Below are 56,036 nucleotides of genomic sequence, written 5' to 3' on the forward strand. Positions count from 1 at the left end.
GCGGCCCACGCCGGCTCTCGACACCTACGCTGACAGATTTCCATCAGATAAGGCTTGGCAGCCGCATCCATGCGGCTGACACCCCGCACTCCGACACCGCCCCACCTTCGACAGGTTCACTCGGCTGTTGGTAACGGTGGCCGTTGTTCCGCGCAGCTGTTGGTAGGTGTCGACCTTGGTCGACACGCTTTTTCTGTCAGATATCGAATGAATCATTCACGCATGGCGTGGATCTATCGTGTCGACCAAGGTCGACACCTACCAGAACAATATGCCGTTCCGACAGATCGCGGAATCTGTCGAAGGCGGGGTGGGTCCGGTGGCGGGAGTGTCCGCGGCATGGATGCCGCGGCCAAGCCCCCATGGAGGGGTTTACGGCGTCTCCCGCCACCGGACCCACCCCGCCATCCCCAAGTAAGCCAGCTTCTGCTGTTGCTTCGGCTTCGGCTTCTGCAGGTGCAGGGCGCAGCCCTGCATGAAAAACCCACCCCCTACCAAGGTAGGGCGGCCCGCGCGCCAGCGCCGGACTATCCTCGAACCCATGACTTTGTCTGGGAGGGCTGCGTCATGAACTACGAGGAAACCTACCGTCGCTCGATCGACGAGCCGGAGGCCTTCTGGGGCGAGGAAGCCAAGCGCATCCATTGGCACAAACCGCCGCAGCAGGTGCTCGACTACAGCAACCCGCCGTTCCGGCGCTGGTTCGTCGGCGGCGAAACCAATCTCTGCTACAACGCCGTCGACCGCCACCTGGCAACGCGCGCCGACCAGCTCGCGCTGGTTGCGATTTCCACCGAAACCAACAGCACCCGCGAGATCACCTATCGCCAGCTGTATCGCGAAGTGAACGACTTCGCCGCCGTGCTCAAGCATCTCGGCGTCGGCCACGGTGACCGCGTGGTGATCTACATGCCGAACATGGCCGAAGCCGTGTTCGCGATGCTGGCCTGCGCGCGCATCGGTGCGGTGCACTCGGTGGTGTTCGGTGGCTTCGCCGCGCACAACCTGGCGCTGCGCATCGACGATGCGAAGCCGAAGTTGCTGATCGCAGCGGACGCCGGCATGCGCGGTGGCAAGCTGATTCCGTACAAGCCGATGGTCGACGCGGCCTGCGCCGAAGCAGCTTCGCCGCCACCACACGTGCTGATCGTGTCGCGCGGGCTGGATGCCGCCGAACCCCGCGTGCCGGGTCGCGACGTGGACTACGCCGCGCTGCGTGCACAGGTTGGTGAGGTCGATGTGCCGGTACAGTGGCTGGAAGCGAGCGAGCCGAGCTACCTGCTGTACACCTCCGGTACTACCGGCAAGCCGAAGGGCGTGCAGCGCGATGTCGGTGGTTACGCGGTGGCGATGGCGCAGTCGATGGAGACCGTGTTCGACTGCAAGCCGGGCCAGGTGATGTTCTCCACTTCCGACGTCGGCTGGGCGGTAGGCCACTCGTACAACGTGTACGGCCCGCTGATCGGTGGCTGCACCTCGTTGCTGTACGAGGGGCTGCCGACGAATCCGGACCCGGGTATCTGGTGGGCGCTGTGCGAACAGTACAACGTGCGCACCATGTTCTCCTCACCCACCGCCATCCGCGTGCTGAAGAAGCATGACGCGGACTTCATCCATCGCCACGACCTGCGCGCCCTGAAGTATCTGTTCCTGGCCGGAGAGCCGCTGGACGAGCCCACCGCGCACTGGATCAGCGAAGCGCTGGGCAAGCCGATCATCGACAACTACTGGCAGACCGAAACCGGCTGGCCGGCACTGACCCTGCTGCCGGGCCTGGAGATGAAGCCGGTGCGCTTCGGTTCACCGGGCTTCCCCAATCTCGGCTACCGGATGAAGGTGATCGACGAGAACACCGGCGAGGAAGTGGCACCGGGGCAGAAGGGCGTGCTGGTGGTGTCGCCGCCCTTGCCGCCGGGTTGCATGAGCACGGTGTGGAACGACGACAGCCGTTTCCTGCAGAGCTACTTCAGCCACTTCAAGGAACTGCTGTACAGCTCGCTGGACTGGGCGATCCGCGATGACGATGGCTATACCTTCATCCTCGGCCGTACCGACGATGTGATCAACGTGGCCGGGCATCGTCTGGGCACGCGCGAGATCGAGGAGGCCATCTCCAGCCATCCGCGCGTGGCCGAGGCTGCCGTGATCGGGGTCAAGGACGAGCTGAAGGGGCAGGTGCCGCTGGTGTTCGTCACCCTCAAGCAGGGGCTTGAAGGCGAGGATCCGGCGCCGGTGGTGGCCGAGATGATGGCGACGGTGACGACTTCGCTTGGTGCGGTCGCGCGCCCGGCGCATGTGCACGTGGTCAACGCGCTGCCCAAGACCCGTTCGGGCAAGCTGCTGCGGCGCTCGTTGCAGGCGTTGGCCGAGCAGCGTGACCCGGGCGACCTGTCGACGCTGGACGACCCCAGCGCGCTGGAAGAGATCCGCCGCGCGCTGGGCCGTTGATCCGGTGGTGCCGGCCGCTGGCCGGCCCCCCCTCAATCCCGAGGTTGCCGGCCAGCGGCCGGCACTACCCGCTGCACTTGCGCTAAGCTCGCCCTGTCATCGACCTGCAACACGCGGTGCGCGCCGGGGAATGCGCGCGCCGCCCAGGGGTGGCACACAGGGGGGCGTGCCCGTGAGGGTGCGCCGGCATGGCGCATCAAGGGAGGGGGATGCAATGGCATTGCTGCACGCCAAGACGGCTGCTGGCCGTCAGGAAATCGAAGACCGTGGCCGGCGCCTGCCGGCGGCACTGCGTTCAATCCTGCTGATGGTCGATGGCCATCGCGATGACACCGAACTGCGCGGCTTGTTCGATGGCCTGCGCGCACCTCCGGATGCACTGGAGCAGCTGGCCGCACAGGGACTGATCGAGGTGATCGGCGGGAGCGTAGAGGCCGCTCCGGCGCGTGGCATCAGCACCGGCCGCGAACAGGACCCGGCGCTGTACCAGCAGTTGTACGACGCGATGAGCGAGGCGGTGCGGCGCCATCTGGGGCTGAAGGGCTACTTCATGCAGTTGAAGATCGAACGCTGCACCGATGCGCTGGCGTTGGAACGCCTTTGCCCGGAACTGCTGGCGGCGGTGGGCAAGGCGCGCAGCCCGGCGCTGGCCCAGCGCTGGTGGCAGGAAACCCAGTCCGCCGTAGTAAACGCTGGCAAAGAGGTCGTGCAGGCCTGAGCCACCGCGTAAAGTGATCGGTTCACTTCCCCACAAGGAGTTCCGCGTGCAGGACGACCACGATGACACCGACACCCCCGGCTGGGACGCGATCAATGCGGCGCTTTCGCCGCTGTATGCCGGGCAGGAGCCGCGACACTACGGCACCGCGCTTCCCTACACGCTCGGCGGCCAGGATCCGCTGGATGGCATCAGCGTGTACTGGGCGGATGCGCCGGTTCCGCATTGGCACTACATCACCTACGGTTTCTCCGAGCTGTATGCCAAGGAGAGCAGTGATGCTGCCGCCAGCGGCTATGGTTTCGAGCTGACGTTCCGTCTCGCTGCCGAAGCCGCTGAGAACGCCGACAGCACGCCGCCGGTGTGGCCGATGAACCTGCTGCAGAACCTGGCGCGCTATGTGTTCGGCAGCGGCAACGTGTTCGAGGATGGCCACCATCTGAATGCCAACGGCCCGATCGCACTGGAGACCGACACGCGGTTGTGCCACCTGGCCTTCATTGCCGACCCGCAGTTGCCGGCACGCGACACCGCCAATGGCCACCTGCAGTTCCTGCAGCTGGTTGGATTGACCGATGAGGAAATGGAGGCGGTCAAGCGCTGGTCTACGCGCGGCGTGCTGCAGGCGCTGCAGCCGGCAATGCCGCTGTGGGTCAGCGACCTGCACCGCGGCAACCTGCTGGAGGACCCTGCGCTGGCGGCAGAGGTGCGGGCCGGCAGCGAGCGCGAAGGCTCCAGCACCGGCATGTTGTTCATCGAGACACTGGACTGGCGCCAGGAGGCGGGCATGATCACGCTGGTGCTTGGCGCCGGCCAGGTGGCGAGCGTGTGCGAACTGCTGCCGCTGCGCCTGCGCCACGGCAGATCGCTGGAACTGGTCAGCCGCGAGCGGCAGTGGGAGTTCATCGCGGACGGGGGCGGTGAAGTGGCGGACGTATCCGCCGACAGCGCGCGCTGGTCACTGGACGAGGCGGGCCTGCAGGCCCTGGCAGGGGTGCACGCCGAGCGCGGGGTCTACCCGCTGGCAGGAAGGTTGCGTATCGAGGTGGTGCCGACCTGCCTGCGCGATGCCAAGGGGGAAGTGATCCGCCAAATCGGCTGATCGCACCAATGAAATCGAGGGGGGCGGAGCCGCCTGGTAGCCGATGGGGTCAGATCCGTTCGCCACGCGAACGGCTCTGACCCCTGACCAAGGTCAGGCCAGGCCTTCGGCCTTCAGCGCGGCCTGCACGCCGGCATCAGCGTCCATGCGTGCCTTGTAGGCGGCCAGGTTGTCCAGGCCGGACAGATCAACCTTGGTACCGGCGGCCCAGCGCAGGGTGATGTAGAAGTACGGGTCGGCGAAGCTGCGGAAGCCGGCCAGCCAGGGCTTGTCGGCCAGCTGCCTGTCAGCGGTCTCGAACAGGCCACGCAGGCGCTTGTGCGCGGCGGCGCGGATCGCGTCGTACTGGCTCTCGTCGGCGATGAACTTGCCCGGCGCGAACAGCGGCGAGAAGGCCGGGTGCACGTCGGAATTGACGAAGGCCAGCCAGCGGGTGGCTTCGGCGCGCTGGCGCGAGCTGCCATCACCGCCGAGGCCGGCCTGCGGGAAGCTGTCGGCGATGTAGCCCATGATCGCGGCGTTCTGCAGCAGCACGAAGTCGCCGTCGACCAGTGCGGGAACGGCACCGGCCGGATTGATCTTCAGGAATTCCGGACCCTTCAGGGTGTCCTTGTTCAGCAGTTCAACCTCGAACGGCTGGCCGGTCCACTGCAGGGCGATGTGGTCGGCGGTGGAACAGGCACCGGGCTTGCTGTACAGCTTCATGGGAACTCCAGGTGATGCGGGCGGGAAACGCCCACTATCCCAGAGCCCGGCGGCGGCCGGCAACGCTGCCGCCAGCACGGATCGTTACGATTGCCGCGGCTTGAGGTTCTGCACCTTGTAGAAGGTGTGATCGCCGATGGTCGCCACCTGGTAGGCGTTGCGCCAGTTCGGGCTGGCGATGGACAGCGCGGCGAAGTGGCTGGCACCGGGCACGATCTCGCGGCGTTCGCCGGCCGGCAGCGCCCAGTTGCGCTCGGCGTCGAAGGCCACGTTCATCGCTTCGCTCCACGCCGCGTCATTGCCCAGCTGGGTGCCGGGGGGGACGATGGTCGGTGCGAACTGCTTGCGCGCGGTGACCACCTGGCACATCGAGTCGCCCCACAGGCCACTGTCGAGACGGCGCAGGGCGACCTCGGCAACAGCCTGCTGACCGCGCAGGGTCTGGTCGCGGGCTTCCAGGTAGACGGTGGTGCTCAAACACAGTGAATCAGCGGCCGGCTGAGGCAACAACTGCGACAGCCAGAGAATCCAGGCCAGTTTCATATAACTCCTTGCTCCGTATGGGCCGCACCCTCCGGTTCCGGCCGCGGGGCGACAGGAGGTGGGGGACGACTTGGCGTCATGGGGAGGCGGCCATCGGGGCCGCCCCGTGGGCAGCCCCAAAAGAAACGATCAGTACCGATCGTGGGGACTGCGCCGGCTCACCGGAAACTGGCTGGTGAGCGGAAAGATGGCGCAAGGTAGGGGGGCATAGCCGAACGCATCGTGAACCGCTCGGCTTGACATTCAGGTTCAACCGGGGTGACGGAAATCACATTCCGTCCCCCATTCAGGCGCTCATCAGAGCGCGGCGGCGACCCGGCTGCCCTGGTCGATGGCGCGTTTCGCATCGAGTTCGGCGGCGACGTCGGCACCGCCGATCAGCTGCGCGTTGATGCCGGCCGCCTGCAGTTCGGCCTGCAGCGTGCGGTTCGGTTCCTGCCCGGCGCAGATCACCACATGGTCGACCGGCAGCAGCTGTTCGCTGCCGTCCACGCGGATGCGCAGGCCCTCGTCGTCCACCCCTAGGTACTCGACGCCACCGAGCATGCGCACGCCCTTGGCCTTCAGCGCGGCGCGATGGATCCAGCCGGTGGTCTTGCCCAGCCGCGCGCCCGGCTTGCCCGGGCTACGCTGCAGCAGCCACAAGCGTCGCGGTGACGGCTCGACCTCGGGCCGACCCAGCGAGCCGCGTGCCTCGAAGCTGGGGTCCACGCCCCATTCGGCCATCCAGCGCTGCGGATCCAGCGAGGGGGATTCACCGGCGTGGCTGAGGAATTCGCCGACATCGAAGCCGATGCCGCCGGCGCCGATGATCGCCGCATTGGCGCCCACTTCGACCCGTCCCAGCAGCACGTCCAGGTAGCTCACCACCTTGGCGTGATCGGCACCGGGGAAATCGACCTTGCGCGGGGTGATGCCGGTGGCCAGCACCACCTCGTCGAAGCCAGCCAGTTGGGAAGCGTCGACGCGGGTGCCCAGGCGCAGCTGTACGCCGGTCTCCTGCAGCGCGTGGCGGAAGTAGCGCAGGGTCTCGTGGAACTCTTCCTTGCCGGGGATGCGCTTGGCCACGTTGAACTGGCCGCCGATCTCATCATTGGCATCGAACAGGGTGACCTGGTGGCCACGCTGGGCAGCGACAGTGGCGCAGGCCAGGCCGGCGGGGCCGGCGCCGACCACCGCAACCTTCTTCGGCGTAGCAGTGGGACGATAGACCAGCTCGGTCTCGTGGGCGGCGCGCGGATTGACCAGGCAGCTGGCCAGCTTGTTCTCGAACACGTGGTCCAGGCAGGCCTGGTTGCAGGCGATGCAGGTGTTGATCGCCTCCGCGCGGCCGGCACGGGCCTTGTTCGGCCACTGCGGGTCGGCCAGCAGCGGGCGTGCCAGCGACACCATGTCGGCGCCGCCACCGGCCAGGATGCGTTCGGCAACGTCGGGCATGTTGATGCGGTTGGTCGCCACCAGCGGTACCTTCACATGCGGCTTGAGCTTGGCGGTGACGCCGGCAAAGGCCGCGCGCGGCACCGAGGTGGCGATGGTCGGAATGCGCGCTTCGTGCCAGCCGATGCCGGAATTGATGATCGTTGCGCCAGCCGCCTCGATCGCCTGCGCCTGTTGAACGATCTCGTCCCAGTCGCTGCCGTCGTCGACCAGATCCACCAGTGACAGGCGGTAGATGATGATGAAGTCCGGGCCACAGGCCTCGCGGATGCGGCGCACGATCTCGACCGCGAAGCGCATGCGCTGGCGCGCGTCGCCGCCCCAGGCATCGGCGCGCTTGTTGGTGCGCGGGGCGATGAACTCGTTGATGAGGTAGCCCTCCGAGCCCATCACTTCCACGCCGTCGTAGCCGGCCTCGCGGGCCAGCTTCGCGCTGCGAGCGTAGTCGGCGATATGGCGCTCTACGCCGCTGGCCGACAATGCGCGCGGGGTGAACGGGTTGATCGGTGCTTTCAGCTTCGACGGTGCCACCGACAACGGGTGGTAGGCATAGCGGCCGGCATGCAGCAACTGCAGGCAGATCTTCGCGCCGTGCTGGTGCGCGGCGGCGGTGAGCTGGCGGTGCGGCCGCACTTCCCAGGGCCAGGACAGCTTGCCACCGAATGGCTTCAGCCAACCGACCACATTGGGCGCGAAGCCGCCGGTGACGATCAGGCCGACGCCGCCCTCGGCGCGCTCGGCGAAGTAGGCCGCCAGCCGTGGGAAGTCGCGGGCGCGATCTTCCAGGCCGGTGTGCATCGAACCCATCAGGACGCGGTTGCGCAGCTGGGTGAAGCCCAGATCCAGCGGGGCGAACAGGTGGGGATAGGCGCTTTCGTTGGCTGGCGACATGGTCGATACGCTTGCGTACGGAAGCGCGAAGCGTGCCGCGAAACGGCGGCCGGGGCAAGGGCCGCTTCTTTGGGAGGGCTGGCCGCTGTCTGACGGTTTGGTAGTGCCGGCCGCTGGCCGGGTGCGCTCGGCACATGCGTGCTGTCGCTCCCGCGTTTCGCTGCGCGAATCGCGGGCCCCACTCACCGGCCTCCAACCCCCCCGCGCCTGCGGCGCTGCCCCCGAACTCCGGGGGCGGTAGTGCCGGCCGCTGGCGGGCATTCCGGTCAACTCAGGGCGATTGCGGTTGCCGGCCAGCGGCCGGCACTACCGGAGCAGGCCGACCGATCCCGAACCAGCCCAGCGTCACTCCGCACAGCGGCCCGATCAGCAGGGCGAAGGCGAGGGTGCCGAGGCCGACATTGCCGCCCAGGCACCAGCCCAGCAGCAGTACGCTGCCTTCGATCAGGCTGCGCACCTTCCAGATCGGCCAGCCGGTACGGGCATGCAGACCGGTCATCAGGCCATCGCGTGGCCCCGGGCCAAGGCGGGCACCGATGTACAGGCCGGTGGCCAGCGCCACCAGCAGCATGCCGGCACAGAACATCGCCACCTGCCAGCCAAGGCCGACGGCCGGCGGCAGCAGCCACAGCCCGAACTGTGCGGAGGGGCCGATCAGCATCACGTTGAGCACGGTGCCGAGGCCCGGCTTCTGCCGCAGGGGCCACCACAGCAGGAGCACCAATGCACCGATGGCATTGGTTGCCAGGCCGAATGACAGCGGCGTCTGCGCGGCGATGCCCTGCGACAGAACATCCCAGGGTGCCACGCCGATGGCGGCGCGGATCATCAGCGAGGCGCCGAAGCCGTACAGGAACAGGCCGGTGATCAATTGCAGCAGGCGCAAGGGCAGGGCGGTGGGCATGGCGGTCCGGGGGGGGCGGGGATCTGTTTCCACCGTATCGCCGTTTCTGCGTCATCCATAGATACAGATGCCGGCCAATCCGCCGCTACAGGTAGCGTCGATCCCGCGTAGAGGCTGTGGTGTAGAGCCGAGCCCCTGATCGGCTCCGCACTGCGGCGTCAGTCGTCCCAGCCGACCAGCGCCAGCTTGCCCACCGTGCGCCCGCTGGCCAGGCGCTGATGCGCGATGTCCAGGTTGGCCGCATTGATCGTGCCCAGCGTCTCATTGAGCGTACCGCGCAGCTGGCCGGCATCGATCATGCTGGCCGCACGGCTGAGGATGCGGTGCTGTTCGATGCAGTCGGCGGTGGCGAAGCGCGAACGCGCGAACATGAATTCCCAGTGGATGCCGATGCATTTGGCCTTGTAGGGATCGCCGATGCGCAGTGCACCCCGCGGCTCGACGATCAGGCCGACGTGGCCCTGCGGTGCCAGCAGCTGGCCCAGTTCATCCCAGTAGTGGTCGGTGTCGGCCAGATTGAGCGCGACCTGCACCGCATCGATGCCCAGCGCCTGCAACTGGGGCTGCAGTGGCTGCCGATGGTCGATCACATGCGCGGCCCCCATCTGTCGGCACCAGTCGATCGAGGCCTCGCGCGAGGCGGTGGCGATCACCTCGAAACCGGCATGGCGTGCCAGCTGGATCGCCATCGAGCCGACGCCGCCGGCGCCGCCGATCACCAGCAGGTGCTGGCCCACGTGGCGGCGGCCATCGAGCTGCAGCGGCATGCGCTGGAACAGCAGTTCCCAGGCTGTGAGAGTGGTCAGCGGCAGCGCGGCCGCTTCAGCGAAATCGAGCGTGGTCGGCTTGCGCGCGACCAGGCGCTCATCAACCCACTGGTACTGGGCGTTGCAGCCCGGTCGGGTCACGTCACCGGCGAAGTAGACCTCGTCACCGGAGGCGAACAGGCTGGCCTCGTCACCGATGGCTTCGACCACGCCGGCTGCGTCCCAGCCGAGCACCCGGGGAACCTCAAGGGTGGCCGGATCGGTGGCGGCCCGCTGCTTGCCATCGACGGGGTTGACCGAAACCGCTTCGATCCGCACCAGCAGATCGCGGCCGCGAGGAGGCAGCGGCGGCGGCAGCAGGACATCACGCAGGGCGGGCGCGTATTCACGACTCAGGGCGACGGCTTTCATCACGGCTCCGGCTGGGTTCGTGATCCCATCATAAGGTTCCTCACGTTTCCTCAGACGCGCTGAACCGTGTGATGCAGCACGTTGCGCAATATGTCGCTTCTCGCACCTAAACCCCGTCAAACCCTTGCAGCGTGTGGGTCTTGCGGATTTTCATCATCCTGTATAGGGTTTCAACGTCGGACCGGTGGACGGTCGGGCGCAACACTTCACATGTTACGGGACTGTTAACATGGCCTTCACCCGCCTGAGCATAATGTTCGCGGCGGTGGCGTGCTGAATCGGCTGTCGAACATCGACGCACTAGTGCTGGCCCATGCCTCTACCGGTTTCATACCCCCGAAATAGGAGCTGTATTCAATGAACAAGAAGATCCTTACTGCCGCGCTGCTGGGCGGCCTGGCTTTCGCCCAGGCAGCTTCTGCGCAGGAGTTCGATGACCGCTGGTACCTGACCGGTTCGGCCGGCTTCAACTTCCAGGACAGCGACCGTCTGACCAATGACGCTCCGTTCGTGACCCTGGGCCTGGGTAAGTTCATCAGCCCGAACTGGTCGCTGGACGGTGAGCTGAACTACCAGAACCCGAACTTCGACAGCAACCAGGACCTGAACTGGTCGCAGTACGGCATCTCGCTGGACCTGCGTCGCCACTTCATCAAGGAAGGCCGCGGCTGGAACCCGTACATCGTCGGTGGCCTGGGCTACCAGAAGTCGGAAGAAGAGTACGCTGCGCTCGACAACAACGGCCCGCGCCAGCGTAAGGACGGCAATGTTGCTGCCAAGCTGGGCGTCGGCCTGCAGACCACCTTCGACAAGCGCGTTGCTGTCCGCGCCGAAGTGGCCTACCGCGCTGACTTCGACGACCAGAGCATCGCCGCACGTGACGAAAGCTGGTTCGGCGACGTGCTGGCTTCGGTCGGCGTCGTGATCCCGCTGGGCCCGGCTCCGGTCGCGGCTGCTCCGGCTCCGGCTCCGGTTGCCCCGAGCTGCGCCGACCTGGACGACGACGGTGACGGCGTCAACAACTGCGACGACAAGTGCCCGAACTCGCAGCCGGGTCAGACCATCGGTCCGGACGGTTGCCCGGTTCCGGTCTCCATCGACCTGAAGGGCGTCAACTTCGACTTCGACAAGTCGAACCTGCGTCCGGACGCCGTGGCGATCCTGAGCGAAGCCACCGAGATCCTGAAGCGTTACCCGGATCTGCGCGTTGAAGTTGCCGGTCACACCGACTCGAAGGGTACCGACGCTTACAACCAGAAGCTGTCGGAGCGTCGTGCTACCGCCGTGTACAACTACCTGACCAAGAACGGCGTTGACGCCGGTCGCCTGGTCGGCCCGATCGGCTACGGCGAGAGCCGTCCGATTGCTCCGAACACCAACCCGGATGGTTCGGACAACCCGGAAGGTCGCGCCAAGAACCGTCGTACCGAGCTGAACGTCCAGAACTAAGTTCTGACGCTCTGCCCGTAGGACACAGCAGGACCCGGCTTCGGCCGGGTCTTGTTGTTTCTGCGGGCAGGACGCTCGCCTGTGACGGGGCAAGGCAACCGTTCGTCGGTCTTTTGTCCGTAAAACCAATAAGTTGTCGTATTCATTGAAAGTGGCGCTTGAAAGCTGACGCGGCATTGCTAAACTCGCCGCGTCACTTCCTTCCGTGGATGCCCCTCATGCTGCGCTCTGCATCGGCCGCCGTCCTGGCGCTGGCCCTGGTTCCCGCCGCCCACGCTGCGGTCGATTGCTCGGTCAACACCAGCGCCTCGCCGCTGCCGTTGCCGGCCACGACCATCGCGCCAGTGGCCGACGAGCTGTACATCCGTGGCAACCAGCTGGGCATGCCGGCCGGTGTGCTGAGCAGCAACTACGATCCGTCGCAGTCGCTGGACCAGGTGCTGCAGCGCCTGCGCATCGACGGCTGCCAGAACATCGCCAAGGCCATTCCGAGCGCACCGGCGGTGAAGCCGAACGATCCGGCGGCCTACAAGCCGCAGACCGAATTCGACAACACGCCCTGGCGCTTCGACATGAGCCAGAACGGCAAGCGCATGACCGCCGAAGAGTTCGACGCCTGGATGAAGGCGCGCGGCGTTCGCGTGGTCAAGGCGCGTCCGGCTCCGGCCGCCACTCCGGCCCCGGCCGAAGCACCGGCTGAGACCAAGCCGGTCGACAAGAAGTAAGCGCCGCGGGGAGCAGAGGCTTGCGCACGCGCCGCCCACCTGCCGCCCCCGCCGCCCGCTCCCGCGCACCGCGTGGGCGTGCGACTCCGGATGTCTCCAGTGGCGTGCGCCATGGCCTGGCGCGCGTGCTGTCCAAGGCGGGTGTGTGCTCGCGCAGCGAGGCCGCGCGCTGGATTGCCGAGGGCCGCGTACGCGTGTCCGGCCGCATCGTTCGTGATCCCGAGTTCCCGATTGCCAGTCCGCCCCCGCCGATCGAGGTCGACGGCCAGCCGATGGGGGCGCCGCAGCGCCTGTACCTGATGCTCAACAAGCCGCGCGGGGTGGTCACCACGGCGCAGGACGAGCGTGGTCGCGACACCGTGTATCGCTGCTTCGATGGTGCCGGCCTGCCGTGGATCGCGCCGGTCGGGCGCCTGGACAAGGCCAGCGAAGGCTTGCTGTTGTTCAGCAATGATCCGCAGTGGGCGGCGCACCTGACCGATTCGGAGACCGGCCCGCAGAAAACCTATCACGTGCAGGTGGATCGTCTGCCCGATGAGGACACCCTGGCCGCGCTGCGCGCCGGTGTCGAAGACGCGGGCGAGCTCCTCGCCGCCCGTGCCGTGCGCGTACTGCGCAGTGGCGACAAGACCGCATGGCTGGAGGTGGTCCTCGACGAGGGCCGCAACCGCCATATCCGCCGCCTGTTGGCGGCCTTCGACCTGCAGGTGCTGCGCCTGGTCCGGGTCGCGATCGGTGGGCTGGTGCTCGGCGATCTCGGCAAGGGCCAGTGGCGGGTTCTGCAGGTCAGCGACCAGCAGCGGCTGGGGGCCGCTGCACTGGGCTGATCATCGCCCGTGGCCGGCAGTTGCCGGCCGCCGTTCCAGGCGTAGGGGGCGCCTGGCTGTCGACATTCCCGAACGGAGCCTGCCATGTACCACCCGACCCTCAATCAAACCCTGCGCTGTGCAGGCCTGCTGCTGCCGATGGTGCTGCTGGCCGCCTGCGGCGGCCACAAGAAGGTGGCCAAGGCGGAAACGCCTGCCGAGACCCCGGTGGTGGAAGTGAAGACCCCGGAGCTGGATGGTCGCGGCAGTTACCGCTTCCTGATGAGCAACGGCGACAAGAAGATGACCGCCGATGAGTTCGATGCCTGGATGAAGGCCAACGGCATCCGCGTTGCCAAGGGCAATGGCCAGGACGCTGCCGCCAAGCCGGTAGTGGTGGCCAGCAAGGAAGAGCCGAAGGGCAAGAAGAAAAAGAAGTGACGCCAGTGGGTGCCGACCTCGGTCGGCACGCTTTGACCGTGCGGGGTCAGAGCCCTTTCCTGCGGAAAGGGATCCGACCCCGGCCGTGATCAGCCCTTGACCACGCCCAGTTCGACACCGATGCGGGTGAACGCATCAATCGCCCGGTCCAGGTGCTCGCGGCTGTGCGCGGCGCTGATCTGGGTACGGATGCGGGCCTGGCCCTTGGGCACCACCGGGAAGAAGAAGCCGATCGCGTAGATGCCTTCTTCCAGCAGGCGCTCGGCGAACTTCTGCGCCAACGGTGCGTCATACAGCATCACCGGGCTGATCGGATGCACGCCCGGCTTCACGTCGAAACCGGCGGCGGTCATCTTCTCGCGGAAGTAGGCGGTGTTCTCGGCCAGGGTGCTGCGCAGGTCGTCAGCGGCAGCCAGCATTTCGAACGCCTTGATGCCGGCGGCCACCACGTGCGGCGGCAGCGAGTTGGAGAACAGGTACGGGCGCGAGCGCTGGCGCAGCAGTTCGATCACCTCGGCGCTGGCGCAGGTGAAGCCGCCCAGTGCGCCGCCCATGGCCTTGCCCAGAGTGCCGGTGATGATGTCGATCTTCTCCAGCACCCCCTTCACTTCGGCCGAGCCGCGGCCGGTGGCGCCAAGGAAGCCGGTGGCGTGGCATTCGTCGATGTGCACCAGGGCGTTGTACTTCTTTGCCAGCGCGGTGATCTCGTCCAGCGGCGCGATGAAGCCATCCATCGAGAAAACGCCGTCGGTGGTGATCAGCTTGGTCTTGCAGCCGGCGGCATCGGCGGCCTGCAGCTGGGCTTCCAGATCGGCCATGTCACAGTTGGCGTAGCGGAAGCGCTTGGCCTTGCACAGGCGCACGCCGTCGATGATCGAAGCATGGTTCAGTGCATCGGAAATGATCGCGTCGTTCTCGCCAAGCAGCGGCTCGAACAGGCCGCCGTTGGCGTCGAAGCAGGCCGCGTACAGGATGGTGTCCTGCTTGCCGAAGAAGTCGGCGATCTGCTTTTCCAGCTGCTTGTGCAGGTCCTGCGTGCCGCAGATGAAGCGCACCGAGGCCATGCCGAAGCCGTGGGTATCGAGTGCGTCCTTGGCGGCCTGGATCAGGTCCGGATGGTCGGCCAGTCCCAGGTAGTTGTTGGCACAGAAATTCAGCACCTTGCGGCCGTCGTCGAGGGTGATCTCGGCCGACTGCGGGCTGGTGATGATCCGCTCGGACTTGAACAGGCCCTGGGCGCGGATGGCGTCCAGTTCCTCGGCGTAGTGGCGGGTCAGGGCGGAGGAGGCGTCGGTCATGGCGTGGGCACGGCTCTGAACGGGAAACCGCTGATTCTAACGGGCATCGCCGCTTGCCGACCGGCCCGGGCGGGGCATCGCCACGGCCGGCACATGTTGCATCGCAATAGCAAAGTGGTTAAAAATTCGTGAACCGGAGCTGTCCGGTTCCGGCCGATACGCCCGCCCTCGGCCTTCCACGCCACCGCCCCCACCGGAGACGCTCATGAAGCACGCCCGTGCCTGCCTCGCCATTGCCGCTGCCTTGACCCTGGCTGCCCCGTTCGCCGCCAGTGCCCAGGAAAACGAATCGCCGTACAGCTGGAACGTCACCGCCGTGTCGGACTACCTGTTCCGTGGTGTCTCGCAGACCGACGAAAAGCCGACCCTGCAGGCCGGTTTCACCTACACCTCGCCGGTAGGCCTGTATGCCGGTGTCTGGGGGTCGGGCGTGGACTTTGGTCCGGGCGACCCGAACACCGAGGTCGACTACCAGATCGGTTACGGCGTGGACGTCACCCCGCGCGTCAACTTCGATGTGCTGCTGAACCGCTATACCTACATCGGTGCCAGCAACCAGAACTACAACGAGCTGGTGACCACCACCACGCTGGATGAGACCTACAAGCTGACCGTGGCCTACACCAATGACCAGTGGAACAGCGGCACCGACGGTTGGTACTACGGTGTCGGCGGCCAGTGGGGCCTGCCGCGTGACTTCACCCTCAACGCCAATGTCGGCCGCAGCAGCTTCGAGAAGGGCCTGGCCAAGGACTACACCGACTGGAACGTCGGCGTCAGCCGCCAGTTCGGCCTGTTCAACGTCGGCCTGGGCTACTACGGTACCGACGGCAACGGCCGTGACAACTCGGGCAAGCTGGCACACAGCCGGGTGATGCTGAGCGTGGCCGTCGGCAAGTAACGCCGCAGGCGTTACGGTAGGTGCCAGGCTTGCCTGGCACGCATTGCGAAAAAGGCGCCCATCGGGCGCCTTTTTCAGTTCCGCGGTGTTCTTGATCCCATCCGGGGGAGAGCCCCCTTGTTGTTCAAGGGGGCGCGCCAAAGGCGCGGGGATAAGGAAACATGCGGGGGAATTGACCCTTCGGGTCAATTCCAGCTGAGCACGACCTTGCCGGCCTTGCCTTCTTCCATCAGGTCGAAACCCTTCTGGAAGTCGTCGATCGGCAGCTGGTGGGTCATCACCTTGCCGAGCGGGAAGCCGGACAGCACCAGCTGGGTCATCTTGTACCAGGTCTCGTACATCTTGCGGCCGTAGATGCCCTGTACGGTCAGGCCCTTGAAGATGATCTTGTCCCAGTCGCAGCCGGCACCCTTGGGCATGATGCCCAGCATGGCGATCTTGCCACCGTGGTACATGCAGTCGAGCATGTCGTTGAACGCACGCGGGTTGCCGCTCATTTCCAGGCCCACATCGAAGCCCTCCATGTGCAGTTCCTTCATCACGTCCTTCAGCGACTGGTTGGCGACGTTGACCACCCGGGTGGCGCCCATGTCGGCGGCCAGCTTCAGGCGGAAGTCGTTGACGTCGGTCACCACCACGTTGCGCGCACCGATGTGCTTGCAGATGCCGGCAGCGATGATGCCGATCGGGCCCGCGCCGGTGATCAGCACGTCCTCACCGATCACGTCGAATTCCAGTGCGCAGTGCGCTGCGTTGCCGTACGGGTCGAAGAACGCGGCCAGCTCCGACGGGATCTGGTCCGGGATTGGCCACAGGTTGCTGGCCGGCATCACCATGTATTCGGCAAAGGCACCATTGACGTTGACGCCGATGCCGACGGTGTTCGGGCACAGGTGCGGGCGGCCGCCGCGGCAGTTGCGGCAGTGGCCGCAGACGATGTGGCCTTCGGCCGAGACGCGCTGGCCGATCTCGTAGCCGGTCACGCCCGGGCCGATTTCGGCAATGCGGCCGACAAATTCATGGCCGATGGTCAGGCCCGGCTTGATCGTGCGCTGGCTCCACTCGTCCCACAGGTAGATGTGCAGGTCGGTACCGCAGATCGCGGTCTTCTCGAGCTTGATCAACACCTGGTTGGGGCCCGGAGTCGGCACCGGAACCTCTTCCATCCAGATGCCCTTGGCTGCTTCGCGCTTGACCAGGGCCTTCATCGTTTGCTGCGCCATCGGGGTGGAACTCATCAGGGGGAAAGCGCGGATTATAGGGTGCCGCGCGGATTTCCCATGTTGCGCTGCGGGTGCAGTGGCGGAACGAAAGGCGTGCGCCGGCGGGCGTTTCGAACGTACTGCGAACAGCAGCGCCTCCCTGATTCCGGGGCAGGGTGACCACGCCCCCTCTGGACGATTCCGTGTGCGCGGCCGATGTGCGCAGAGCAAGAAGCAGGCCCATGACTTCCGGGGTTCGGGCCGGGGCAGGGCGGCGGGCTACAATCGAGGGTTCCACTACCAGGGGCCGCTCCATGCGCTCGAACCTGCTTGCATTCTCCATCGTCGCCAGCCTTGGGCTGGTCCAGGTCGCCCACGCCGCAGAAGGCATGTGGGTGCCGCAGCAGCTGCCGGAAATTGCCGGGCCGCTGCAGAAGGCCGGCCTGAAGCTGTCCCCGGAGCAGCTGGCCGACCTGACCGGTGACCCGATGGGTGCGGTGGTTGCGCTGGGGGGCTGCACTGCCAGCTTCGTCTCGCCGCAGGGCCTGGTGGTCACCAACCACCACTGCGCGTATGGCGCCATCCAGCTGAATTCGACCGCGCAGAAGAACCTGATCAAGGACGGCTTCAACGCACCGACCCTGAAGGATGAACTGAGCGCCGGCCCGAACGCCCGCGTGTTCGTGCTCGACCAGATCACCGACGTCACCGCCCAGGCCAAGGCCGCCATCGCCGCCGCAGGCAACGACCCGCTGGCCCGCAGTCGCGCGCTGGACGCCTTCGACAAGGCCCAGGTTGCCGCCTGTGAAGCCGATGCCGGCTTCCGCTGCCGCCTGTACAGCTTCTCCGGCGGCAACACCTATCGCCTGTTCCGCAACATGGAAATCAAGGACGTGCGCCTGGTCTACGCGCCCCCGGGCAGCGTCGGCAAGTTCGGCGGCGACGTCGACAACTGGATGTGGCCGCGCCACACCGGCGATTTCTCGTTCTACCGCGCCTACGTCGGCAAGGATGGCAAGCCGGCCGCCTTCGCCGCCGACAACGTGCCGTACCAGCCCAAGCACTTCCTGAAGTTCGCCGACCAGCCGCTGGGCGCCGACGACTTCGTGATGGTGGCCGGCTACCCGGGCCGCACCAACCGCTACGCGCTGGCCGGTGAGTTCAACGAAACCGCCAGCTTCACCTACCCGACCATCGCCAAGCACTACAACGCCGTGCTGAAGATGATCGCCGACGCCGGCAAGGCCGACGCCGACGTCAAGGTGAAGTACGCCGCCACCGCCGCCAGCATGAACAACGTGGCCAAGAACTACCTGGGCCAGCTGGAAGGCTTCAAGCGCATCGACGCCGCCGGCCAGAAGCAGGTTGAAGAAGCTGCCGTGCTGGCCTGGCTGAAGAAGCAGGGTGCCGCCGGCAAGCCGGCCCTGGCGGCGCACGCGCAGCTGGTCAAGCACCTGGATACCAGCAAGGCGACCCGCGAGCGCGACCTGTTCGTCGGGCAGTTCAACAACACCTCGGCCGTTGGTGCGGCAATCACCCTGTACCGCCTGTCGATCGAGCGCAGCAAGCCGGATGCCGAGCGCGAAGCCGGTTACCAGGAACGCGACCTGACCACCATCGAAGGTGGCCTCAAGCAGATGGACCGCCGCTATGTGGCGAAGATGGACCAGCAGCTGCAGGCCTACTGGCTGGAGCAGTACGTGGCCCTGCCGGCCGCGCAGCGCGACAATGAAGTGCTGAACAAGTGGCTGGCCGGTAGCGATGCCAACGCAGTCAAGGCGCTGGTGGGCAAGCTGTCGGGCACCGAGCTCGGCAGCCTGGACGCACGCCTGAAATGGTTCAAGGCCGACCGTGCCGCATTCGAAGCCAGCAGCGATCCGGCCATCCAGTACGCCGTGGCTGTCATGCCGGCACTGCTGAAGCAGGAAGAGCAGAAGAAGATCCGCGAAGGTGAATCGCTGACCGCGCGTCCGCTGTACCTGCAGGCCGTGGCCGACTACAAGAAGAGCCAGGGCGAGTTCGTCTACCCGGACGCCAACCTGTCGCTGCGCATCACCTTCGGCAACGTCATGGGCTACGGCAAGGACGGCGTGAAGTACACCCCGTTCACCACCCTGGAAGGCGTGGTGGCGAAGGAAACCGGTGAAGATCCGTTCGATTCGCCGAAGGCGCTGCTCGATGCGGTCAAGGCCAAGCGTTATGGCGGCCTGGAAGACAAGCGCATCGGTTCGGTGCCGGTGAACTTCCTGTCCAACCTGGACATCACCGGCGGCAACTCGGGTTCGCCGGTGCTGGACGCCAACGGCAGGCTGGTCGGCCTGGCATTCGATGGCAACTGGGAATCGGTCAGCTCCAACTGGGTGTTCGACCCGGTGATGACCCGCATGATCGCCGTCGACAGCCGCTACATGCAGTGGATCATGCAGGAAGTGGCGCCGGCGCCGCAGCTGCTGAAGGAACTGAACCTGGCGAAATAAACCGGTTGCGGTAGTGCCGGCCGCTGGCCGGCAAACCCGACCCGATGGCCGGGAATTCCGAAACCCCGCGACCCACGTCGCGGGGTTTTTTCATGCCCGCCCCGACCCGGCGCGCCGAACAGGTATCATCCGTGTTCCGCGCACTTCACAGGATGTGAACGAAACGCGGGAACCTCCTCCCCCCAGGACCCCTTGCACGCATGCGCATCCTGCTTGCCCGCCACGGTGAAACGCCGTGGAACGCCGAAGGCCGCTATCAGGGCCAGATCGACATCCCGCTGTCGCCGATCGGCGAAGCCCAGGCCCAGGCACTGGGTGCCCGCCTGGCCTCGGTCGACATCACCCGTGCCGTCGCCTCGCCGCTGTCGCGCGCGCAGCGCACCGCGCAGCTGGCGCTTGGCGCCGCCCGTGCCGACATGCTGCTGACCGAGCCGGAACTGCAGGAAATCGCCCACGGCGAATGGGAAGGGCTGCTGGCCAGCGAGATCCACGAGAAGGATCCGTCGCGCCTGCAGGCCTGGCGCGAGGAGCCGGATACCGTGCTGATGCCCGGCGGCGAATCGCTGCGCCTGGTGCTGGAGCGCAGCTGGCGCGGCCTGGCCCGCGCCACCGACGGCCTCGGCGAGCACGACACCCTGCTGGTGGTTGCCCATGACGCGGTGAACCGCGTGATCCTGTGCAAGGTGCTGGGCCTGCCGATCTCCCGCCTGTGGACCTTCCGCCAGGCACCGACCACGCTCAACCTGCTCGAAGGCGCCGACCTTGACAGCCTGGAAGTGGTGCGCCTGAACGACTGCGCCCACCACACGCCGTTCTTCGGCGAAGCCAAGCACCGCGCACTCTGATCGATCCCCTCGCACCAACTGCTTCTGCTGGAACCGCTGCCGTGACGAACACCCCGACCACCCTGGCCGACTGGCTGGACTACATTGAACGCCAGCATCCGGCGAGCATCGACATGGGCCTGGAGCGCGTGCGCGCCGTGGCCACGGCGATGGGCCTGGGGGCGCCGGCCAAGCGCACCATCGTGGTCGGTGGCACCAACGGCAAGGGCTCCACCGTGGCCTTCATCGAAGCCATTGCACGTGCCGCCGGCTGGAAGGTCGGCGCGTACACCTCGCCGCACCTGCTGCGCTACAACGAGCGCGTGCGCATCGACGGCCAGGACGTGGACGATGCCGCGCTGGTCGCTGCGTTCAGTGCGGTCGAGGCCGCGCGTGGCGAGACCACGCTGACCTATTTCGAGTACGGCACGCTGGCTGCGCTGCAGCTGTTCGCCGACGCCGGGCTGGACCTGGCGGTGCTGGAAGTGGGCCTGGGCGGCCGCCTGGATGCGGTCAACATCGTCGATGCCGACGTGGCGGTGATCACCACCGTGGACATCGACCACGCCGAATGGCTGGGCGAGGACCGCGAGGCGATCGGCACCGAGAAGGCCGGCATCATCCGCGGCTGGAAGCCGGTGATCCTGGGCGAGACCGACCCGCCCTCGAGCGTGCTCGCGCGTGCCTACCTGGTCGGTGCCAACGCGATCCGCGGCGGCAGTGATTACTTCTACGAGCCGATCGACGCCCAGCGCTGGCGCTGGCGCGATGTCGGCCTGCGCATGGAGCTGCCGACCCCGGCGCTGGCCGGCCCGATCCAGCTGGCCAATGCCGGTGCGGCCATCGCCGCGCTGCGCGCGCTGGACAAGCCGGTGCCGCGCGCGGCGTGGGCCGCCGGTATCGCGGCGGCGCGCATTCCGGGCCGCCTGCAGGCGTTCGAGCGTGGCGGTGTGCAGATCCGCGTCGACGTCGGGCACAACCCGCAGGCGGCGGGCCAGCTGGCGCGCGCGCTGAAGGCCGAGGCGTCGGCCGGGCGCACCTTGGCGGTGTATGCCGCATTGCAGGACAAGGACGCGGCGGGTGTGGTGCAGGCATTGCAGGGCGTGGTTGGCGAGTGGACCCTTGCCGGCCTGGACGGCCCGCGCGGCCAGAGTGCCGCCCAGTTGCAGGCGCGCCTGGCCGAGACCGCTGCTGGCAGCGCGCAGCTGGCCGCTTCGGTCGAACAGGCGCTGGCGCAGGTACTGGCCCGGGCCGAGCGCGGTGAACGCGTACTGGTGTTTGGCTCCTTCCATACCGCTGCCGCCGCGTTGCAGTGGTTGCAGGGCAGCGCCTGAGCCACGTTCAGCCAATCCCGACGCCGTCCGGTCCGGCACCCGTATAATCGACCGCAACCTCCGGACAGTTGCCGCCTCACGTGGATACGCCTCTGAAACAGCGTCTGATTGGTGCCATCGTGCTGGTTGCACTGGCCGTGATTTTCCTGCCGATGCTGGTCAAGGGGCCTGCACCGGACAGCGGCGTGGCCTCGGTGCCGATCGCCGCGCCGGATGCACCGGCCGATGGCCAGTTCGAAACCCGTGAACTGCCGCTGGTGGCCCCGGCCGGTGGGGCTACCGGCCTGCAGACCGGGCAGGCCAAGCCGCTGCAGGAGGCCGCCACGCCGGCCACGCCGCCGACCGTGGACACGTCCCCGGCGGTTGCCGCCGGCAACTACGCCGTCACTTTCGGCGCATACGGCAGCAAGGCCGACGCCGATGCCGTGATCGCCTACCTGCAGCGCTCGCAGCTGCCGGGCTTCGCAGAAGCGACTACCATCAACGGCCGTCAGGCATGGCGTGTGCGCGTGGGGCCGTATGCCGACCGTGCACAGGCCGAGGCGGCCCGGCTGCAGGCGGTGAAGATCCGCGCCGATGTGAAGGCCGAAGTGATCACTCTGGATGCCGCAACGGGCAGCAGCGCCCCGGTGGCAGCTACCCCGGCACCGGCTACGCCAAGCGCCAGTACCCCGTCCGCAGCCACCTCGCCGTCCGCCAGCAGCAACCCGGTGCGCAGCGAAAGCCTGCCGCCGAGTACGCCGACTGCGACGGCCACTCCGGCGGCCAAGCCCGAGCCGCCGAAGCCGGCGCCGAAGCCCGAAACCCCGAAGCCCGAGCCGAAGCCGGAGGCCACCGCCAGCAAGCCGGCGACGGCACCGGCCACGCCGGCTGCACCGGCGGCCAGCGGCGTCGGCTTCGCCGTGCAGCTGGGCGCGTTCGGCCAGGCCAGCGATGCCAATGCGCTGCGTGACAAGGTCCGTGCTGCCGGCTTCAGCGCCTTCGTCGAGCAGGTGCGTACCGAAAAGGGCACCCTGCATCGCGTCCGTGTCGGACCGGTGGCCAACCGGGCTGACGCCGAACAGCTGAAGGCGCAGGTCGCCGCCAAGGTTGGCGTCGCCGGCATGGTCCGACCGCACCCATGACCGACGTGCAGGCCCGTTGCCAGCGCCGCCGAAGGAGCGGGGCGCCATGATCGACGTGGTGCTGCTGATCGTGATCGCTGCCTCGACCCTGCTCGGGATGCTGCGTGGCTTCGTGGGAATCGTCATCGGCACGTTGTCGTGGCTGCTGGCCGCGTGGGCGGCCTTCGCCTTCGGCAACGATGCCGCGCGCTGGTGGGCGGCACCCGCGGCACCTGGCGGCGAACATTTCGTCGGCGGCTACCTGGGCGTGGGTATTGGCGTGATGATCGTGGTCGCGGTGATCGGCATGGTCATCAAGGCGATGATCCACCGCAGCATGCTGACCAGCCTGGACCGGTTGCTGGGCGGTGTACTGGGGGCCGTGCGCGGTGGCCTGATCGCGGCGATCCTGGTGCTGCTGGCCGGCTTCACCCCGCTGACCGCCGAGCCCTCCTGGAAGCGCTCGGCGGTTCGCCCGGTGCTGAATCCGGCCGTGGCCTGGATGAACGGGAAGCTGCCGCACTGGCAGGTACCCGGCGCCGACATGCTGCCCAAGGCCTTGCCGACCGACATGCTGTCCCCATCTGCATTGATGGAATTGGGGAAGAACGCAGGCGCCGGGTTGGGAAAGCCGGGCGCGGCAGGCGATAATGGCATCCTCAACCAGGTAGTGGCGGGCGGCGGATGGCTGCGGCCCGCGAAAGCGGAACAGGGCGATGCATACGATCCGGCCGAAGTGCGCCCGGACGCCCCAGCACTGCCGGACAGTATCGAGCCGGACGATCCGGCCAATGTCGACCGCAGGCGCGGCGACCACCGCGGCCAGGTACGGCCACCTTCCTTGTAACTGGGCACAGCCCAGCGGAGACCTCGCACCATGTGTGGCATCGTCGGAATCGTCGGCAACCAGAACGTCGCCGGGCAGTTGTATGACGGCTTGACCGTTCTCCAGCATCGCGGCCAGGACGCGGCAGGTATCGCCACCGCCAATGGCAGCCGCCTGCGGGTGCAGAAGGCCACCGGCCTGGTCCGCGATGTGTTCGACGCCCGCACCATGTCCACGCTGGAAGGCAGCGTCGGCATCGCGCACGTGCGCTATCCGACGGCAGGTTCGGAAGGCATGGACGAGGCACAGCCGTTCTACGTGAATTCGCCTTACGGCATCGCGCTGGCCCACAACGGCAACCTGATCAACACCGAGGCGCTGCGCCAGCAGGTGTTCGAACAGGACCGGCGCAACGTCAACACCGATTCGGACAGCGAAGTGCTGTTGAACGTGTTTGCCTACGAACTGGAGCAGCAGCGCCAGCTCAGCCCGGAAGCCGCGATCCGCGCGGTGGCCGGCGTGCATCGCCGCTGCAAGGGCGGCTATGCAGTGGTCAGCGTGGTGCTGGGCCTGGGCCTGGTGGCCTTCCGCGACCCGCATGGCATCCGCCCGCTGGTGCTGGGCAAGCGCAGCCACGCAGAAGGCGACGAGTACATCGTGGCGTCCGAGTCGGCCGCACTGGACGTACTGGGTTTCCAGCGCGTGCGTGACGTGCAGCCGGGCGAAGCGCTGGTGATCACCGCGCGCGGCGAGCTGTTCTCGGAAATCTGCGCCGAGCCGGCCGAGCACACCCCGTGCATCTTCGAATACGTGTACTTCGCGCGACCGGATTCGATGATCGACAACGTCTCGGTGCACAAGGCACGCATGCGCATGGGCATCAAGCTGGGCGAGAAGATCCTGCGCCTGCGCCCGGACCACGACATCGACACCATCATCCCGATCCCGGATACCTCGCGCGATGCCGCGCTGGAGATCTCCAATGTGCTCGGGGTGAAGTACCGCGAAGGCTTCATCAAGAACCGCTACATCGGCCGCACCTTCATCATGCCGGGGCAGGGGGAACGCGTGAAGTCGGTGCGCCGCAAGCTCAACCCGATCCACCTGGAGTTCCGCAACCGCGTGGTGCTGCTGGTGGACGATTCGATCGTGCGTGGCACCACCAGCCAGCAGATCGTGCAGATGGCCCGTGATGCCGGCGCGCGCAAGGTCTACCTGGCCAGCGCCGCGCCGCCGGTGCGCTACCCGAACATCTACGGCATCGACATGCCGGCGGCCGAAGAGCTGGTCGCGCACAACCGCACGGTGGAAGAGATCGAGGCCCACCTGGGCTGCGACTGGCTGATCTACCAGGACCTGGAAGACATGGAAGCGGCGGTGAGCGAAGGCAACCCGGCGCTGCGCAGCTTCGATTCGTCCTGCTTCAACGGCCACTACCCGACCGGTATCGAGCCGGGCTACTTCGAGCGCATCCAGCAGTTGCGTTCGGACGATGCCAAGCACAAGCGCCGCGCCTGAGGATCAGGCGTGGTGGATGTGCCCGACGTTGGTGGCGACCTGCTGCGCGCTGCGCAGCAGTGCCTGGCTGAAGCCGATCCGCTGCGCAAGGTTGCATTGACCCAGGCGTATGCGGCCGCGTTCCGTGCCGGTCGCCTGAAGGTGGCCGCGGATGCGCCGCCGCCGGATCCGATCTGCATGCCGGGTCGTCCGGGACGACTGGTGCTGGTGCATCCGCGCGAGGTACCACGGCGTGGACTGGGCGGCGTGGAAGGGCGGGCTGCCTTCATCCACGCCATCGCCCATATCGAGCTCAACGCGATCGACCTGGCCTGGGACGCGGTGTACCGGTTCCGGGGCCTGCCGTCGGCGTTCCATGCTGATTGGGTCAGCTGTGCCGATGACGAATCGCGGCATTTCATGCTGCTGCACGAGCGCCTGCAGGTGCATGGCCACGACTATGCTGATTTCCCCGCACACAACGGTCTGTGGGAAATGTGCGAAAAGACCGCGCATGACGGCCTGGCGCGCATGGCGCTGGTGCCGCGCGTGCTGGAAGCGCGTGGCCTGGACGTCACCCCGGGCATGATCGAGAAGCTGCGCAATGTCGGTGATGGCGAAACCGCCGATGTGCTGGAGGTGATCCTGCGCGAGGAAGTGGCGCATGTTGCCGCCGGTTCGCGCTGGTATCGCTGGTACTGCGACCGCGCCGGTGTCGAGCCGCGCGCGCGTTTCAAGGAGCTGCTGGTGGAGTACGCCGGCGGCTACCTGCATGGGCCGTTCAACATCGAAGCGCGCCTGCTGGCTGGATTCGATGCGGACGAACTCGCCAACCTGGTCGAGCAGGCCGTTTGAAAAAAAGGGACGGAGGGAATTAAGTCGTTTGTGCCAAAACGACTTAATTCCCTCCGTCCCTTTTTTTCATGCGTTCGGCAGTACCACGCGCTTGCCATCCACCGTTGGACGGTTGATGTAGAACAGGCCGGGGCCCGGCCGGTACGGCAGCTCGCTGACGCCGGCATCGGCGGCGTAGGTCAGTGCGGTGTCGCCCAGCGCGTCGAAGTTCCAGTGCGCCGACTGCATCAGGTAACGCCGCCGCAACAGCGCCTCCTGGGTTTGCGTCAGTGGCTGTCCGGCCACCAGTCGTCGTGCGATGGGTTGCAGGGCGGACGGCAGCTCCCAGCCGGGGACTGCGTTGGCATTGGCCGTCCATCGCACGCCGGCATCAATGGCATGCTGCTGCATCACCTGAAGCGCGATCAGCTGGTAGCGCCAGTCGATGCGCCGGCGCAACACCACGGCCGCCGTCACGTACAGCACCGGTGACAGCACTACGCTGCGGCTGCCGGCGCGACGCTGTTGCTGCCACTGGTGCCAGACATCCACCCAGACTTCCTTTTCGTCCAGGCCCAACTGCTGCCGCCAGCGCTCGGCGTCGGCCTGTGCCTCGGCGTAGGCCGTGGTCGCCTGCAGGATCGCCAGCGGTGGCGTCTGGTACTCGGCCACGCTCGGGCGGCGCAGCAGCTGCCGGCGCGGGCGACTGAGCAGCTTGGGCCCTTCTTCGAGCTGGTTGTAGCCGCCGCCGATGTTGGCGTGTACGCCGGGCAGGGCGATCTCGGTGAACGTTGGCGCCACGCTGGTCAATGGATAGTGCTGGCGATGCTCGTCACGCGCGCTCAGTTGCAGCACCTGCCTGGCAACGCCTGCATGCAGCGCGAGATGAGGTTGTTCGTCGGTGCGGCCACCGCTGACCGCAACCACCGTGTCGAACAGGCCGATGAAGCGCAGCGGCGGAGCGGCCGGGGCGAAGTCCGTTGTGCAGGACAGGCCAGCGGCCTGCAACAGCTGCCGCCAGCGGGTGCGATCCCAGGCCTGCAACTGGTTGGCCACATCGCGCGCGGCGGCCGCACCCCGTGAAAAGCCGAACAGATCCAGCTGCACGCCACGCACTGGTCGCTGCCAGCGTGCAGCGAGTGCACCCAGTGCCGCCGGCAGCAGCACCTGCAGCGCACGCTGCACTTTGGCGCGCACACCGCTGGCGCCAATGCCGAACGCCAGTCCGATCAGGTCGTCGTCGGCGTCATCGCGGGTACCGACACCTTCCACGTAGATCGACAGGGACGGGGGCGCCGATGTCCCGCTGCGGCTGTCCGGGTACAGCTGCTGCAGGCGGGCGATGTTGGTCAGGCCATTGTCGTAGCTGCTGGTCAACCGGCTCTGGTAGGTCGAATCGTCATCCGCACGCAGCTGCGCCGGGCGCGGCTGCGGCAGCTGGGGCCTGCCACGGGCCAGGTTGTGTGCGTTGTTGCGGGTGCCATCGAAGAACAGCCCGATCCGCAGCAAGCCGACATCTTCGTCCGTGTCCTGCGATGGTGCCATGTGCATTCCCCGTCGTGGCTGCGTCACGGTAGCGCGAAAGCGGTGTGTTAGCGACGTGTAGTAACGCTTTTGACCTTACTTAACCCAGATGCGGCCGATCACAAATCCTGATTTTCACTTCTCTCGCCTATTGAATTCACACGACCCGCGCAGGCCATATGACCAGACCCGGCAAACCGGGTCGTGCTGCATCAACGCTGTTCACATCATTCAAGGAGCGACGCAATGTTGTCCAGATCGATTGGCAAAGCGGCAGGTGGCCTGGTGTTGGGTTTGTCGGTGGCAGCGGCCGCGCATGCGGCACCGTTGTTCGAGCCGGTGACGGTCATCAGCCGCGCATCGGCAAACAGCGAGCCCGCACTGGGCAAGCTGCTGGCCACCCCGTCCACGGCGACGGTACAGGAAGTGCGTGTCGATGCAGCAGCCACTGCACAACCGCAGCTGGAATTCGAACTGCTCGGCCGGCGGGTGCAGGCGGTGCGCAGCAAGGTCGAAGCACTGCCCGATGGCGGCAGCATCTGGTACGGCCAGTTCCGTTCGCCCTCGGACAAACTGACCGCGGCCACCTCCAACGGCCAGGACGACCCCGGCAATTCGCTGATCCTGGTGCGCTCGGGCGACACCGTCACCGGCTCGATCCGCAAGGATGGAAAGCTGTATCGCCTGCGCCCGTTGGGCAACCGCCACGTGCTGGTGGAAGTGGATGAATCGCGGATGCCGGCCGACCATCCGGCCGACTACAACCAGCTGCCGAAGATCCCGATGGGCAACAACGATCGCATCGGCATCGCGCAGGCATCGTCCGGTACGCCGGCGACCATCCGTGTGCTGGTGGTGGCGACCAATGCCGCCGTCGCCGCCTATGGCGGCAACATGCAGTCGCTGGTGCAGCTGGCGGTGGCCGAGTCCAACCAGGGCTACGGCAACAGCAACGTCGGCCTGACGCTGCAACTGGCCGGTTACGAGACCACCAGCTACAGCGAGTCTGGCAACTTCACCACCGACCTGTCGCGTTTCCGTGGCACCAGCGACGGCTACATGGACAGCATCCACACCAGCCGCAACACCACCGCGGCCGATGTCGGCGTGCTGCTGATCAACAACAGTGCCTACTGCGGCCTGGCCTCGGGGATTGGCTCGACCGCGTCGACGGCGTTTGCGGCGGTGTACTGGGATTGCGCGACCGGCTACTACTCATTCGCGCATGAGATCGGCCACCTGCAGAGCGCGCGGCATGACATCGCCACCGACCCGAGCACATCGCCCTACGCCTATGGCCACGGCTACCGCTATGAGCCGTCCAGCGGCACCGGCTGGCGCACGATCATGGCCTATAACTGCACCCGCAGCTGCCCGCGCCTGAACTACTGGTCCAACCCGAACATCAGCTACAACGGCATCCCGATGGGCAATGCCAGTACCGCTGACAACCAGCGCGTGCTGGTCAACACCAAGGCCACCATCGCGGCCTTCCGCTGAGGCCAAGCGCCGACCAAGCGGCGGCGTCTACCCGGGCGCGTTCACCGGCTCGGGTAGATGCCAACCCTGGTTGGCATCCTGCGATCCATCAATCGCGGGCGAGCGTATCCAGCGACCAACCGTTGGCATCCACACGCAGCACCGAACCCTGTTCGTACCAGTCACCCAGCACGATACGGATGCAATCGCGTCCACCGGCCTGCAGTGCGTGGATCGCCGGACGGTGCGTGTGACCGTGGATCATGGTGTCCACGCCGTGGCGGACGAAGGTTGCATCGACTTCGGACGGGGCCACGTCGGTGACGGTCTCGAACTGCGCACGATCGCCCTGCTTCATTTCCGACTGGCGGGCCTGGCTCGCCTCGCGCGCCTTCTGCGCGAAGGCGATGCGTGCGGCCAGCGGCTGCGACAGGAACTGCGCCTGGAACACCGGGTCGCGGGTCTGCGCACGGAACTGCTGGTAGGGGATGTCATCGGTGCACAGCAGGTCACCATGCTGCAGCAGCACCGGGCGGCCGTACAGCTCGATCATGCACGGGTCGGGCAGGATGCGCAGGCCGGCACGGCGCGCATAGTCCTCGCCAAGCAGGAAATCGCGGTTGCCGCGGATGAAGTACACGGGCACGCCGCTGTCGGACAGCACCTTCAACGCATCGGCCACCGCATCGGCGGCCGGAGAGGGCGTGTCGTCGCCGATCCAGGCCTCGAACAGGTCGCCGAGGATGTACAGCGCATCGGCGCCGGGCGCCTGCTCGCGCAGGAAGCGCAGGAACAGGTCGGTGATCTCCGGACGGCTGGGGTCCAGGTGCAGGTCGGATATGAACAACGTGGTCATGCCTGCATTCTAGGCCATCAATGATGATGGTAGCGCCGCCGGTATTGTGGGGGTCAGATCTCTTTTCCGAAGGAAAAGGATCTGACCCCGGGGCTACACCGGCAGCGGCAGCCAGGTCAGGCTGGCCGAAGCCAGCAGGACGGCGATGCCCGTGGCGGCGAGCACGTCGGAAGGATAGTGCAGGCCCAGCACCACCCGCGACAGTGCGACGCCGAGGGTGAACGGCACCAGCAAGGGTGCCAGCCAGGGGTAGTAGGCCAGTGCGACGATGGTGAACGACACTGCGTGCAGGGTGTGCCCGGAGGGGAAGCTGAATTCGTCCAGCGGTGCCACCCAGGCGCGGATGCGAAGATCGGCCGCGTAAGGCCGCGGGCGGCGCGTCCAGCGCTTGAGGCCCTTGTACAGCAGCAATGCGGCCAGGCCGGTGGCGGCCATGTGCACCGAGGCGCGCAGGCCATCGAAGCCATCCAGCACCACCAGCGCAGCCATCAGCACATACCAGAACACGCCATCGCCGAGACGGCTGATGGCCGCGAACAGGCGGCGCACGCGGCGGCGCCGGCAGTAGTGGTTCGCCCGCCGGCACAAGCGTGCCTCGCGCCCTGCCAGCAGTTCAAGCGGCGTGGTGCGCATGGCCGCTCCTCCGCGACTGCGCAAGCTCGGCCAGCAACGCATCGAACTCGGCCACCACCTGCTGTGGATGCAATCGCTTCATCGCGCGTGCGGCATTGCCGCCCAGTTCGTGGCGTTTCGCGTCATCGGCGGCCAGTTGCACGGCGGCCTCGATGAACTGCTCGTCGCTGTCCACCGCTGCGCCGTTCTCGCCGTTGCGCAGGTACTCACGCGCGGCGCCGTAGTCGAAGGCCACGGTGGCCACGCCGCTGGCCATGCTTTCCAGAGTCACGTTGCCGAACGTCTCACTGCGGCTGGGGAACAGGAACAGATCGCCGCTGGCGAAGTGGCGGGCCAGCGCATCGCCGCGCTGGATGCCACAGAAGATGAAATCGGGATTTTCATGTGCCAGCTTCTCGCGGGCCGGGCCGTCACCCACCCATACAAAGCGTGCCTTGGGCCGGATCTGCTGCAGGCGGCGGAATGCCTTCACCGCCAGGCCGAGGTTCTTTTCAGCAGCAATGCGGCCGACATAGATCGCCACCAGGCCGTTGCCATCCACGCCCCATTCCTCGCGCAGTGCAGGATCGCGCCGGCCTGGATCGAACTGCTGGCTGTCCACCGCACGGGCCAGCAGGCGCACGCGTTCGAAGCCCTGTTCGCCGAGGAACTGCTGCAGTTCGCGGGTCGGCACCAGGGTAGCGTCCGCCTGGTTGTGGAAGCGGCGCATCCAGCGCATGGCCGCGGCCTGCAGCCATGCCACGCCATAGTCGGGCAGGTATTCGTCGAAGCGGGTGTGGAAGCCGCTGGCGACCGGAATGCCGAGGCGACGTGCGGTACGCAGTGCCGACCAGCCGAGTGGACCTTCTGTGGCGATGTAGACCGCATCCGGACGCTGATTCTGCCAATGGCGGCCCAGCCGGATCGGGGCTGGCAGGCCGAAGCGCAGGCCGGGGTAGCGGGGCAGGGCAGCGCCGGGAACCAGCAAGGTGCCGGGTGCCGAATCCAGCGCTTCGGTGGACTGGCGGGGGCGGACGAGGTCGATCTCGTGTCCGGCTGCACGCAGACCCTGCTCCAGGCCCTGTACGGTGAGGGCGACGCCGTTGACTTCCGGCGGATAGGTCTCGGTGACGATGGCATAGCGCATGGCGGGCCTCCCGGTTTCCGGCATGCTCGGCCCTGGCGATGTAGCCGACATGACCACTTTGCGACCGTCAGATGACGGGGGCGCCGGCCACCGCAGGGGCGCTGCGGCCAACAAAAAACCACGGCCCCGAAGGGCCGTGGTCCTGGTGCTTCATGTCACAGCGCGATGGATCAGAAGCGCTGCTGGTACTTCATGTAGACGAAGCGGCCGATGTCGTAGCCACCGTAGTACGAGAAGGCCGAGTTCGGCTTGCTGTACATGATCGGGCCGGTCTTTTCGAACACGTTGTTGGCACCGACCGACACGGTGGCATCCCACGGCAGCGAGTAACGCACCTGCACGTCGTGGAAGGTGACCGCACCACGCTCGTTGTAGTTGCGGGCGCCCTTGTACCACGGTGCATACACACCCGGATCCGAGCATTCGTCCGGGTACAGCGCGATGTTCGAGCAGGTTTCCTTCACGCCCGAGTAGTAACGCGCGGTCCAGCTCGCGCCGAAGTTGCCCCGCTCGTAGCCCAGCACCAGGTTGGAACGGACGCGGAAGGCGCTGCCGATGCCGTTGGTGACGATCGGAACGATCGAGTTGTCGTTGGAGGTGCGGTAGGTCGCACTGGACACGTAGGTGGTGGCCGAGTTCACGTTGAACTTGCCGAACCGGGTGTCCAGACGGTAGCTCACGTCCAGGTCGTAGCCTTCGGTTTCCATGAAGCCCGCGTTGCGGTTGCCGAACTTCAGGTTGGTCACGATGCCGGTCACCGGGTCACGCTGGAAGCGCGAGCAGCGCGCTTCGATGCCCGACTCGTAGCAGTCCTGCAGGATCTGGGTCGGCGTGTCGGCGATGATGGTGTTGTCGATGCGGATCTTCCACCAGTCCAGCGAGGCGTTGAAGCCCTGGATGAAGCTCGGGCTCCAGACCAGGCCCAGCGTCTTGCTGGTCGAGGTTTCCGGCGTCAGCAGCGGGTTGGACCCGGAGGTGAACGGCACCGGCGTCGCGTCCGTCGACGTGTTCACCGGGGTGCCGCCCTGGCGGAGCTGGCGGAAGGTATTCGCATTGGCGATGTCGCGTGCGCAACGTGCACGGACTTCGGCGCTGGAGGCCGAGGAACCGAAACGGGTGTCGCACGGATCGCTGAACTGCGCGAAGGTCTCCGAACCACCACCGAACAGGTCGCTGATGGTCGGTGCACGGAAGCCCTCGGCCCAGGTGCCACGCACCATCAGCGAGTCGATCGGCTTCCACTTGAAGCCGAACTTGCTGTTGAGCGTGTTGCCGAAGGTGTTGTAGTCCGAGAAGCGGGTTGCGCCATTGAAGGTCAGTTCCTTCGCGCCCGGCAGGTCGGCCAGCACCGGAACGTTCACTTCCAGGTAGGCCTCGTTGACGGTGTAGTCACCGCCGGTCGGGCCTGCGGCCAGGTTGGTGGTAGCGCCGGTCTGGGCCAGGGCATCCGGGGTGTACTTGCCTTCTTCCTTGCGGCTTTCCACGCCGAAGGCGAAGCCGAGATCGCCAGCCGGCAGGGTCACGATGCTGCCAGCGATGTTGGCAAAGAAGTTCTTGGAGGTGGTGCGGCCCTTGGTGATCTCTTCCGGGAACAGCCACGCCTGCAGTTCTTCGTTGCCGTACAGGCCATCGGCAGCCGTCGTGCCGTACGGAACCAACGGGTTCCACGGCTTGCACACGTCGTAGGAGATCGGTGCAGCTGCGGTACCGCACTGCACCTTGCCAGTGGCGGCGTTGTAGAACGACGGGCCGACGCCGCCGGCGACGCGACCCTTGTGCAGGTTGCCGGTGGCCACCGATTCCAGTTCATTGCGGTTGTACTGGTAGCCCACTTCCCAGTCGAAGTAGCGGCTGCCGATCTCGAACGAACCGTCGAACGACGCCACCGCGCGGTAGGTCTTCAGCTCGCTGGTGGTCACGCGCGGCACTTCCCAGGTACGGCGGTTCCAGGCCACGGCGGTCGGGTTGGCGTAACCGTGCTGGCGGCCGAACGGGTTGAAGTAGCTGTTGATCGACATCGAGCCGACACCGGCGGTGCTCGACTGCAGCGGATAGCCCGCGATCTGGCGGGTGGACTCACGCTTGTTGTAGCCCAGCTCGGTGCGGAAGTTGACGTTGTCGGTGATCTTGAAGCGGCCGTCGAAATAGACCGAGTCGCGCTTGACCGGATACATCACATGCATCTGGTCGTTGGCGTTGCTCACGTCACCGGTGAAAGGCGTGGTATCGGTGAGGTGGTAATTGGCCGGGTTGGTGGGATCCGCGCCGCGGTTGAGGGAATAGCCGCAACCCGCAGTGGCGGTACAGCCCGGGCCGCGCAGACCCGTGAACTGGCCGTACTGGCTGATCGTGGTCCAGTTGCTGCTGTCGTACGGATGGCGATCGGTCATGCCGTACTTGCTGAAGCCGCGATCGCGCGCCCACACGCCCTTCTCTTCGGCATGCTCGGCCGAGAGGGTCAACGACACGCGCTCATTGCTCCAGCCGGCGACAACGTCGAAGCGGTCGCGTGCACCGTCGCCCTGGCTGTACTGGCCGTGGTAGACGTTGGCAGTCACACCGGTGACATTGGAACGGGTGATGATGTTCACCACACCGGCCATGGCGTCGGAGCCATAGATCGCAGAGGCGCCGTCCTTCAGCACCTCGATGCGTTCCACGGCGGACACCGGCAGCGTGGAGATGTCCTGGTAGCCGGACGTGCTGATGCCCAGGCGCTTGCCGTTGACCAGCACCAGGGTGCGCTGGGTGCCCAGGTTGCGCATGTCGATGTAGGTGCCGCCCGCGTTTTCGCCTGCGGTCAGCGCATTGGCGCGGCTGATGGTCGGGCTGCCCATGGCGGTGACGTTCTGCAGAATGTCGGCAACCGAGCTGAACCCCTGCTTTTCGATGTCGTTGCGGCTGATCGCGAACACCGGCTGGGCGGTCTCCACGTCCACCTGGCGGATGCGCGAGCCGGTGATCTCGATGCGGTCGAGGTTGGTCGGGTTGGCGTTGCTGCCTTCCTGGGCAAACGCGGGCAGCGCTGCCAGCGCTGCAGTGGTAGCCAGGGCGTAGCGGATGGCCTGCCCCAGTGCGGTGGTGCGTGAAGTCATGGCGAGCTCTCTCTCTCAGGTCGTGCACAGGACGCCAAAGTGGGCGTCGAAGGAGCCAGCAGGGTCGATGACCGAGCCGGTGACCCGATAGTAGTCTCGTTAGTTAATGCTCTGTAAAGGGTTCGTATCCATTTATGTCACGCGGCCGCGCCATCCTTCACAAAACGTGAACAAAAGCAGGCGCTTACGTGATGGCAGCGATTGCCCACAGCGGGCCGTTTGTGGTGCGGAGCAGCACAAAAAACCGCCAGACTGCGCAAAGTGGGAGTGGGAAATGCGTCACCCCGGTTGTCCTGTGGACAACAGCGGACAGCGTATTCAGGCCACGAACGGACGGAACTGGATGCCCAGCCCGGCGATGCCATCGGTCTCGCCGATCAGGTCCGCGCGCAGCAGCGGGCGGGCATCGATGAAGGCCTGCGGCACGATCAGCGACAGCCGGTTGTCGTCGGCGGTCAGTTCCAGTGCCGGCAGCGGATCGTCTTCGTGGGCGCGATTGAGCAGCACCGCCAGCCGCAGCAGGGCCGCCAGCCGGCGTGCGGTCAGCAGCAGTCGCTCGGGCAGGGCGTCGAAGGCGGTCTTGGTCACGCTGCGGCGGTGGCTACGCACCAGGGCCGCCAGCATCTGCTGCTCCTGGCGCGAGAAGCCGGCGATATCCGAGTGTTCCAGCACATAGCTGCCATGCACGTGGTAGCCGCTGTGCGCGATCATCAGGCCCAGCTCGTGCAGGCGCGCGGCCCAGCCGAGCATGCGCGCATCGTCGGCATCGAGCCTCCAGCGCTCCTGCACCTGTTCCAGCAGGGACAGCGCGGTGTCCTGCACGCGCTCGGCCTGGACGGTATCGATACCGTAGCGCTGGCTGAGAGCAGCCACCGATTCGTCACGCAGGTCGTTCTCGCCGGCGCGGCCGACGATGTCATACAGGATGCCTTCGCGCATCGCCGCCTTGCTGACCAGCAGCTTCTGCAGGCCCAGCGCCTGGAAGGCCGCTTCCAGCACCAGGATGCCGCCGGCGATGATCGGGCGGCGGTCGCTGGACAGCCCCGGCAGCTGGATGTCGTCGATCTTCTTGGCCTTCAGCAGTTCATCGCGCAGCTGCGGCAGGGCCTCGGCGGTGATGGCGCCCTTGCTCAGCTTCATCGTCGCGCAGATCTCGCTGATCGCCTTGTGCGTGCCGGAAGAGCCCAACGCTTCCTGCCAGCCCAGCGCGCGGTACTTGCTGGCGAAAGGCTGGAACTCGCGGCCAATCTCGGCCAGCGCGTCCTTCCAGCGCTTCTTGCTCAGCTTGCCGCCGGGGAAAAAGCGCCGGGTGCTGGCGATGCAGCCGGCCTGCAGGCTTTCGCGCTCCAGGGTCTGCATGCCCATGCCGATGATGAACTCGGTGGAGCCACCGCCGATGTCGATCACCAGCCGGCGCTGCCCGGGCTTGGGCGGTTGCGCGTGGGCCACGCCCAGGTAGATCAGGCGCGCTTCTTCGCGCCCGCTGACCACTTCGATGGCATGCCCCAGTGCGGTCTCGGCCGGTACCAGGAACGACTGCGGCGAGCGCAGCTGGCGCACGGTGTTGGTGGCCAGCGCGCGCACCCGGTGCGGCGGCACATTGCGGATGCGCTGGCCGAAGCGGGCCAGGCATTCCAGTGCACGTTGGCGTGCAGCGGAAGAGAGACCACCCTTGCCATCCAGGCCATCGGCCATGCGCACCGTCTCGCGCAGGCGGTCGATCACCCGCAGCTGGCCGAGCGTATAGCGCGCGATGACCATGTGGAAACTGTTGGAGCCAAGGTCGATGGCGGCCAGCAGGTCGCCATCCTGCAATGCGGGCGGAGTCGTGGTGGTATGCGGCATGGACGAATGTTAGCCGAAGGGGCGGTGTGCTCGTCACCGCGCGGCCTTCACATTTTGGAAGAGGGCGTGCCGCAGGACTGCAAGGGGTCAGATCCCTTTCCCGCAGGAAAGGGATCTGACCCCGTGGCGATCGAATCCCGACCAGCGGTCGGGATCTACCGGGGCAGGGTCAGAGCCCCTGCATCAACGCCATCTGCGCCGAATGCGGGGCTTCGTCGTGGGCTGGGGCACGCTTGTGGTAGATGCCGTGCGCGTCCAGTTCCCAGGCGTTGAGGTTGTCGTCAAGGTAGTTCTGCAGGACTTCGCGGTAGACCCGCTTGGCCAGTTCCGGATCGAGGATCGGGAAGCAGGTCTCGACCCGGCGCAGCAGGTTGCGTTCCAGCCAGTCGGCGCTGGCGCAGTACATTTCCGGTGCGCCGTCGTTGCCGAACCAGTAGACGCGGCTGTGTTCCAGGAAGCGGCCGACGATCGAGCGCACGCGGATGTTGTCCGAGATGCCCGGTACGCCCGGTCGCAGCGTGCAGGCGCCGCGGATGATCAGGTCGATCTGCACGCCGGCCTGCGACGCGGCGTACAGCGCGCGCACCACCTGCGGTTCGTTCAGTGCGTTCATCTTGGCGATGATCCGCGCCGGGCGGCCGGCGGCGGCGATGCGCGTCTCGCGCTCGATGCGGCCGAGGATGCCGGTGTGCAGGGTGAAGGGCGACTGCAGCAGGCGCTTGAGCTTCATCTTCGACGCCAGCCCGGACAGCTGCTGGAACAGCAGGTGCACGTCATTGCCGATGTCCGCATCGGCGGTGATCAGGCTGATGTCGGTATACGCGCGGGCGGTGCCGCTGTGGTAGTTGCCGGTACCCAGGTGCACGTAGCGGCGCAGCTTGCGGCCCTCGCGGCGCACGATCAGCAGCATCTTGGCGTGGGTCTTGTAGCCGACCACGCCGTACACCACCTGCACGCCGGCTTCCTGCAGGCGATCGGCCAGGCCGAGGTTGGCTTCTTCGTCGAAGCGGGCGCGCAGTTCGACCACCACGGTCACGTCCTTGCCGTTGCGCGCGGCCTGGATCAGCGCATCGACGATCAGTGAGTCCTTGCCGGTGCGGTACAGGGTCTGCTTGATCGCCAGCACGTTCGGATCGATTGCCGCCTGCCGGATCAGGTCCAGCACTGCGGTGAAGGCGTCGAACGGATGGTGCAGCAGCAGGTCCTGGCGCGCCACCGTCTCGAAGATGCCGTCACTGTCGCGCAGCGTGCGCGGGGTCATCGGCGGGTATTTCAGGTCCGGTTGCGCGATCAGATCGTACAGCTGGATGATGCGGTTGAGGTTGACCGGGCCATCGATGCGGTACACCGCGTTCTCGGTCAGGCCGAAATTCTGCAGCAGGGTCCGCACGATCTCGCGCGGCATGTCGTGCGCGATCTCCAGCCGCACCGCTGGCCGGTAGCCGCGGTCGACCAGCTCGTCACGCAGCGCCAGCGCCAGGTTTTCCACTTCCTCCTCGTCCACCACCAGCTCGGAATTGCGGGTGACGCGGAACTGGTAGGCGCCCTGGACTTCCATGCCCGGGAACAGCTCATCGACGAAGGTCGACAGCACCGACGAGAGGAACACGAAGTTCTGGGGCCCGCCGAGCTTTTCCGGCAGCTGGATGATGCGCGGCAGCGAGCGCGGCGCGCGCACGATGGCCAGGTGGCCGGCGCGGCCGAACGCATCGGTGCCCTTGAGCACCACCACGATGTTCAGCGACTTGTTGAGGATCTTCGGGAACGGGTGCACCGGGTCCAGGCCCAGTGGCGACAGCACCGGCATGATCTCGTTGCGGAAGTAGGCGCGCAGCCAGCGCTTCTGGCGGTCGGTCCAGGAGTGGCGGCCGAGCACGCCGATGCCGGCCTCCATCAGCGCCGGCCGCAGCGTCTCGTTCCAGCAGCGGTACTGCTGGTCCACCAGTTCGGCGGCGCGGTCATGGATGGCGCTCAGGATGGCCTGCGGGCTCATTCCGTCCGGTGCGGGTGGCAGGCCGTACTCCTGCGCGTGGCGCACGGCGGCGGCACGGATCTCGAAGAACTCGTCGAGGTTGGTGCAGGAGATGCACATGAAGCGCAGGCGCTCCAGCAGCGGCACCTGCGGGTCCATCGCCTGGGCCAGCACGCGGAAGTTGAAATCCAGCTGCGACAGCTCGCGGTTGATGTACAGCGCCGGGTCACGCAACGGATCGTTGTCCGGGCTCACGGGGAGGGGGAGGGATCCGAGGCTGCTCATGGCGTCATTCTTCGATGGAGGTCAGGGGGGCGGACTCGCGCGGGCGCACGTGGTCGGCATCGAAATGGCAGGAGAACACCGAGCCCTTGCCGACTTCGCTTTCAATCTCCAGCCGCGCGTGGTGCAGGCCGAGGATGTGCTTGACGATGGACAGGCCCAGGCCGGTACCACCGCTTTCGCGCGAGCGGCTGCTGGAGACACGGTAGAAGCGTTCGGTCAGGCGCGGCAGGTGGGTGGCCGGGATGCCGTAGCCGGAATCGCGCACCGCCAGCACCGCACCGTCGCCCTCGCGGCGGAACTCCACCGCGATGCGGCCACCGGCCGGCGTATAGCGCACCGCATTGGTGACCAGGTTGGAGAATGCGCTGTGCAGTTCCTTGGTCGAGCCCTGAAGGTCAACGCCGGCGAGGTCGTCGATGCTGATCTGGTGGCGGCCCTGGCTGTGCGCTTCGGCTTCGCGGCGCAGGGTGGCCAGCATCGGCTGCATGGCCACGGTCTCGTCCTCGCTGTGTTCCTGCGATTCGAGGCGCGACAGGGTCAGCAGGTCTTCCACCAGCTGGGCCATGCGCTGGCTCTGCTTGCGCATTTCTTCCAGCATCGGTCCGGTTCCCGGGAAATCCTCCGGGTCCATCATGTCCAGGTAACCGTGCACCACGGTGAGCGGCGTGCGCAGCTCATGTGAAACGTTGGCCACGAAGTCACGGCGCACCTGTTCCAGGCGCAGCAGCTTGCTGACATCGCGCGCGATCAGCAGCCAGTAGTCCGACGAATAGGGAATCAGGCGCAGGTTCAGGCGGATCGCCGGATCGACCGGCGAGGGTACGTCCAGGATCGGCTCGGCATTGCGGCCACCAGCCAGCCAGTGCGCCAGCGGCATTGGCTGCAGGCGCTCGACCAGGGCCTCGCCAAGGTCGCCGGGATGGTGCAGGCCGAGCAGAGCGGTAGCCGCTTCGTTGAACCACTGCACGCGCTGGCTGTTGCGATCCAGCACGACGACGGCATCAGGCAGCGCGGCGGCAGCAGCGCGGTAGCTGCGCAGCATGTCCAGCAGGCGGCGCTTGCGCACGCGCATTTCCACCTGGTTGCGGTACAGCAGGCGGTCCAGTTCGTTCCAGACGCCGGTGCCTTCTTCGGCGGTGTCCCAGCGCTGGCGCGCGGTCAGCCGGCGCAGAACGCTGCGCAGGCGCCAGTAATGCCAGGCCAGGGTCGCCAGCGCGCCCAGTGCGATGCACAACCACAGATGGCCCGTGAACCACCCCACCAGTCCGGCGAACAGCAGCACCGCGGCAACGGTGGCCAGGGTCTTCAACCAGGCAGAGCGGATGTGGCGGGGCATTGCGATCTCGTCGTTGAGGTGCGGCGGTTCACTGGGGTGAACCGAGGGTTATAGCAGAGTTGCCGGCACCGGCACCCGCAGGTGCGCGGTGCCGCCACGACGAGACTCAGGTAGCAGTGGAGAAGCGGTAGCCGGCGCCGCGCACGGTCTGCACCATGTTCTCGGCGTTGAACGGCTCCAGCGTCTTGCGCAGGCGGCGGATATGCACGTCGATGGTGCGCTCCTCCACGTACACGCTGCCGCCCCATACATGGTCCAGCAGCTGCGCGCGGGTGTAGACGCGCTCGGGATGGGTCATGAAGAAATGCAGCAGACGGTATTCGGTCGGGCCGATCGGCACCGGCTGGTCGTTGGCGAACACGCGATGGGCGGCGCCGTCGATACGGATCGGGCCGACGGCTACGCTGCCGTCCTCGTCATCTTCGCGGGCGCGGCGCATGACCGCGCGGATGCGGGCCAGCAGTTCGCGTGCCGAGAACGGCTTGACCACATAGTCATCGACACCGGCCTCGAGGCCACCGACGCGATCGTTCTCCTCGCCGCGGGCGGTCAGCATGATGATCGGCACTTCGCGGGTCAGCGTTTCCTTGCGCCAGCGGCGGGCCAGGTCCAGGCCGCTGGTGCCGGGCAGCATCCAGTCCAGCAGGATCAGGTCGGGAACGCGATCGGCGATCGCGGTCTGGGCCTCCCGGGCATCGCCGGCGTGGACCGGTTCGTAATCGCCCTTGCGAAGGGCGAAGGCGACCATTTCACGGATCGCGGGCTCGTCATCGACGATCAGGATGCGTTTCTGCACGAGGACACCGTAGGGCTCGGTTACTGGAGTGGTGCCAGTAGACTACGGTTTGATGACATGTTTGTGACTGCCCGGCCGGAACCGGCCTGGATTGCCATCGGCCGGTCATGCGGTGCTCAGCGGCGGTCCAGGTCCGGGTCCTGCACGCCCTGCCGGCGCAGCTCCAGCACTGTCGGGGTGATCGATTCGATGCGGGCGTCAACCCGCGCGCGGCCGATGTAATCCAGCGCCGGGTTGCGCTTGAGCGCCTGCAGCTGCATCAGCGCCTGTTCTGGCCGCCCGCTGAGGAAGGCGGCCTCGGCATAGGCCTCGCTGGCGCGCACGCTGTCGCCAGCCAACTCGCTGGCGCGGGCGAAACGCTGCTGGAAGACCGGATCGTTACCGCTTTGCGACAGCAGGGGGCGCAGCATTGCCTGCGCACGCTGGCCGGCTTCGCGGCTGCCTTGTTCGTTCAGGATCTCGGCATAGGTCAGTGCCACCGGGCGGCTGTTGGGGTGTTCGCGCAGCAGCTGCTCGAAGCGGCTGTTGGCCTGGGCCGCCTGGCCTGCGCGCGACTCCGCCTCGCCCAGGCCCAGCGCCAGCCACAGGTTGCCGGGGTGGCTCTGCAGCAGGCCGGCCAGGGTCTGCCGGGCCTGGCCGGCACCGGCACGGCCACCGCGCATCACCGCCAGCGCCTGGCCGTAGCGCTGCGCATCGTTGAGGCCGTCCTTCTGCCGCTTGGCCAGGTCGGCGTACTCGCGCTCCAGCTCGGGGGTGGAGTCTGCGCTGAGCACGCGCAGGCGCTCACGCGCCCACTCGAAGTCACCGCTGGCGCCACGGTTGAGCTGGCCGATCGGCAGGCGCAGCACACTGCCGGGCAGCAGCGGGTTGTTGCCGCGCAACAGCGGCTCGCCCAGGCTGGGATCTGCCGGGTCCACCCGCTCCTTGCGCTCGCCGGTGGGGGTGCTGGTGGTGAGCAGCACCGTATCCTTCTTCATCTGCTCGGCGCGGGCTTTGGCCTCGCTGATGCGGGTGATGTTGACCGGGTGGGTGCGCAGGAACTCGGGCACGCTGTAGCCGCCTTCGTTGCCGCGCATGGCTGCCGACATCCGCTCGAAAAAGCCGGCCATGGCATCCACGTCGTAGCCGCTGCGCGACAGGGTGCGGATGCCCAGGCGGTCGGCCTCGGACTCGTTGGAGCGGGTGTAGTTGATCTGCCGCTGCTGCATCAGGCCCATGCCCGAGCTGATCGCGGCCATCGTCGCGTTGCCGGACGACGTGCTGTTGCTGGCCTGGGCGGCCACTACCGCCGCCAGCATGCCCAGCAGGATCGGGATCTGGTCGCGCTGGGCGCGCTCGACACCGCGCAGCACGTGCTGCTGGGTGACGTGGGCGATTTCGTGGGACAGCACCGCAGCGACCTCGTCCTCGCGCTCGGCGGTCAGCACCAGTCCGGCATTGACCCCGATGTAGCCGCCCAGCGTGGCGAACGCGTTGATCTGGCGGTCGTTCATCACGAAGAAGGTGTACGGCTGCCGCGGCTGGTCACTGTTGGAGCCGAGCCGGGTACCCATGGTCTGCAGCCAGTCGTTGACCAGCGGGTCTTCCAGCAGGTAGCCGTAGTTGCGCAGCTCGCGCAGCATCATCGCGCCGTACTCGGCCTGGCGGGCCGGGGTCAGCAGCTCGCCGGCCGAAGAGCCGATGTCGGGCAGCTTCTCCTGGGCCTGGGCCAGCGGCATGGCCAGGGCCAGGGTGACGGCGGTAGTCAGCAGCAGGGCTCGCAAGCAGAAGGTCCTCGGGCGGGGCGCGCCAAGCGTGGCAGGGCGGGGGGCAACCATTCGTTAATCCACAGTGTTGCGGCCGTGGCGTGGAAATTCCAGCGCACCGGTACCATATGTAGACCGTCGATCCATCGTGGAGTTTCCCGTGACAGCCCAGACCGCCGGCGGTGCCCCCGCCATCACCATCTATTCCACTGCCGTCTGCCCGTATTGCGTGGCCGCCAAGAACTTCCTGAAGAGCAAGGGCCAGCAGTGGACCGAGGTCCGCATCGACCTGGACCCGGCCGAGCGCGAGAAGATGATGGCGCTGACCCGCCGCACCAGCGTGCCGCAGATCTTTGTCGGCGACGTCCATGTCGGCGGCTACGACGACATGATGGCCCTGCACCGTGAAGGCAAGCTCGAGCCGCTGCTGGCCGGGCAGGGCCAGGCATGAGCGCGGCCGACGACGGCAGCAAGGACCGCATCGCCGAGTTCACCGAGTTCCGCAAGCGCATGAACGAGCGCATCCTGGGCGAACCGAACCAGGTGGTGCGCCGCTTCTTCGCGCTGGATACGCAGACCTACCAGGCCGGCGCGCTGGACGTGAAGACCAAGGAGCTGCTGGGCCTGGTGGCCTCGATGGTGCTGCGCTGCGACGACTGCATCAGCTACCACGTGGCCCAGTGCAAGGACGCCGGGGTGACCCGCGAGGAGTTCTTCGAGACCTTCTCGGTCGGCCTGGTGGTGGGCGGCTCCATCGTGATCCCGCACCTGCGCCGCGCGGTCGACTTCCTCGACCAGCTGGAAAGCGGCGCCGCCGCGCCAGCCGCGCACGAGCACTGAGGGTCGTGCCGGCCAGCGGCCGGCATCCCTTGAACCCGACATGGCCGGGGTTGCCGGCCAGCGGCCGGCACTACCGGGCCCGCGAGGGGGCCTGTCCCGCGATCCAACAGCCCAGGAGCCCCTTCTTGTTGAAGGGGCGCGCCGACAGGCGGGGGTAGAGGAGGAATCCGCGGGCAATTCTGCCTGAGCCGGGGACTGGGACCATGGTCTATTTGGGACCTCGGCCCCGGCTCAGGCATAATTGCCGGTGAAACTTCCTTTGCGCCGGCGTTTCCGGGCACGTCCGGACGGCGTTTTTCCCCCTGTTCGGAACATCGATCAATGACGCAGAAAATTACGGTCATCCGCGGCGACGGCATTGGCCCGGAAATCATGGACGCCACCCTGTTCGTGCTCGACCAGCTCAAGACTGGGCTGGAGTACGAAGACGCCGACGCCGGCCTGGTGGCCCTGGAAAAGCACGGCGACCTGATGCCGGCGGTGACCCTGGAATCGATCGCGCGCAACAAGGTCGCGCTGAAGAGCCCGCTGACCACCCCGGTCGGCGGTGGCTTCACCTCGATCAACGTCAGCCTGCGCCGTCACTTCGACCTGTACGCCAACGTGCGTCCGGCCCACACCTTCCCGAACACCAAGTCGCGTTTCGACAACGTCGACCTGATCACCGTCCGTGAGAACACCGAAGGTGCCTACCTGGCCGAAGGCCAGGAAGTGTCGGCCGATGGCGAGACCGCCTTCTCCGGCACCCGCATCACCCGCAAGGGCTCCGAGCGCATCGTGCGCTACGCCTTCGAGCTGGCCAAGAGCACCGGCCGCAAGAAGGTCACCGCCGTGCACAAGGCCAACATCATCAAGTCGACCTCGGGCCTGTTCCTGAATGTCGCCCGTGAAGTCGCCGCGCAGTACCCGGACATCGAGTTCCAGGAAATGATCGTCGACAACTGCTGCATGCAGCTGGTGATGCGTCCGGAACAGTTCGATGTGATCGTCACCACCAACCTGTTCGGCGACATCATCTCCGACCTGTGCGCCGGCCTGGTCGGCGGCCTGGGCCTGGCTCCGGGTGCCAACATCGGCAAGGACGCGGCGATCTTCGAAGCCGTGCACGGCACCGCGCCGGACATCGCCGGCCAGGGCAAGGCCAATCCGTGTGCGCTGCTGCTGGCGGCCGCGCAGATGCTGGACCACATCGGCCAGCCGGAGAATGCCGAGCGCCTGCGCAAGGCCATCGTGGCGACCATGGAAGCCAAGGACTCGCTGACCGGCGACCTGGGTGGCACCGGTACCACCATGAGCTTTGCCCAGGCCATCGCCAGCCGCCTGTAAGCGGCCGGCCGACCTCGGTTGGATCTACAGCGGGGCGCCTTCGGGCGCCCCGTTGCGTTGTGGGCTGGCTCGGTAGATCCACGCCATGCGTGGATGACGGGGCCCCTACGGTCCGCAGCCACCCATGGGGTGGCTCTACAGGGAATTTTCTGTGCGTATATCGCACAGATCATGTGCCGCTGGGCGGCTGGTTCGTGCGTAATGTGATCGGCATCCTGTGCCCACTTCCCAATGCACCGGAGCTTGAACATGAACCTCACCGCCTTCGGCCTGGCCAGCCTGATCGGCATGACCGCCACCCTCCCGCTTGCTGCTGCCGAGCCGGCCCATCCCACCATCCGCCATATGGCGGGTGCGCCGGTCGCGACCTCGCTGGATGCGGCGAAGACTGCCGTGCTGGTGATCGACTTCCAGAACGAGTACTTCGATGCCAAGGCCGTACCAGGCTTTGCGGGTGGCCGCATGGTCATTCCCGATGGCGAGGCCGCACTGCGCCAGGCCAGGCGGGTAGTCGAATTCGCCGATGCCCACGGCATCCGCGTGATCCATGTCCAGCACGTGCTGCCGGCCGGCGCACCCTTGTTCGCGCAGGGCAGCGTCAATGCCGCCTTCCATCGCGACCTGCAGCCGCGCCAGGGCGAGACCGTGGTGCAGAAGGACAATGTCAGCGTATTCGCCGGCGCGTCCGCCGCGGTGCTCGACCCGATGCTGAAGAACGCCGGCATCGACACCCTGATCGTCACCGGCCTGCAGACCCACGCCTGCGTGGCCGGTGCTGCGCGCGACGCGGCAGCGGCTCCGCGCGGCTACCGGGTGATCGTCTCGTCCGATGCCAGCGCCAGCCGCGATCTGGATCTGGCCGGCGGCCGTCGCATCGGCCATCGCGCGCTGCATGAGGCCTCGCTGGCGCAGATCGAAGACGCCTTCGGCGATGTCATGAGCACCGACGCGATTCTCGCGCTGCCGGTACGCAAGGCCGGTGACGGCGCTTGATAAGCTGGCGGGGCCCGCATGCCGTGGGCCCCGCCACGTGGAGCTGCCCGCCGATGGATCACTTCGCCGCCCTGCGTGCGCTGCGCGCCATCGTTGACGTGGGCAGTTTCACTGCGGCCGCCGAGCGCCTGGGGACCACCCACTCGGCGATGTCGCGGCAACTGCGGCAGCTGGAAGAGCACCTGCAGGTACGCCTGCTCGATCGCAACAGCCGTCGGCTGTCATTGACCGAGGCCGGGCGCGATTACTACCGCGAGGCGGCAACGCTGCTGGACCGCCTGCAGGAGGCGGATGATCGTGCTCGCGCCGGGCAGGCGCAGCCCAGCGGCAGCGTGCGGATCAGCGTGCCGCAGGTGGTGGCCAGCCAGGAGCTGCCCCACTGGCTGCCCTCGTTCCTGCAGCGTTACCCGCAGGTCACGCTGGACCTGTCGGCGGATGATCAGGTGGTGGATGTGGTCGGTGGTGGTTTCGACCTGGCGCTGCGCATTGCAGCTTCATTGCCGGACAGCCAGCTGGTTGCGCGCGAGCTGGCCAGCTGCCCGCGCATCCTGGTCGCCGCACCGGTCTACCTGGCGCGCCATGGCCTGCCACGGCACGCTGTGGATCTGGAGCAGCACACGCTGCTGGGTTTCAGTCCCACGCCGTCAATGCCGCCCTGGCGGTTGCAGGGACCGCGCGGCGCCAGCGTGAGCGTTGAAGCCGGGCAGCGCCTGCGCGTGGATGCCACGCCCGCGCTGTACGCCGCCGCGCTGGCCGGAATGGGCATCAGCCTGTTCACCGCGCTGACCGTGCAGGAGGATCTGCGCGCCGGTCGTCTGATCCGCGTGCTGCCGGCCTGGCATGCCGGCCAGCGGCGCTACTTCGCGTTGTACCCGCATGCACGTGCGCTCGCGCCCAAGGTGCGCGCGCTGGTCGAACACCTTGCGGCGCACTACGCTGCACAGGCTGGGGTGGCTGGCTAGCCGGGAAATGCAGCCACGCGTTACAAAGAGAAAAGGGCGCCCCGAAGGCGCCCTTTGTCGTTCATGGCTCTGCCTGGTTCAGCGCTGCTGGATCTTCGACAGCAGGCGCAGGAACTCCACATACAGCCAGACCAGGGTCACCATCAGGCCGAATGCGCCATACCACTCCATGTACTTCGGCGCGCGCTGGGCCACGCCGGTCTCGATGAAATCGAAGTCCAGCACCAGGTTCAGCGCGGCCACGACCACCACGAAGAGGCTGAAGGCAATGCCCAGCCAGCTGGAGTCGTGGATCACCGGCACGTTGATGTTGAAGAAGCCCAGCACGAACGAGGCCAGGTAGAGCAGGGCGATGCCGCCGGTGGCGGCCACCACGCCCATCTTGAAGTTCTCGGTGGCCTTGATCAGGCCGCTGCGGTATGCGAACAGCAGGGCGGCCAGGGTGCCGAAGGTCAGCAGCACCGCCTGGAACACGATGCCCGGGTACTTCATGTTGAACAGGGCCGACACGGCGCCCAGGAACAGGCCTTCGACCAGTGCGTACATCGGCGCGGTGACCGGCGACCATTCCTTCTTGAAGATGGTGATCAATGCCAGCACTAGGCCGCCGATCGCGCCACCGATGGCGTACAGGCTCGCGCTGCCGGAAATCTGGCCGTACTCGTCGACCGCCTGGCTCCAGGCGAACGCCGCGGTCAGCACGGTCAACAGCAGCAGGATGCCGGTCTTGTTGGCGGTGCCGTTGAGGGTCATGGCCTGGTCGGGGCTGGTCACTACCGAGCCACTGGCGAGGTCGAGGAAGGTCGACTCGGAAAGAGCCGGGTTGCCGCTGCGCATGCGTGTTCTCCGTGCGAATGAAGGTCGGGACGGCCATCCGGCCGATGGGCGTCAGCATAGCCGATGACTGCTTTCGGCGTTGTGGCAGGCCCGGGATCTGTGCATCCTTCGTTGACAGTTCCCAACGCGCTTGGCGACAATGACCAACTCCCCGGGCCCAACCCGAGGGGATTGCAAGACCGGGGTATAGCGCAGTCTGGTAGCGCGCCTGCTTTGGGAGCAGGATGTCGGGGGTTCGAATCCCTCTACCCCGACCAATCCCACGCCACGTCGGATTGGACACCGTTCCGGTTCGGGCGCCCGTAGCTCAACTGGATAGAGCACCGGCCTTCTAAGCCGGCGGTTACAGGTTCGATTCCTGTCGGGCGCGCCATTGGCGAGCGCCGGGATCGCATCGACGGATGTGAAGAAGTGCTTGCAAAAGCGCAAGGACTCCACCAGAATATCGGACTCGCTTCGGCGGACCGCAACTTCGGTGACAGTCCCCAGGCAATGTTCAAGGTTCCGGCGTCAGTGGTATCGGCGATGGAGCGAAAGTTTCAGTGGTGGCTGTAGCTCAGTTGGTTAGAGTACCGGATTGTGATTCCGGTGGTCGGGGGTTCGAATCCCCTCAGCCACCCCACTGATTCAACCGCATCGGCGCAGCCGAAACGGTATTGCAATAAACAGAAAGCACGCTACAATGTGCGTCTGAGTTTCACGGGCCGTTAGCTCAGTTGGTAGAGCAGTTGACTCTTAATCAATAGGTCCAAGGTTCGAATCCTTGACGGCCCACCAAGACAGAAGCCACCTGGTACGCCAGGTGGCTTTTTTCTTATAGGTGTGACTGCCATCGTTCCGATGGATCACGCGTTGCAGAACCCGTTCGGCGTGGATCTGCAGCAGGAGCGGGGCCCGCAGTGCTGGTTTCAACCACGTTGAAAAAAGTGCTTGCACCCACCGAGCGGATCGGGTCATAATTCGCGCCCCGATTTCGGGCTGTTAGCTCAGTTGGTAGAGCAGTTGACTCTTAATCAATAGGTCCAAGGTTCGAATCCTTGACAGCCCACCAGACAAAAGCCACTTGGTCCGCCAAGTGGCTTTTTTTTTGCCTGTTCGCTGGGGGATTTCATCCACGCCTGGCGTGGATCGACTGAAGCAATGCTGAAATCAGCGGCATACACGTCATCAGTGTTTTCAATGCTGTGCGCTGCATCTCACCGCATCGCGTCCTGCATCGCACCCAATGGATCTTCCGCGCCGACGGCGCATGCACGAAGGACGATGTTGATGGCTCATATCAATCGATTGCACCGCGCGCTGTGGGTTTCCTTCGCGTTGCTGGCACTGGCGGCCTGCGCGCCCGCCGACGATCCCGCGCAGACCGTCGAACGCGGTGCTGGCACGGAGAGCGCTCCTGCACGCCCGGTCGGTGAGGCCATGCAGATGCAGCCGGCTCAGCCGGCAGAGCGGGAGGCCCTGCCCGATGCGGTGGACGTGCAGCGCAATGCGGATGGTTCGGTGGATGTGCGCAAGGCCACGCCGGAGTCGGCGGCCCTGCGGCGCACCGGCGACGGGGGCGTGGAGATCCGCAAGGTGGATCCTGCAGCCGGGCAGGGTGCCGATACGGCGTCGGCCAAGGCCAGGCCGCAGCAGTGAACCCCGCCACCCCGGATGAGCTTGCGCTCGCCGGGGTGGTTCAACGCGCGGGCTGCGCACAATCGCCATGTTCAGTTTTGTGCAGGCCTTCCGCTTCCCGTCATCGCCTGCGACAATGAACACCTGCGCCGGCCACGCGAAAGTGGCGGAATTGGTAGACGCCCTGGATTTAGGTTCCAGTGCCGCAAGGCGTGGGGGTTCGAGTCCCCCCTTTCGCACCAGTGCCGGCCTGTCCCCGCCCTGATCGGGCCATCTGCGCCCCCCTTGACCGGCACGCGCTGGCAGTGCAAGCCGAATTGGGCGAAACTAAAGGGCTGCGGCAAGCAGGCGCGTCCCAGACGTCGTGTCCTTACAACCGTTTCATCCCAATCATCGAGCCGGGGGCCTGGGCCACCGGTGGCAGGAGTCAACATGCAAGCTTCGATCGAATCCACCGGCAACCTGGAACGCCGCCTGAGCTTCTCGCTGCCGGAAGAGCGTCTGCAGAGCCACATCGTCGGCCGCCTCGGCGAAATCGCCCGTACCACCCGCATCAAGGGCTTCCGTCCGGGCAAGGTGCCAGCCAAGGTGATCGAGCAGCGCTTCGGCGCGCAGGTCCGTGGCGAGGCGCTGGACGGCCTGCTGCGCGAAACCTTCGATGCGGCCGTGCGCGAGCACGACCTGCGCATCGTCGGCAGCCCGCGCATCGACAAGGGCGACGAGGGTGAGTTCTCCTTCGTGGCCACCGTGGAAGTGGTGCCGGACTTCGGCGACATCGACGTCAGCAAGCTGACCGTCGTGCGCCATACCGCCGAGATCACCGACGCCGACATCGACCAGATGATCGAGAACCTGCAGAACCAGCGCCGTACCTGGGCCCCGGTCAGCCGTGGCGCGCAGGACGGTGACCTGGTCGCGGTGGAAACCTGGTCGCAGGCCGGCGAAGAGCGCCTGCCGGCCGAGGGCACCGAGAAGGGTTCGATCGTGCTCGGCCAGGGCATGATGTTCGACACCATCGAGAAGGGCCTGGTCGGCCTGGCCAAGGGCGAAGAGAAGACCCTGGACGTCGAGTTCCCGGCTGACTGGCGCGTGCCGGTGCTGGCTGGCAAGACCGTGCAGGTCACCGTCAAGGTCACCGAGGTCTCCGAGCCGGTCGTGCCGGCGGTCGACGAAGCCTTCATCAAGAGCTTCGGCGTGAAGGGCGGCGATGTGGAGCAGTTCCGCAGCGACATCCGCGCCAACCTGGAGCGCGAGCTGAAGGGTGCGTTGATGAACCGCCTGCGCCGCGAAGTGGGCGAGCAGCTGATCGCGGCCTACTCCTCGGTCGAAATGCCGCCGCGCCTGGTCGAGAACGAAGCCCGCGCCATGCTGGCCCAGCAGGTCGAGCAGCTGCGCCGCAACGGCCAGAACGTCGGCGAGATCCCGGCCGATGCCCACGAAGGCTTCAAGGACGCTGCCGCCAAGCGCGTGCTGGTCGGCCTGCTGGTCGGTGAAGTGGCCCGCATCAACGACCTGCGTCTGGAAGCCAAGCGCCTGAATGAAACGATGCGTCTGATCGCTTCGACCTACGAAGAGCCGGAGCAGGTCATTGAGATGTACCGCAACGACCCCCAGTTGATGTCTGGCCTGCAGAACCGTGTGATGGAAGAGCAGGTGATCGACTGGATCGCCGAGCGTGCCCAGCACACCGAAGAGAAGCTGTCGTTCCAGGACGCGATCCGCCAGTAAGCCCGGGCGGATCACCGGATGCCCCGCGCCTTTGCCGGCGCGGGGTTGTTGCCCCCCAAGATAGGTACCTCACGTAATGGACAACCGAACCAAAGCCCTGAACCTGGTTCCGATGGTGGTCGAGCAGACCAGCCGCGGCGAGCGTGCCTACGACATCTATTCGCGCCTGTTGAAGGAGCGCCTGATCTTCCTCGTGGGTCCGATCGACGATCACATGGCCAACGTGGTGGTGGCGCAGCTGCTGTTCCTGGAATCGGAAAACCCGGAAAAGGACATCAACATCTACATCAACTCGCCGGGTGGCGTGGTCACCGCCGGCATGGCGATCTACGACACCATGCAGTACATCAAGCCGAATGTGAGCACCACCTGCATCGGCCAGGCCGCCTCGATGGGCGCCCTGCTGCTGGCCGCGGGCGAAGCCGGCAAGCGCTATGCGCTGCCGAACTCGCGCGTGATGATCCATCAGCCGCTGGGTGGCTACCAGGGCCAGGCCACCGACATCGACATCCACGCGCGCGAGATCCTGACCCTGCGTTCGCGCCTGAACGAGGTGCTGGCCAAGCACACCGGCCAGTCGCTGGAGACGATCGCCCGTGACACCGAGCGCGACAACTTCAAGAGCGCCTTCGAGGCGCAGGCCTACGGTCTGGTCGATCAGGTCCTGGAGCGTCGTCCGGATGAGTCGATCCAGGCCGGTTGACCGGCCTTCACGGGGCCAGGGAGGCCTCGTTCCTGCAGGGTCGGGTGGGACTGGTGTCCCCTCGGCCCTGTGCTATTCTCGAATCGAACCCCCGTTCAGCGGGTGGGGTAACTGGGTAAGCGAAGCATGAGCGAAGACCGCCAAGGTCGTTCCACGGACACCGGCAAGATCCTCTACTGCTCTTTCTGCGGCAAGAGCCAGCATGAAGTGCGCAAGCTGATTGCGGGTCCGAGCGTGTTCATCTGCGATGAGTGCGTGGAGCTGTGCAACGACATCATCCGTGAGGAACTTGAGGAAAAGGCGCAGTCGGCGCGCAGTTCGCTGCCCAAGCCGCGCGAGATCCTCGAGGTCCTCGACCAGTACGTGATCGGCCAGAACCGTGCCAAGCGCACGCTGGCAGTGGCCGTGTACAACCACTACAAGCGCATCGAGAGCCGGCAGAAGAACGACGACGTCGAACTGGCGAAGTCGAACATCCTGCTGGTCGGCCCGACCGGTTCGGGCAAGACGCTGCTGGCCGAGACCCTGGCCCGCCTGCTCAACGTGCCGTTCACCATGGCCGACGCCACCACGCTGACCGAAGCCGGTTACGTGGGCGAGGACGTGGAGAACATCATCCAGAAGCTGCTGCAGAAGTGCGACTACGACGTCGAGAAGGCGCAGCAGGGCATCGTCTACATCGATGAAATCGACAAGATCTCGCGCAAGAGCGAGAACCCGTCGATTACCCGCGATGTGTCCGGCGAAGGCGTGCAGCAGGCCCTGCTGAAGCTGATCGAAGGCACCGTGGCCAGCGTTCCGCCGCAGGGCGGCCGCAAGCACCCGCAGCAGGAATTCCTGCAGGTGGACACCAAGAACATCCTGTTCATCTGCGGCGGCGCGTTTGCCGGGCTGGACAAGGTGATCCAGGCCCGTTCCACCGACGTCGGCAGCATCGGCTTCGGCGCCAAGGTGAAGAGCAGCGAGCGCAAGCAGGAAGTGGGCAAGGTGCTGGCCGAAGTCGAGCCGGAAGACCTGATCAAGTTCGGCCTGATTCCCGAGTTCGTCGGCCGCCTGCCGGTGGTGGCGACCCTGGAGGAGCTGGACGAGCCGGCCCTGATCAAGATCCTGACCGAGCCGAAGAACGCCATCACCAAGCAGTTCAAGAAGCTGTTCGAGATGGAAAACGTGGAGCTGGAGTTCCGTCCGGACGCGTTGTCGGCCATCGCCAGGAAGGCGCTCAAGCGCAAGACCGGCGCCCGTGGCCTGCGCACCATCGTCGAATCGGTCCTGCTGGACACCATGTATGACCTGCCGTCGCAGGAGAACGTCAGCAAGGTGGTCGTGGACGAATCGGTGATCGAGCACAAGTCCGAGCCGTACCTGATCTACCAGACCCCGGCGGCCCCTGAACAGAAGGCCGCAGGCGCCGAGTGATCCTTCCAGGTTGTTGATTGGAAAGGATTTTCAAGGAATGCCTTGCATCTGAAAGCCGATGGCCCCATAACGGGGCCATCGGCTTTTTTTGTCTCCGGAAGATGCCCTCCCGGAGGCGGTTTTCCCCCTTCCCTGGAGCCCCCATGGCCCGTTCCCCAAGTGAAACCCTCGACCTGCCGGTCCTGCCGCTGCGCGACGTAGTGGTGTTCCCGCACATGGTCATCCCGCTGTTCGTCGGCCGTGACAAGTCCATGCACGCGCTCGAACAGGCAATGGAGGCGGACAAGCGCATCCTGCTGCTGGCGCAGAAGTCGGCCGAGACCGACGACCCGCATGCGGCCGACCTCTACCAGGTCGGCACGCTGGCGCAGGTGCTGCAGCTGCTGAAGCTGCCCGACGGCACCATCAAGGTGCTGGTTGAAGGCCTGTCGCGCGTGCAGGTCACCCACGTCGACGAGCGCGACGGCGCGCTGCATGGCCAGGCCGTGGAGATCGACGCCACCGACGAGCGCGAGGCGCGCGAGGTCGAGGCGATTGCCCGCTCGCTGATGTCGCTGTTCGAGCAGTACGTGAAGACCAACCGCAAGCTGCCGCCGGAGCTGCTGCAGACGCTGTCGGGCATCGATGAGCCGGCGCGCCTGGCCGACACCATCGCTGCGCACATCAGCGTGCGCCTGGCCGACAAGCAGCGCCTGCTGGAAACGCTGGCCGTCGGTGACCGCCTGGAGATGCTGGTCGGCCTGGTCGACGGCGAGATCGACGTGCAGCAGATGGAGAAGCGCATCCGCGGCCGCGTGAAGTCGCAGATGGAGAAGAGCCAGCGCGAGTACTACCTCAACGAACAGATGAAGGCCATCCAGAAGGAACTGGGTGACCTGGACGACGCGCCGGGCGAGCTGGAAGAACTGGCCCGCAAGATTGCCGAGGCCGGCATGCCGAAGGCGGTTGAAGCCAAGGCGCGCAACGAACTGAACAAGCTCAAGCAGATGTCGCCGATGTCGGCCGAAGCCGCCGTCGTGCGCAACTACCTGGAGTGGCTGCTGGGCGTGCCGTGGAAGAAGCGCAGCAAGGTGCGCAAGGACCTGAAGGTCGCGCAGGATACGCTCGATGCCGACCACTACGGCCTGGAGAAGGTCAAGGAGCGCATCCTTGAATACCTGGCGGTGCAGTCGCGCGTGAAGCAGATGAAGGGCCCGATCCTGTGCCTGGTCGGGCCGCCGGGCGTGGGCAAGACCTCGCTGGGCCAGTCCATTGCCAAGGCCACCAACCGCAAGTTCGTGCGCATGTCGCTGGGCGGCGTGCGCGACGAGGCCGAAATCCGTGGCCACCGCCGTACCTACGTCGGTTCCATGCCGGGCCGCATCGTGCAGAACCTCAACAAGGTCGGCAGCAAGAACCCGCTGTTCGTGCTCGACGAGATCGACAAGATGTCGATGGACTTCCGTGGCGATCCGTCTTCGGCGCTGCTGGAAGTGCTCGATCCGGAGCAGAACAACGCATTCAACGACCACTACCTGGAAGTGGACCTGGACCTGTCCGAAGTGATGTTCGTGGCGACCTCGAACTCGCTCAACATTCCCGGCCCGCTGCTGGACCGCATGGAAGTGATCCGCATCCCCGGCTACACCGAGGACGAGAAGCTCAACATCGCGACCCGCTACCTGGTGCCGAAGCAGGTCAAGGCCAACGGCCTGCAGCCGGAAGAGCTGGAGATCGGCAGTGATGCCATCCAGGACATCGTGCGCTACTACACGCGTGAATCGGGCGTGCGCAACCTGGAACGCGAGATCGCCAAGATCTGCCGCAAGGTGGTGAAGGAGATCGCGCTGGCTGGCCCGCAGCCGGTGAAGGCGAAGAAGGGTGCGAAGAAGTCCAAGGCGCTGGTCAGCGTGTCCAGCAAGAACCTGGACAAGTACCTGGGCGTGCGTCGCTTCGACTTCGGACGTGCCGAGGAAGAGAACGAGATCGGCCTGGTCACCGGCCTGGCCTGGACCGAGGTCGGCGGCGACCTGCTGCAGATCGAATCGACCCTGGTGCCGGGCAAGGGCCAGCTGATCCTGACCGGCCAGCTCGGCAACGTGATGAAGGAGTCGGCTTCGGCGGCACTGTCGGTGGTGCGTTCGCGCGCCGTGGGCTTCGGCATCGACAGCGACTTCCTGCAGAAGCACGACGTACACCTGCACGTGCCCGATGGCGCCACGCCGAAGGATGGCCCGAGTGCCGGCGCGGCGATGGTCACCTCGCTGGTGTCGATGCTGACCAGGGTGCCGGTGCGCGCCGATGTGGCGATGACCGGCGAGATCACCCTGCGTGGTCGCGTCACTGCCATCGGTGGCCTGAAGGAGAAGCTGCTGGCTGCACTGCGTGGCGGCATCCGCACGGTCATCATCCCGGAAGAGAACCGCAAGGACCTGGCCGACATCCCGGCCAACGTCACCCGCGATCTGAAGATCGTGCCGGTGAAGTACATCGAAGAAGTCCTGGACCTGGCGCTGGAGCGTCCGTTGGCACCGAAGAAGGCGCGCAAGAGTGCGCAGCGTGTCACGGTGCGCAGCAAGGCCAAACCGAGTGGAAACGCGCGCGTCAAGCATTGACGCGCGCTGTCCAATGGCCCGAAACCCGCGTCGTTGCTGGCTTTCCAGCTTGCGTGGGGGTAGGGCCACTGGTATAAAAGCAGCACTCGCGAATGAGTGGTCGCAGTCTGGTGATCGCTGGAATTCGGCGAACCGTTTCCACATGGCGGCCGCATGCAGATGGCGTGCGGTTGCTTCCCTGTCGAATAAGCGGAACCCACCGCCAAAGGAGTTGTAGAGAATGAACAAGACCGAATTGATCGATGCCGTTGCTGAAGCTGCCGACCTGACCAAGGCAGAGTCCAGCCGCGCTGTCGATGCCGTCGTTGCTGCCATCACCAAGGCGCTGAAGGACGGCGATGCGGTCACCCTGGTTGGCTTCGGTACCTTCCAGGTCCGCGACCGTGCTGCCCGCACCGGCCGCAACCCGAAGACCGGCGACACCATCAAGATCGCTGCTTCGAAGAATCCGTCGTTCAAGGCTGGCAAGGCCCTGAAGGATGCTGTAAACTAAGCGGCTCGCTGGGGTGCTTAGCTCAGCGGTAGAGCGTCTCCTTTACACGGAGAGGGTCGGGGGTTCGAAACCCTCAGCACCCACCACAGCACCGCGGTAAAAGTTTGAGTGTGGAGCGGTAGTTCAGCTGGTTAGAATGCTGGCCTGTCACGCCGGAGGTCGCGGGTTCGAGTCCCGTCCGCTCCGCCATTC

Annotated in this window: 45 protein-coding genes and 8 tRNA genes; 35 read left to right on the forward strand and 18 right to left on the reverse strand. The window is 66.3% G+C overall.

Going from position 1 to position 56,036, the window contains the following annotated elements:
- Positions 1 to 567 precede the first annotated feature (567 nt).
- The 3 genes from prpE (at position 568) to PEM_RS02525 (ending at position 4,268) form a co-directional block, all read left to right on the forward strand.
- Positions 568 to 2,448: a propionate--CoA ligase gene (gene prpE, locus PEM_RS02515; RefSeq protein ID WP_005415430.1), complete on the forward strand. Its 1,881-nt coding sequence runs from the start codon at positions 568 to 570 to the stop codon at positions 2,446 to 2,448.
- Between the two features lie 214 nt (positions 2,449 to 2,662).
- Positions 2,663 to 3,166 carry a hypothetical protein gene (locus PEM_RS02520; RefSeq protein WP_005415431.1) on the forward strand — a complete coding sequence of 168 codons (504 nt, stop codon included), beginning with the start codon at positions 2,663 to 2,665 and terminating at the stop codon, positions 3,164 to 3,166.
- 46 nt (positions 3,167 to 3,212) lie between these two features.
- Positions 3,213 to 4,268: a suppressor of fused domain protein gene (locus PEM_RS02525; protein WP_111126938.1), complete on the forward strand. Its 1,056-nt coding sequence runs from the start codon at positions 3,213 to 3,215 to the stop codon at positions 4,266 to 4,268.
- Between the two features lie 93 nt (positions 4,269 to 4,361).
- On the opposite strand, the gene PEM_RS02530 is transcribed toward PEM_RS02525, so the two are convergent.
- The 5 genes from PEM_RS02530 to PEM_RS02550 all read right to left on the reverse strand — a co-directional run bounded on the left by PEM_RS02530 (position 4,362) and on the right by PEM_RS02550 (position 9,926).
- Positions 4,362 to 4,973 (reverse strand): glutathione S-transferase N-terminal domain-containing protein, encoded by a 612-nt coding sequence (locus tag PEM_RS02530; protein ID WP_111126940.1) that lies wholly within the window; start codon positions 4,971 to 4,973, stop codon positions 4,362 to 4,364.
- An 84-nt stretch (positions 4,974 to 5,057) separates the two neighbouring features.
- Positions 5,058 to 5,516, reverse strand: coding sequence for a cell wall hydrolase (locus PEM_RS02535; RefSeq protein ID WP_111126942.1), 459 nt, complete (start codon positions 5,514 to 5,516; stop codon positions 5,058 to 5,060).
- Positions 5,517 to 5,813: 297 nt separating this feature from the next.
- Positions 5,814 to 7,844: an NADPH-dependent 2,4-dienoyl-CoA reductase gene (locus tag PEM_RS02540; RefSeq protein WP_111126944.1), complete on the reverse strand. Its 2,031-nt coding sequence runs from the start codon at positions 7,842 to 7,844 to the stop codon at positions 5,814 to 5,816.
- A gap of 271 nt (positions 7,845 to 8,115) precedes the next feature.
- On the reverse strand, positions 8,116 to 8,748 hold the full coding sequence (locus tag PEM_RS02545) for a membrane protein (RefSeq protein WP_005415435.1): 633 nt from the start codon (positions 8,746 to 8,748) through the stop codon (positions 8,116 to 8,118).
- 158 nt (positions 8,749 to 8,906) lie between these two features.
- Positions 8,907 to 9,926 (reverse strand): zinc-binding alcohol dehydrogenase family protein, encoded by a 1,020-nt coding sequence (locus PEM_RS02550; protein ID WP_053501218.1) that lies wholly within the window; start codon positions 9,924 to 9,926, stop codon positions 8,907 to 8,909.
- Positions 9,927 to 10,283: 357 nt separating this feature from the next.
- Here PEM_RS02550 and PEM_RS02555 point away from each other — a divergent pair, with 357 nt between their 5' ends.
- From PEM_RS02555 to PEM_RS02570, 4 genes are all read left to right on the forward strand, one after another.
- The gene (locus PEM_RS02555; RefSeq protein ID WP_005415437.1) at positions 10,284 to 11,375 is read left to right on the forward strand and encodes an OmpA family protein; all 1,092 of its coding nucleotides are present in this window, start codon (positions 10,284 to 10,286) and stop codon (positions 11,373 to 11,375) included.
- Positions 11,376 to 11,593: 218 nt separating this feature from the next.
- A complete protein-coding gene (locus PEM_RS02560; protein WP_005408235.1) occupies positions 11,594 to 12,100 on the forward strand; it encodes a hypothetical protein in 507 nt (168 codons plus the stop codon).
- Between the two features lie 20 nt (positions 12,101 to 12,120).
- Positions 12,121 to 12,927, forward strand: coding sequence for a pseudouridine synthase (locus PEM_RS02565; protein ID WP_162911571.1), 807 nt, complete (start codon positions 12,121 to 12,123; stop codon positions 12,925 to 12,927).
- An 84-nt stretch (positions 12,928 to 13,011) separates the two neighbouring features.
- Positions 13,012 to 13,347 (forward strand): hypothetical protein, encoded by a 336-nt coding sequence (locus PEM_RS02570; RefSeq protein WP_005415439.1) that lies wholly within the window; start codon positions 13,012 to 13,014, stop codon positions 13,345 to 13,347.
- Between the two features lie 89 nt (positions 13,348 to 13,436).
- On the opposite strand, the gene kbl is transcribed toward PEM_RS02570, so the two are convergent.
- A complete protein-coding gene (kbl, locus tag PEM_RS02575) occupies positions 13,437 to 14,645 on the reverse strand; it encodes a glycine C-acetyltransferase (protein WP_005415440.1) in 1,209 nt (402 codons plus the stop codon).
- A 205-nt stretch (positions 14,646 to 14,850) separates the two neighbouring features.
- On the opposite strand from kbl, the gene PEM_RS02580 reads away from it, so the two are divergent.
- Positions 14,851 to 15,546 (forward strand): TorF family putative porin, encoded by a 696-nt coding sequence (locus PEM_RS02580; protein ID WP_005415441.1) that lies wholly within the window; start codon positions 14,851 to 14,853, stop codon positions 15,544 to 15,546.
- 185 nt (positions 15,547 to 15,731) lie between these two features.
- Here PEM_RS02580 and tdh read toward each other — a convergent pair whose 3' ends face one another.
- Positions 15,732 to 16,754 (reverse strand): L-threonine 3-dehydrogenase, encoded by a 1,023-nt coding sequence (tdh, locus tag PEM_RS02585; RefSeq protein WP_005415442.1) that lies wholly within the window; start codon positions 16,752 to 16,754, stop codon positions 15,732 to 15,734.
- A 308-nt stretch (positions 16,755 to 17,062) separates the two neighbouring features.
- Here tdh and PEM_RS02590 point away from each other — a divergent pair, with 308 nt between their 5' ends.
- The 7 genes from PEM_RS02590 to PEM_RS02620 all read left to right on the forward strand — a co-directional run bounded on the left by PEM_RS02590 (position 17,063) and on the right by PEM_RS02620 (position 25,664).
- On the forward strand, positions 17,063 to 19,225 hold the full coding sequence (locus PEM_RS02590) for a S46 family peptidase (protein ID WP_111128349.1): 2,163 nt from the start codon (positions 17,063 to 17,065) through the stop codon (positions 19,223 to 19,225).
- Between the two features lie 200 nt (positions 19,226 to 19,425).
- Complete coding sequence (locus tag PEM_RS02595; protein WP_005415444.1) at positions 19,426 to 20,070, forward strand: histidine phosphatase family protein; 645 nt, start codon at positions 19,426 to 19,428, stop codon at positions 20,068 to 20,070.
- Positions 20,071 to 20,111: 41 nt separating this feature from the next.
- The gene (gene folC / locus PEM_RS02600; protein ID WP_111128350.1) at positions 20,112 to 21,383 is read left to right on the forward strand and encodes a bifunctional tetrahydrofolate synthase/dihydrofolate synthase; all 1,272 of its coding nucleotides are present in this window, start codon (positions 20,112 to 20,114) and stop codon (positions 21,381 to 21,383) included.
- Between the two features lie 80 nt (positions 21,384 to 21,463).
- Complete coding sequence (locus PEM_RS02605) at positions 21,464 to 22,507, forward strand: SPOR domain-containing protein (protein ID WP_069138935.1); 1,044 nt, start codon at positions 21,464 to 21,466, stop codon at positions 22,505 to 22,507.
- A gap of 46 nt (positions 22,508 to 22,553) precedes the next feature.
- Positions 22,554 to 23,333, forward strand: coding sequence for a CvpA family protein (locus PEM_RS02610; RefSeq protein ID WP_005415448.1), 780 nt, complete (start codon positions 22,554 to 22,556; stop codon positions 23,331 to 23,333).
- Between the two features lie 30 nt (positions 23,334 to 23,363).
- Positions 23,364 to 24,830 (forward strand): amidophosphoribosyltransferase, encoded by a 1,467-nt coding sequence (gene purF, locus PEM_RS02615; RefSeq protein ID WP_049414284.1) that lies wholly within the window; start codon positions 23,364 to 23,366, stop codon positions 24,828 to 24,830.
- A gap of 9 nt (positions 24,831 to 24,839) precedes the next feature.
- Positions 24,840 to 25,664, forward strand: coding sequence for a ferritin-like domain-containing protein (locus PEM_RS02620; protein ID WP_111128352.1), 825 nt, complete (start codon positions 24,840 to 24,842; stop codon positions 25,662 to 25,664).
- 66 nt (positions 25,665 to 25,730) lie between these two features.
- Here the strand turns inward: PEM_RS02620 and PEM_RS02625 are convergent, their stop codons facing one another.
- Positions 25,731 to 27,188 (reverse strand): DUF2235 domain-containing protein, encoded by a 1,458-nt coding sequence (locus tag PEM_RS02625; RefSeq protein ID WP_111128354.1) that lies wholly within the window; start codon positions 27,186 to 27,188, stop codon positions 25,731 to 25,733.
- A 225-nt stretch (positions 27,189 to 27,413) separates the two neighbouring features.
- On the opposite strand from PEM_RS02625, the gene PEM_RS02630 reads away from it, so the two are divergent.
- A complete protein-coding gene (locus tag PEM_RS02630; protein ID WP_069138938.1) occupies positions 27,414 to 28,667 on the forward strand; it encodes a M12 family metallo-peptidase in 1,254 nt (417 codons plus the stop codon).
- Positions 28,668 to 28,755: 88 nt separating this feature from the next.
- On the opposite strand, the gene lpxH is transcribed toward PEM_RS02630, so the two are convergent.
- The 9 genes from lpxH to PEM_RS02675 all read right to left on the reverse strand — a co-directional run bounded on the left by lpxH (position 28,756) and on the right by PEM_RS02675 (position 42,407).
- The gene (lpxH, locus tag PEM_RS02635) at positions 28,756 to 29,502 is read right to left on the reverse strand and encodes a UDP-2,3-diacylglucosamine diphosphatase (protein WP_095377045.1); all 747 of its coding nucleotides are present in this window, start codon (positions 29,500 to 29,502) and stop codon (positions 28,756 to 28,758) included.
- 93 nt (positions 29,503 to 29,595) lie between these two features.
- A complete protein-coding gene (locus PEM_RS02640) occupies positions 29,596 to 30,135 on the reverse strand; it encodes a phosphatase PAP2 family protein (RefSeq protein WP_111128356.1) in 540 nt (179 codons plus the stop codon).
- Entirely contained in the window at positions 30,116 to 31,261 is a 1,146-nt protein-coding gene (locus PEM_RS02645) for a glycosyltransferase family 1 protein (protein WP_053500127.1), read from the reverse strand. Before PEM_RS02645 ends, PEM_RS02640 begins: the two co-directional genes overlap by 20 nt.
- A 170-nt stretch (positions 31,262 to 31,431) precedes the next feature.
- Complete coding sequence (locus PEM_RS02650) at positions 31,432 to 34,356, reverse strand: TonB-dependent receptor (RefSeq protein ID WP_005415457.1); 2,925 nt, start codon at positions 34,354 to 34,356, stop codon at positions 31,432 to 31,434.
- Between the two features lie 318 nt (positions 34,357 to 34,674).
- Positions 34,675 to 36,201, reverse strand: coding sequence for an exopolyphosphatase (ppx, locus tag PEM_RS02655; RefSeq protein WP_005415458.1), 1,527 nt, complete (start codon positions 36,199 to 36,201; stop codon positions 34,675 to 34,677).
- A gap of 169 nt (positions 36,202 to 36,370) precedes the next feature.
- Positions 36,371 to 38,458 (reverse strand): polyphosphate kinase 1, encoded by a 2,088-nt coding sequence (gene ppk1 / locus PEM_RS02660; protein ID WP_053500783.1) that lies wholly within the window; start codon positions 38,456 to 38,458, stop codon positions 36,371 to 36,373.
- A 4-nt stretch (positions 38,459 to 38,462) separates the two neighbouring features.
- Positions 38,463 to 39,794, reverse strand: a complete 1,332-nt coding sequence (gene phoR, locus PEM_RS02665; protein WP_061479944.1) for a phosphate regulon sensor histidine kinase PhoR — start codon at positions 39,792 to 39,794, stop codon at positions 38,463 to 38,465.
- Positions 39,795 to 39,900: 106 nt separating this feature from the next.
- On the reverse strand, positions 39,901 to 40,590 hold the full coding sequence (gene phoB / locus PEM_RS02670; RefSeq protein ID WP_005408258.1) for a phosphate regulon transcriptional regulator PhoB: 690 nt from the start codon (positions 40,588 to 40,590) through the stop codon (positions 39,901 to 39,903).
- A gap of 116 nt (positions 40,591 to 40,706) precedes the next feature.
- Positions 40,707 to 42,407: a M48 family metalloprotease gene (locus tag PEM_RS02675; RefSeq protein ID WP_181453219.1), complete on the reverse strand. Its 1,701-nt coding sequence runs from the start codon at positions 42,405 to 42,407 to the stop codon at positions 40,707 to 40,709.
- Between the two features lie 88 nt (positions 42,408 to 42,495).
- Here PEM_RS02675 and grxC point away from each other — a divergent pair, with 88 nt between their 5' ends.
- The 5 genes from grxC to PEM_RS02700 all read left to right on the forward strand — a co-directional run bounded on the left by grxC (position 42,496) and on the right by PEM_RS02700 (position 46,456).
- Complete coding sequence (gene grxC, locus PEM_RS02680; protein WP_004154541.1) at positions 42,496 to 42,786, forward strand: glutaredoxin 3; 291 nt, start codon at positions 42,496 to 42,498, stop codon at positions 42,784 to 42,786.
- Positions 42,783 to 43,175: a carboxymuconolactone decarboxylase family protein gene (locus PEM_RS02685; protein ID WP_069138941.1), complete on the forward strand. Its 393-nt coding sequence runs from the start codon at positions 42,783 to 42,785 to the stop codon at positions 43,173 to 43,175. Before grxC ends, PEM_RS02685 begins: the two co-directional genes overlap by 4 nt.
- A 321-nt stretch (positions 43,176 to 43,496) precedes the next feature.
- Positions 43,497 to 44,501, forward strand: a complete 1,005-nt coding sequence (locus PEM_RS02690) for an isocitrate dehydrogenase (RefSeq protein ID WP_033835461.1) — start codon at positions 43,497 to 43,499, stop codon at positions 44,499 to 44,501.
- 249 nt (positions 44,502 to 44,750) lie between these two features.
- Positions 44,751 to 45,494, forward strand: a complete 744-nt coding sequence (locus PEM_RS02695) for a cysteine hydrolase (protein ID WP_065179771.1) — start codon at positions 44,751 to 44,753, stop codon at positions 45,492 to 45,494.
- 53 nt (positions 45,495 to 45,547) lie between these two features.
- Complete coding sequence (locus PEM_RS02700; RefSeq protein ID WP_111174850.1) at positions 45,548 to 46,456, forward strand: LysR family transcriptional regulator; 909 nt, start codon at positions 45,548 to 45,550, stop codon at positions 46,454 to 46,456.
- 78 nt (positions 46,457 to 46,534) lie between these two features.
- On the opposite strand, the gene PEM_RS02705 is transcribed toward PEM_RS02700, so the two are convergent.
- Entirely contained in the window at positions 46,535 to 47,293 is a 759-nt protein-coding gene (locus PEM_RS02705) for a Bax inhibitor-1/YccA family protein (RefSeq protein WP_005415466.1), read from the reverse strand.
- Between the two features lie 180 nt (positions 47,294 to 47,473).
- Between PEM_RS02705 and PEM_RS02710 the strand changes: the two genes are divergently transcribed.
- From PEM_RS02710 to PEM_RS02775, 14 genes are all read left to right on the forward strand, one after another.
- Positions 47,474 to 47,550, forward strand: a tRNA-Pro gene (locus PEM_RS02710).
- Positions 47,551 to 47,589: 39 nt separating this feature from the next.
- A tRNA-Arg gene (locus PEM_RS02715) sits at positions 47,590 to 47,666 on the forward strand.
- A 172-nt stretch (positions 47,667 to 47,838) separates the two neighbouring features.
- Positions 47,839 to 47,915: transfer RNA gene (locus PEM_RS02720), tRNA-His, on the forward strand.
- Between the two features lie 79 nt (positions 47,916 to 47,994).
- Positions 47,995 to 48,070 (forward strand) — tRNA-Lys (locus tag PEM_RS02725).
- A gap of 198 nt (positions 48,071 to 48,268) precedes the next feature.
- Positions 48,269 to 48,344: transfer RNA gene (locus tag PEM_RS02730), tRNA-Lys, on the forward strand.
- A 218-nt stretch (positions 48,345 to 48,562) separates the two neighbouring features.
- The gene (locus PEM_RS02735) at positions 48,563 to 48,931 is read left to right on the forward strand and encodes a hypothetical protein (RefSeq protein WP_111128361.1); all 369 of its coding nucleotides are present in this window, start codon (positions 48,563 to 48,565) and stop codon (positions 48,929 to 48,931) included.
- 136 nt (positions 48,932 to 49,067) lie between these two features.
- Positions 49,068 to 49,152, forward strand: a tRNA-Leu gene (locus tag PEM_RS02740).
- Between the two features lie 190 nt (positions 49,153 to 49,342).
- Entirely contained in the window at positions 49,343 to 50,638 is a 1,296-nt protein-coding gene (tig, locus tag PEM_RS02745) for a trigger factor (RefSeq protein WP_005415468.1), read from the forward strand.
- Positions 50,639 to 50,714: 76 nt separating this feature from the next.
- Positions 50,715 to 51,341, forward strand: coding sequence for an ATP-dependent Clp endopeptidase proteolytic subunit ClpP (gene clpP, locus PEM_RS02750; protein ID WP_004146318.1), 627 nt, complete (start codon positions 50,715 to 50,717; stop codon positions 51,339 to 51,341).
- A gap of 126 nt (positions 51,342 to 51,467) precedes the next feature.
- On the forward strand, positions 51,468 to 52,757 hold the full coding sequence (clpX, locus tag PEM_RS02755; protein WP_004154600.1) for an ATP-dependent Clp protease ATP-binding subunit ClpX: 1,290 nt from the start codon (positions 51,468 to 51,470) through the stop codon (positions 52,755 to 52,757).
- 143 nt (positions 52,758 to 52,900) lie between these two features.
- Positions 52,901 to 55,351 (forward strand): endopeptidase La, encoded by a 2,451-nt coding sequence (gene lon / locus PEM_RS02760; RefSeq protein ID WP_111128363.1) that lies wholly within the window; start codon positions 52,901 to 52,903, stop codon positions 55,349 to 55,351.
- 220 nt (positions 55,352 to 55,571) lie between these two features.
- A complete protein-coding gene (locus PEM_RS02765) occupies positions 55,572 to 55,844 on the forward strand; it encodes an HU family DNA-binding protein (protein WP_005408270.1) in 273 nt (90 codons plus the stop codon).
- Between the two features lie 11 nt (positions 55,845 to 55,855).
- A tRNA-Val gene (locus PEM_RS02770) sits at positions 55,856 to 55,930 on the forward strand.
- Positions 55,931 to 55,956: 26 nt separating this feature from the next.
- Positions 55,957 to 56,033: transfer RNA gene (locus PEM_RS02775), tRNA-Asp, on the forward strand.
- Positions 56,034 to 56,036: the final 3 nt, after the last annotated feature.

It is taken from the genome of Stenotrophomonas sp. Pemsol, assembly GCF_003586545.1.
Lineage (GTDB): Bacteria > Pseudomonadota > Gammaproteobacteria > Xanthomonadales > Xanthomonadaceae > Stenotrophomonas > Stenotrophomonas sepilia.

Bases quoted from the DNA above. Each gene is read 5' to 3' on its own strand.
- prpE (WP_005415430.1), top strand. From the start codon at position 568: ATGAACTACGAGGAAACCTACCGTCGCTCGATCGACGAGCCGGAGGCC.
- PEM_RS02520 (WP_005415431.1), top strand. From the start codon at position 2,663: ATGGCATTGCTGCACGCCAAGACGGCTGCTGGCCGTCAGGAAATCGAA.
- PEM_RS02530 (WP_111126940.1), bottom strand. From the start codon at position 4,973: ATGAAGCTGTACAGCAAGCCCGGTGCCTGTTCCACCGCCGACCACATC.
- PEM_RS02535 (WP_111126942.1), bottom strand. From the start codon at position 5,516: ATGAAACTGGCCTGGATTCTCTGGCTGTCGCAGTTGTTGCCTCAGCCG.
- PEM_RS02540 (WP_111126944.1), bottom strand. From the start codon at position 7,844: ATGTCGCCAGCCAACGAAAGCGCCTATCCCCACCTGTTCGCCCCGCTG.
- PEM_RS02545 (WP_005415435.1), bottom strand. From the start codon at position 8,748: ATGCCCACCGCCCTGCCCTTGCGCCTGCTGCAATTGATCACCGGCCTG.
- PEM_RS02550 (WP_053501218.1), bottom strand. From the start codon at position 9,926: ATGAAAGCCGTCGCCCTGAGTCGTGAATACGCGCCCGCCCTGCGTGAT.
- PEM_RS02555 (WP_005415437.1), top strand. From the start codon at position 10,284: ATGAACAAGAAGATCCTTACTGCCGCGCTGCTGGGCGGCCTGGCTTTC.
- PEM_RS02560 (WP_005408235.1), top strand. From the start codon at position 11,594: ATGCTGCGCTCTGCATCGGCCGCCGTCCTGGCGCTGGCCCTGGTTCCC.
- PEM_RS02570 (WP_005415439.1), top strand. From the start codon at position 13,012: ATGTACCACCCGACCCTCAATCAAACCCTGCGCTGTGCAGGCCTGCTG.
- kbl (WP_005415440.1), bottom strand. From the start codon at position 14,645: ATGACCGACGCCTCCTCCGCCCTGACCCGCCACTACGCCGAGGAACTG.
- PEM_RS02580 (WP_005415441.1), top strand. From the start codon at position 14,851: ATGAAGCACGCCCGTGCCTGCCTCGCCATTGCCGCTGCCTTGACCCTG.
- tdh (WP_005415442.1), bottom strand. From the start codon at position 16,754: ATGAAGGCCCTGGTCAAGCGCGAAGCAGCCAAGGGCATCTGGATGGAA.
- PEM_RS02590 (WP_111128349.1), top strand. From the start codon at position 17,063: ATGCGCTCGAACCTGCTTGCATTCTCCATCGTCGCCAGCCTTGGGCTG.
- PEM_RS02595 (WP_005415444.1), top strand. From the start codon at position 19,426: ATGCGCATCCTGCTTGCCCGCCACGGTGAAACGCCGTGGAACGCCGAA.
- PEM_RS02610 (WP_005415448.1), top strand. From the start codon at position 22,554: ATGATCGACGTGGTGCTGCTGATCGTGATCGCTGCCTCGACCCTGCTC.
- purF (WP_049414284.1), top strand. From the start codon at position 23,364: ATGTGTGGCATCGTCGGAATCGTCGGCAACCAGAACGTCGCCGGGCAG.
- PEM_RS02625 (WP_111128354.1), bottom strand. From the start codon at position 27,188: ATGGCACCATCGCAGGACACGGACGAAGATGTCGGCTTGCTGCGGATC.
- PEM_RS02630 (WP_069138938.1), top strand. From the start codon at position 27,414: ATGTTGTCCAGATCGATTGGCAAAGCGGCAGGTGGCCTGGTGTTGGGT.
- lpxH (WP_095377045.1), bottom strand. From the start codon at position 29,502: ATGACCACGTTGTTCATATCCGACCTGCACCTGGACCCCAGCCGTCCG.
- PEM_RS02640 (WP_111128356.1), bottom strand. From the start codon at position 30,135: ATGCGCACCACGCCGCTTGAACTGCTGGCAGGGCGCGAGGCACGCTTG.
- PEM_RS02645 (WP_053500127.1), bottom strand. From the start codon at position 31,261: ATGCGCTATGCCATCGTCACCGAGACCTATCCGCCGGAAGTCAACGGC.
- PEM_RS02650 (WP_005415457.1), bottom strand. From the start codon at position 34,356: ATGACTTCACGCACCACCGCACTGGGGCAGGCCATCCGCTACGCCCTG.
- ppx (WP_005415458.1), bottom strand. From the start codon at position 36,201: ATGCCGCATACCACCACGACTCCGCCCGCATTGCAGGATGGCGACCTG.
- ppk1 (WP_053500783.1), bottom strand. From the start codon at position 38,458: ATGAGCAGCCTCGGATCCCTCCCCCTCCCCGTGAGCCCGGACAACGAT.
- phoR (WP_061479944.1), bottom strand. From the start codon at position 39,794: ATGCCCCGCCACATCCGCTCTGCCTGGTTGAAGACCCTGGCCACCGTT.
- PEM_RS02675 (WP_181453219.1), bottom strand. From the start codon at position 42,407: ATGGTTGCCCCCCGCCCTGCCACGCTTGGCGCGCCCCGCCCGAGGACC.
- PEM_RS02685 (WP_069138941.1), top strand. From the start codon at position 42,783: ATGAGCGCGGCCGACGACGGCAGCAAGGACCGCATCGCCGAGTTCACC.
- PEM_RS02690 (WP_033835461.1), top strand. From the start codon at position 43,497: ATGACGCAGAAAATTACGGTCATCCGCGGCGACGGCATTGGCCCGGAA.
- PEM_RS02695 (WP_065179771.1), top strand. From the start codon at position 44,751: ATGAACCTCACCGCCTTCGGCCTGGCCAGCCTGATCGGCATGACCGCC.
- PEM_RS02700 (WP_111174850.1), top strand. From the start codon at position 45,548: ATGGATCACTTCGCCGCCCTGCGTGCGCTGCGCGCCATCGTTGACGTG.
- PEM_RS02705 (WP_005415466.1), bottom strand. From the start codon at position 47,293: ATGCGCAGCGGCAACCCGGCTCTTTCCGAGTCGACCTTCCTCGACCTC.
- PEM_RS02735 (WP_111128361.1), top strand. From the start codon at position 48,563: ATGGCTCATATCAATCGATTGCACCGCGCGCTGTGGGTTTCCTTCGCG.
- tig (WP_005415468.1), top strand. From the start codon at position 49,343: ATGCAAGCTTCGATCGAATCCACCGGCAACCTGGAACGCCGCCTGAGC.
- clpP (WP_004146318.1), top strand. From the start codon at position 50,715: ATGGACAACCGAACCAAAGCCCTGAACCTGGTTCCGATGGTGGTCGAG.
- clpX (WP_004154600.1), top strand. From the start codon at position 51,468: ATGAGCGAAGACCGCCAAGGTCGTTCCACGGACACCGGCAAGATCCTC.
- lon (WP_111128363.1), top strand. From the start codon at position 52,901: ATGGCCCGTTCCCCAAGTGAAACCCTCGACCTGCCGGTCCTGCCGCTG.
- PEM_RS02765 (WP_005408270.1), top strand. From the start codon at position 55,572: ATGAACAAGACCGAATTGATCGATGCCGTTGCTGAAGCTGCCGACCTG.